Raw genomic sequence first — 56,808 nt, forward strand, 5'->3', positions numbered from 1 at the left:
TCGGCGAGCATCCCCCGATCCCCGCCCAATCCGGACACCATCGGAACTCGATAGCCCTTGATCTTGTGAAAATAGTAGGGCTTCTTCCCTCGTCCTCTTCGCACGATCGCGGCCAATTCGTATTCCGGATCGACTTCCTCCCGCACATGCTCGATTCGCCCGGACTTCTCCCAATGCGCAAGGAGACTTCGGATGTCGGTCATCATTCCGCCGCCTTCTCCCCCCATCTCACCATTAGAGAATGCTCGATTCCGAAGCCGTCCAGCACGCGGGCGACAACGAAATTCACGAGCTCCCAGATCTCTTTCGGGTGATGATAGAAACCTGGAGAAGCTGGCATGATGTCCGCGCCGGCCCTCGCCAGCCGGGTCATGTTCTCCAGATGGATTAGATGAAGCGGCGTCTCGCGCGGAACGACAATCAGCTTGCGCTTCTCCTTCAACATGACGCTTGCTGTCCGGCTTAGGAGAGTGTCGCCTACTCCGTTGGCAATCGCTCCGAGCGAGTTCATCGAACACGGAATGATTGCCATTCCGTCCGTCTTGAACGAGCCGCTTGCCACCGAAGCGAACAGGTTTCGATTGCTCAGGATCGTCGCGTAGTTTTTCATTTCGTCCATCGTCACGCCGCACTCGAACTTCATGACTTTCTCAGCCATTTCGGTCGCGATCAAGTAGGTATCCACGCCTAGATGGTTTAGGGCACGAACGAGTGAATAAGCATAGATGGACCCGCTTGCTCCGGTCACGCCAACTACAATTCTCATAGGATTTGCTCCTTGCCTTTATCTGTCTGTTCCGTGAAGCGGTTCAGCTCGGCTGGCTCTAGCTCCAAGGAATCATCGTTTGCACTTTCTCAAGCCTGCGCGCCAGGAATAGAACAAGAATCGGAGTTCCAATGACAAGGGGAGGAACATCGCTCAAGCCAATCCATAGCACTCCCCACCAAAAATTGAATATTCCGAAAAAATGAAGGCTGGCGCAAGCGATCACAATCATCACGATTCCTGCGGCGAGTGACCAAAGCGCCGATTGAACGAGAACGGACTTGCTGCGGCCCAGTTCTGCAAGCGTCCTGCCCCGACCGACCATCATCGCGGGCAGCCAGCCGGTAAAGCCGACCATGATGCCATCGGCCAGCAGCGTGTGTGCCGGAAGGAACGTCCCTGCCAGCAGCGCCCAGACGACAGTGCCGATGTATCCGGAGAAAAAGCCCGTCTTCGGACCAAATAGGATGCCGATGACGGCCGGAAGAAACGCGAAGATTCGAAGTTGAATGACTCCGGGCACGAGCGCGATCGGATTCGCATACGCCCACAGTACTCCGGTCATCACTCCGAATATGACCCAGAATACGATGTTCACGATTCCGGCGGATGACGTTCGGGTTTCTGTCTTAGCGGTACTCCACTCATTGGACATGGTTTCTTTTCCTCCTCGATACGTTGCGTCGTTTACTTTCGATACCTCGTGTTCAGAACCTCTAGCAGCATCTCTCCCAGCTTGCGCACGGCATAGTCCAGGAACAAACTGCCTTTCTCTTCGGTAGCCAGCGTAGGAGCTCCGATCACCCCCTTACTTGAGACGTCGCTTGTTTTCCAACCTGGAATAATCGGTCCTTTCAGGCTGACATGGCAGCCATGAGTCAGAATGGCGTCCGGGAACTCGTCCTCTGCCTTAGCCATATCCACAAGCTCCGGGCGAATAGCCAGCATCAATGACGTTTCCAGCTCGCATGCATGGAAGACGCCGTAATCTCCGGATTGCTGCAGCTCTTCCAGAATGTCGTTCCAGAAGGTGGTGAACCACCAATCGAACACGAACACTTCGGCGTCCAGTTCTATTCTCAGGTCTCGGCTAATCACGTTAAGAAGGTCGGTGTTGCCCCCATGGCTATTCACGAAGATAAACCGCTCGAAACCGTGTTTTCGCATCGAAGCGCACATTTCCGACAACATTGCCATGGCCGTACGAGTCGAGAAGCTGATCGTTCCCGCAAAATCCGAGTGTTCGTTGCTCTTGCCGATCGGAATCAGAGGGGCGATTAATACGCGATATCCGGGAAAATCCCTCTTGTCAGCCAATTCCTTCATCAACCGGTCCAAAATGATCGTGTCGGTGCCGACCGGCAGATGTGCTCCATGCTGCTCGATTGCCCCGATCGGAACGATGACGAGCGCATCTTGCTTATCCATTCCTTTGATCTCGTAAGATTTCAGCTCCGCCCAATGTTGAATCATGCGCATCAGCTCCTTTTATCGAATGCGGTTAGGTGGCTTGCAACGGATATTTCGTGCCGATTAACACAGCGATCGCCCACAAGAGCAGGAAGGCGGCGCTGAACCTCGCATCCCCTCCGGTGATCCGGAAGGAACGATAGGAGCTGCGGTTGCGCGTGAATTCCAGCCGATAGAGATGCATGGACAACGCGATGTTCTGTCCGGCCTGAATGGAGCGAATAAACAGCGGGAACAAGATGATCGAGTAGCGGCGGATTCTCGAAACAATGCCGCCCTTGTCGAGTTCAAGGCCTCGAGCTCGCTGAGCGTCGGCGATCGTGCGGAATTCGGAGATCATGATCGGAATGATCTGGAACACCAGTCCGCACATGAATGCCGCCCGGAGAGGGATTCGAAACTGCCGAAGCCCGTAGATCATCTCGCTGAAGTTCGTCACCATGATAAGCGAGTAGAACGAGGTGACCATCAGGAAGATCCGAAGCGCCGAGACAACAGCCCTCGTCACGTCGGACGCCTCCAATCGCACCGTACCTAGTGCAACCAATGCGGTTCCTCCGCCGTTCTCCGCCGCTCCGATCACCAGCCAGGTAACCATAGCCATAAGCAGCAGCGGCAGCAACTTTCGAACGATCCCTCCCGCCTCCCGAAGCAGACCGGATATCGTCCATAAGGCTACGGAACTCGCGATGAGAAGAGCCATGACGAGCAGGTCTTTGAACACCACTGTCAGAACAGTCGTCCCGACGAACCAGATCAGCTTGATGCGGGGATCGATCCGATGAAGCAGAGTCCTCTTGTTCACGTAGCCGTTAAACTTCATCTGCCGTCACCTCGTTTCCGGAAGGCTTCGCTTCGAATCGGCATAGCCGGACAAAATCAGGAATCGTCAGAATACCCGGGACGCCTAACCTATTGGCGATTCGAGTGATTTGCGGAAGCTCAATCTTCGCCTCACGAAGCAGTGCTTCTTCACGGAAAGCCTCTTGTGTCGTTCCTTGCAGAAGGATTCGCCCCCCCTTCATGACGATGACTTCGCTCGCCGTATCGGCAACGAAGGCCATCTCATGGCTGATGACGATGACCGTCTTTCCTTCGGAGGCAAGCCCCTTCATAAGCTTGGCGAGCAGGTTCTTCATCTCCCGGTCCATTCCGAGCGTAGGCTCATCCAGGATGAGGATGTCCGGATTCGCGGAGAGAACGGACAGGATAGTCAGGATATGCTTCCGGCCCATCGACAAGCTATTTGGAAAAGCATCCTTGAACTCGAGCAGTCCATGAGCGTCGAGCAGTGCCGAGATATGATCTTCGCTCCAGGGCAGTTCCATCGTGCGCGCCGAGAACGTCGTTTCCTTCCAGACCGTATCCTCAAAGAGCATATGGTCTGGATGTTGGAACACGTAAGCGACTCGTCGCGCCATCTCCGCCGTGCTCTTCCCTGCGATCGATTCGCCATCTAGATAAATCGTTCCGGACGTCGGCTCGATCAGTCGGATCAGATGGCGAACCATCGTCGTCTTGCCGGATCCGTTCTGGCCGAGCACTGCGGTGATCCTACCTGGGAGGAAGCGGGTATCGACGCCGGCCAACGCCTGGAAGTCTTCATACTTCTTCACCAGTGCTTCGATCCTGATTGACGGTGCATCTTCATTCGGAGACGACGCTTCGAATGTATGCGGTGGAACGGAGAAAGCGATATTCATAGCCCCCAGTGTCTCCGCTGCCTCTTCGACATTGGCGAACCAGCTAACCTCCTGCTTGCTCCGAAGCTCATGGAAGAGCTCGACGGCTTGAGGAACCGTCACTCCCAGGCGCGCGGACATCTCCTCGTTACGCAAAAAGTCGTCCACCGCCCCGTCGAATACGATCCCTCCCTCTTCCATTCCGATCACCCGGTCGACAGCGCCGGCCGGCCAATCCAGGTTCTGATCGATCAGCAGAATCGTCTGTCCTTGGGACTTGAGCTGTCGCAGAACGTCGCTAACGAGCTCCTTGCCCGCCGGGTCGAGCGAGCTGACAGGCTCGTCCAAAATGAGCAGATCCGGCTCCATGGCTAGAACGGAGGCAATACACACGGTTTGCCGCTGACCGCCTGACAACGAATCAACCGCACGCTCGCGCATGTTCTGAATTCCGAAGAGGTTCAGTACTCGGTTCAATCGAACGCCGATCTCCTGCGCGTGGAGCCCCATGTTTTCCAATCCGAAGACAATGGCATCCTCCACCCGGTAGCCGAATAGCTGATTCTCCGGATTCTGAGTGACGAAACCAACGCTTCTTGCCTCCGCGCTGCCGAACTCGATCTCTCCTGATAGCTTTCCTCCTCTATGCAGATGAGGGATGACACCGCTCAGAAGGTAGGCGACGGTCGACTTGCCGCTTCCGCTGCTGCCTGTCAGCATGACCGTCTCGCTCTTTGCGATATCGAAGCTTGCCTGATTGACAGCCGGCTTGGTGCCATGTGGGTATTGGTAAGACAGCTGCCGTACGGAAACGATCATGTTCCGCTCCTCCTTTCGCAAGAAATTAGCCGACCATCAACTCATCCATGCCGACAACCCGTCCGAGCACGTAATCGATATGTTCCAATGCCGCTTCGTGCTGCTTCTGCGACGTACCGGCTACGCACTCCTTCGGAACGATAACGTAAAAGTCATGCTGCTGAGCGTCCGTCGCCGTGGCGCGCACGCATACGTCGGTTGCCGCTCCGGTGAGGATGATTGTGTTCACGCCAAGACCCTTGAGCAGAACCTGGAGATCCGTTTGGAAGAACGCGCTGTACCTTCTTTTCTGAATAACGTAATCCGTTGGCTCCGGCTTCAGCTCTTCCAGAATCTCGACTCCTCTCGTGCCCTCCACGCAATGGATCGGCTCGCTGCGGTCCAGCTCGCGTCCGAAATCGACGTGATTCTTGCGATGGATCTCCTGGGTATAAATGACGGGAATTCCGTTGGTTCTCGCATAGGCCAGAAGCTTCTTGTTGTTCTCGATCAAGCTGGGATCGGATTTGCAAGGGATAACGGCCTCCTCTCCGACGAAATCGTATTGCATGTCGATGACGATGATCGCTGCTTTTTCCATGTTGATTGATCTCCTTTCGGGTTTGGGGGGAATAAAAAAAGAAATCCGCCGTTAGAAAAGAAGCTCTCTAACAACGGATTTCTTAATCGTAAACGATAGAAGAAACGCCGAGGGTATAAGTCGGTATCCGCCGAGATAAAATCCCGGAGAATCGCCGGCAATTTAACTTTCCGTCAGGATGACGGTGACCGCCCATTCCGTATCGGGATCGTAATCCCGCAGAATCGCCGCCGCTTTCAATCCGAATTCCTCTTCGACCCGAGGCTTGAACCGGAGCTTGAACTCCGAATGCAAGGCGTAATCGACCGCTTGCTTCATCTGCCCGTATCGTTCCTCTAGGCTCTTAAGGGCCGGAACTCTCTGATGCTTGACGTAGATGGAGATGACCCCATCGTCCAATGAGATCCTGATCTGGGTGACGCCGTACCCGTAAATCTCCTTGTTGATCTCGTTATAGATCCGGGTCAGAGACTTCTTCGCGTCATTGGACAGGATTGTTCGAGTCAGGGACATCGGGCGCCCTCCATTTATGGGATTGATTATAAGAGCCTCTATGTCTTCTTGTCAATGTACATGTTAGATTTGTTTACAAGTTTGTGTTGATCAGGCTTGCGGCCCTTTCTGCTTCTTCAATAGTTTATTAGCCTTGCGAGTCATAGAGACGGAATAGAAGACGAGTCCGAGAATCGTAGCTACGTAAGGCACAGTCGAGATTAGTTCAGCCGGGATCTTCAGAAGCTGCAACGCGTTGGACAACGCTTCTGCGAAGCCGAACAGAAATGAGGTAATTGTCGTCCCGATGGTCGTGCTTCGTCCCATCGATTCGGCGGCAAGCGCGATCCAGCCTCTACCCGCGGTCATGTTACGAGTGAACAAGGAGAGATAACCCATCGACATGTAAGCCCCGCCGAGACTGGCAAACAGCCCGCTAAGCAGAAGTGCGGTATACTGAATTCGTTTGACCTTGACCCCAACCGACTCGGCTGCATGCAGATTCTCTCCGACCGCTCGGATCTGCAGGCCTAAAGGCGTCTTCTTCAGCAATACGAACACGGCTACGGCCGCAACGATCGAGAGATAAGTCAGGACATGATGACCGGACAGGATCGGACCGACGACCGGAATGTCTTCGATCAGCGGAATTTCGACCGAAGGCAGAACCTTGCTCGCCAGCGATGAAGAAGTCCCTTTGTCCCCCGTCAGCATATACAGCACGAAAATGGTTCCGCCCGAAGCAAAAGCATTGATCGCGATTCCGCCCAGGATGAGGTGCGTCTTGAACTGCAACGTGAAGAAAGCGAGCAACCCCGCAATCAGCAACCCGCCCAACGCCGCTCCCAGCAGCCCCAGCCATGCGCTGCCGGTATATGCACTGACGAGAACGCCTAACAGCGCGGATGTCAGCATGATGCCTTCCAATCCGATATTGACGATACCGGCCCGGTTGGAAATGAGAGCGCCAAGCGCCGCGAAAAGAATCGGCGTCGTGACCCGTAACACAGAGAAGGCGAAGTCGGTGGTCAGGATGACCGCAAGGAAGTCATGCATTCATCTTCGCCTCCTTTAGTAGCATGCGATTTTTCCAGAACTTCAGGAATTGATCTGCAGAAACGAGCAGTAGAATAACCGCCTGGATAATCGAGATCAACTCGGACGGAACGTCCGAATAGCGCGACATCATGTCCGCTCCGACTCGAATATAAGCCAGGAACAAGGCGGATCCGATCACAGCCAGCGGATTGTTCTTCGCCAGCATCGCAACAAGAGCTCCATCCATGCCGTACCCCGGAAGCGCGTTCCATTGGAATCGGCTGTACATGCCCAGTACTTCGACGGAACCGCCGATTCCGGCGATCAACCCCGCAAGAAGATGAACGTACAAGATGACCCGCCCCGTCTTAATGCCTGAGTATTCTGCGAATTCGCGGTTAGCTCCCGTCATCCGCAACTCATAGCCCCACTTCGTCTTGTACATGAAGTAGTGACCGGCAACGATACAGACGAGAACGATAATAAGCCCTGTATGGATTCGCGTACCCGGAATGATCCGGTCCAGGACAGCCGTCGGCTCGAATTTGAACGACGCGGTCTGGAATGCGGATGCATCCCGAAGCTTGTAATTGAGGATGTATTGGCCCACTCCGTATAGAATGCTGTTGAACATGAGCGATGTGACCAACTCGTTCGCATTCCATTTCGCTTTCAGGAAGCCCGGGATTCCCGAGATCAACGCGCCGACAATCCCGCCAAGCAGAATCGCAACGATCGGATGAAGGAATCCATTTAATGAGAAATGAATGGCTGCTGCGGAAGCGACCAAAGCGGAGAAATAGAAGATCCCTTCGGCGCCGAGGTTGAACATATTCATCTTAAACAGCAAGGAAAGCGCAAGCCCGGTGAACATGAGCGGAATCGCCATCTCGACGACGTTGCCCGCGTGAGAGACCGAGGAGATCGGTTCATAGAGGAAAATCCCTATCGTCTGCAGAGGACTTCCGCTGACGAACGAGATCATAATGAACGTCAGCAGCAGCGAGATCAACAGCACCGCCGCGGTCCGAATGAGTTCGAAATGTTTGGACTTAAGCATGCATGGCCCTCCTGATGGATTGTTCGTCCTGCTTCTTGATGCCAAGCATGTACAACCCCAGTTCCTCTTCTGTCAGTTCGGACGGACGTTCGAAGCAAGCAGCCATATCCCCCTCATACATCACCGCCAACGTATCGCTCAACTCGAGGATCTCGTTCAGGTCAGCCGAGATAAGCAGGATCGCACACCCTTCTTCCTTCAGTTCCAGCAGCTTGCGATGAATGAGCTGAGCTGCGCCGACGTCGACTCCACGGGTCGGCTGCTCAGCAATCAGAAGCCGAGGAGCGGTCGAGCTCTCGCGGGCGACGACGACCTTCTGCATGTTTCCGCCTGACAACATGCCGATCTCTTGAGCGGGTCCGGATGCTTTGATCTGGAACTCTCTGATTTTCTCTTCCGTCAGCTCCGCCATCTTCTTCCGCTTCTGGAAGCCCCATCTCGTCCAAGCTTTGCTATTGTAGACCGTGGAGATCAAGTTGTCGACGATACTGGCTTCCTTGGCTGTTCCCTGCCTCATTCGGTCTTCCGGAATATAAGAAACGCCCAAGCCGCGAATCTCTCCGATATCGAACCGGGAGATATTGGCGCCCGCGACCTGAACCGTGCCGCTGTCTCCTTCAAGTCGCCCGGTAAGAGCCTCGACTAGCTGCGCCTGTCCGTTTCCCTCCACGCCGGCTATGCCCAGAATCTCACCTTCGCGGATGGATAGATTAATACCCCCGAGCACTTTCTTGCCTTCCTTGGAATAGCCGAGATCTCTGACTTGCAGCACGGATTCTCCGTATTCACGTCCCGACTTCGCGTATTTAAGAACGACATCGCGCCCCACCATGAGCCGGGAGATCTCTTGCTCCGTCACTTCTCTGATGTCGAAGACACCTTCGGTTCTTCCGTTTCTCATGATCGTAATCCGATCGCAGATTGCTTTGACTTCCTTCAATTTATGGGAGATAAAGACGATCGTATGGCCATTCTCCCGCATCAGCTTCAACTGTCCGAACAACTCTTCTGTCTCCTGAGGAGTCAGAACCGCGGTTGGCTCGTCCAGAATGAGAATCCGTGCCCCGCGAACAAGCGCTTTAAGAATTTCGACCTTTTGCTTCATGCCGACGGACAGATTCTCTACTTTCTCCTCCGGGTCGACTTGAAGGTTGTACCTGAAGGAGAACTCCCGCGTCAGTCTGGCAGCTTCAGCCTGGTTCAGGAACACCCCTTTTTTCGGCTCCATTCCGAGAACCATGTTCTCCGCGACGGTAAACGAAGGAACGAGCATGAAGTGCTGATGCACCATCCCTATGCCAAGACGAATGGCGTCCATCGGAGATTGTAGACGAATTCGCGAACCGCGTAAGTAAATCTCGCCCTCGCTCGGTTCTTCCATGCCGAACATCATTTTCATTAGGGTGGACTTGCCCGCTCCGTTCTCGCCCGCGACCGCGTGTATCTCCCCTTCGGCAAGGGAGAAGTTCACTTTCTGGTTAGCGACGACGCCGTTGGAGTAGACCTTCGTAATATTGCACATCTCTAACAGTGTCTCTCTCATAAGCAGTCTCCTCCGCCCTCAGCTTCCTTGGTGATCAAGCGACGATAAATCCGGCCGGAGGAGACTCGCTCGTATAGAATCTCCTCCTGCGGATTCACCCCTTACGGTTTGACGGAATTACGGATCTTCTCGACTTCCGCCGTCTCCATGCTATTCGCGTCGTCAACCTTGATTTCTCCGGACTGCAGCTTGGACTTGATGTCGTTGATCTTAGCTTGCATGTCCGCGTTCATCAGTTTGCCGTAGATCTCATTCTCCGCGATGCCCGTTCCTCCTTCGGCGAAACCGAGCGTCTCGCGTTGGCCGAACTTTAGCGTGCCATCCTGGAAGTTCTTCACTGCTCGAAGGATGGATTGATCAATGTTCTTCATGGAAGATGTAATGATAAGATTCGCTTTCTCCGCGTCCGTGTCTAAGAACAGCTTCGCTTGGTCGGAATCGACTCCGACCGCGTATTTCTTCTGTTCCTTCGCGGCATCGAAGATTCCAAGCCCGGTGCCGCCGGCGGCGCCGAAGATAACGTCAGCGCCTGCATTGTATTGAACGAGCGAGAGCTCCTTGCCCTTGGCGGGATTCGTGAAGTCTCCCGCATAGGAAGTGACAACCTTGATCTCTGGATCGATGTATTTAGCCCCTTCAATATAGCCGACGAGGAAGGCGTTAATGCCCGGTACGTCTAGGCCGCCAAGGAATCCGATCTTCTTGTCTGGATTCGTTCCCGGCAGACCCGAAGTCGTCGCGAGAGCAGCGACCGCACCAGCCAAGAAAGAAGCGTCATTGACCTTATAATTCATCGCGTACACATTCTCGGGAACCTCTGCGAAGTCCGTGTCGAAGTCGATGAATTTCTTGTCTGGATGCTCGGAGGCGACAGCGTGGAACACTTCCGAGGCGGTCGAGTTGCCGGAGATGATCAGATCCCAATCTTGATTCGCGATGTCCTCGTAGATCGGCTGATACTTGGTCAGATCGGTTCCCATCTCGATAACCTTCGTTTCCGCTCCAAGCTCGGATTTCACGAGTTCGATCCCGCGGTTCGCCGAATCTAGGAACGACTTGTCGCCAAGGTTGCCCGGAATGAGCAAGACAACCCTTAGCTTGTCTCCCGATGCTGCTGCGTTTGGCGATGCGTTCGCTGCAGCGCTGGAACCGCCGGAGGATATACTCGCGGTAGGCGAGCTCCCGTTATTGCCGTTGTTGCCGGAGTTAGAGCAAGCGGACAGAACCAATGTCAGAGAAGCTAGCAGTACCAGTACTTTTTTCATCTCTTCATTCCCTTTCCTCTTCTTGTTTTTGTGATTTGACTCCAATCCAAGGTGTAGCTATATGAAACTCCGGCCGCCATTGACGGTCAGAACTCATATCCGATGAATTATGGCTGGGAAACGAACGATTTCGCTCGGTAGGCTTTCACGACATCCATGAATGCCTTGACTCGCTGAGGATCGACCAGGTTGTCGAACTTGCCGTCCACCTTGAACGTCGTTCCGACAACCGCTCCATCAGCGATCGATAACTGCCGTTCGATCGTCTCGATGGTGCAGCCCGTGTTGCAGAAGACGACGGTCTCGGGAACGGCGGCCTTCACCTTCGTGAGAATCGCGTTGTCCGTGGCAGCGCCCGCCGTCAAGCCAGAGACGCACAAGGCGTCCGGACGATTGTTAAACACGGTGGACTTCGCGATATCGACGATGTCGCGGTCGGCTAGGTACTTGGAGGCTTCCGGCACTATGTTGAAGAGCATCTTAAGATCCTTGGCGCCTAGCTCCGCCTTGTGCCGGATCGTCTCTCCTACATTGGTGTTCCACAGGCCAAAGTCGCTGGCGTACACTCCCGTGATAATCTCACGAATGAATTTCGCCCCGGTGGCCACCGCCAGATCGATCGAAGCGATCGGATCCCACAGCACATTCACTCCAAACGGCACTCGGATATCCCCCATCAACTCCCCGATAATCCGAGCCATGCATGCGACCGTTTCCGGTCTAACTTTCGTTAGATATGGCAAACTGAACTCGTTCGAGAACATAACGGCGTCCACTCCGCCGTCCTGCAGGCCTATCAAATCTTGCCTAGCCAGATCGATGACCCTTCTCATCCCTCCTTCGCTCTCATAGTACGGATCGCCCGGCAAGGCCCGGAAATGGCACATGGCGATGATCGGTTTGCGCGTACCGAACGTTTCTTCAATCCATTGCATGTTGTCTGCCTCCACCACTCGTTGATTTGCAAATCTTGAATTGCCAGAATATTCTTTTGTGATCTTATACGTTAGATTAGTTAACATTAAGTTAACTAATTTATCCCGATTATAGACCCATGTCAGATATACCGTCAAGATTAGATGTGATTATTTAATTTCTTTTTTGATTCATTTTGTTCCTTTTGTGATCAAGCACAAAAAAGCCTTGCAGCTGCCCAATGGAAGCGCGACGCGAAAGCGCGTCGACGATTGCATAAGGCAGGCAAGGCAATAGTGAATCAGTTGCATTTGAATCCGAACAACGATTATGGGGCTATGATGACCTCTACGCCCTTCTTCTCAAGCTCTCTTTTGTACACGTCGTCGATCTCGTTGATTATCAGCTTGTCGATCTCGGAGATCTCACATAGGTGGCAGAATACCTTCTTGTTGAGTTTGCTGCTGTCGGTAACCATGATGACTTCCTCGGCGGCTTCGATCATCGCCCGTTTCGTCTCGACCTCTTCCATTGTCCGGTTCGAGATGCCGAATGACAGATCGATTGCATCGCACCCAAGGAAGGTTTTGTTCACGTGCACTTTCTCGAAGAATTCGACGGTTTGATCGCCTACCAGGGTATAGACGGATTCATTCAGAATGCCTCCGGACACCATCAGCTTGATACTTCGCTTGTGAGCCATCTCCATCGAGATCTTAATGTCGTTGGTAAGGACGGTTATCTCCTGGTTCTTGATATTCTTAGCGACCTCAAGCGTAGTAGAACCGGCGTCGAAAATAACAATATCGCCATCCTCGATTAACTTGGCCGCTTCTGCCCCTATACGTCTTTTCGCTTCGAGATTCGATTCCTGCTTGCTTGAGGAGGGGATCTCATACGAGAACTTGTTCAAGATCGACATGACGCCTCCATGCGTCTTCACGACAAGCCCTTTCTCCGACAGCTCGTCCAAGTCGCGTCTGATGGTCACCTTCGACACCTCGAAGATATCGCTTAGCTCGTTGACGTTTGCTTTCTTTTTCTTGTTAATGTATTGCAAGATTTTCTCTTGCCGCTCGATTTGAAACATCCTGCCGCTCCCTCCCGATTAGGAACAATGAAGCCGATCGCTATATTTTCTCATGATGCTTCTCAAATCCTGCACCCGATCGAAGAAAGCGCCCTCATAACAAACGATCGCAAAAATAAGTTGGATACAATCATTTTACCCGCTCTTGAGCTAGTCGTAAACGTCCGAGCCGAGAGCCTTCAAGCTTCCGGCCCGAACACCCGGGAACGGTCAAATCAGGGCTAGCGCCACTTCCATCATGCCGGTGAACGTCTTCTCCCGTTCTTCGGCAGTCGTCGGCCTCTCTCCCGGCTTGTCCGAGATGGTCACCATGCACAGAGCATGTTTGCCGGCCCTCGCCGCGTTCATGTAGAGTGCGGCTGCCTCCATCTCTGATGCGAGAACCCCCATCTTCACCCAGCCTTTATCATGCTTCTCGGCGTTATCGCAATAGAAGACATCTCCTGATATGATGTTACCGACGCGGACAGGAATTCCTTGCGCTTCTGCGGCGTCGACCGCCTTCGTCAGCAGCTCAAAGCTAGCCGTGGGACAATACGTCCCCGGCAGCTCGAAGCTCTTCGCGTAAGCGGAATCGGTGCATGCGCCCATGCCGATAACGATGTCGCGCATCATCACGTCCGGCTGAATCGCTCCGGAAGAGCCAATGCGTATGATTTGATCAACGCCGTAGAAGTTAAACAGCTCATAAGTGTAGATGCCGACGGAAGGCATCCCCATGCCATGGCCCATAACCGACACAGGTTTACCCTTGTAGGTACCGGTGTAGCCGAACATGTTGCGAACCGTATTGAACGGAACGGGTTCGACCAGGAATTTCTCGGCAATGAATTTGGCACGCAGGGGATCACCGGGCATCAGTACCGTCTTGGCAATGTCCCCCGGCTTCGCGGCGTTATGCATCGTCGGCGTTAAGCTCGGCTTCACTAGAAAATCCCCCTTCGTTTATCGTCAATGCAATCTCGATTGCCTTGCTGTACGTCTCAGAGGCGTCAGGATTTTGTTCGGCGACAAGCAGGCTTAGAGCGCTGCCTCCAGCTCTTGCCGCGTTCATGTATAAAGCGGCTGTTTCCATCTCCCAAGCTAACACCCCCATCTTCGCCCAGCGCCCCCAGGCCTTCGAATCGTCGGGATAGCACACGTCCGTCGTGAGAACGGTGCCGACGCGGCTGGAAATCCCCCGGCGTCGCGCGATGTCTGCCGCCCGGCGCACGAGGCGGTAATCCGCGATCGGCGCATAGGAGCCGGGCAGCTCGAAGCTGTCCGCATAATGCGAGTATGCAGTGCTAGCCCCCATGGCAATAAGCAAATCCTCCTTCTTCAAATCGGGTTGAATCGGCGTCGACCCTCCGAGCTTAATAATTCGCTTGACGCCATAGAAGTTGTACAGTTCATAAGAATAGATGCCCATGGACGGCATTCCGATGCCGCTTCCCATAACCGACACCGGTCTTCCTCGATAGAATCCCGTGTAGCCCAGCATGTTGCGAACTTCATTGAATTCGATCGCGCGGTCCAAGTAAGTCGCCGCAATTCTTCTCGCCGACAGCGGATCGGACGGCATCAGCACGGTCTCGGCGATCGCGCCGGCCGCGGCCGTCAGATGAGGAGTCGGTATACTCATAATGAATCCCCTCCGTAAATTGCATTTGATTCGATCTGTTTACCCCAATCAACCCGAGTTACGCGCCCTGTCCATTCAAATACAAGCCGGTCGTCTCTCTCATCCAATCCTTTAACTCCGGATAGAGCTTGCGATATTGGCCGAATATTCGCTTGTATGCGGCATGATTCTCCGGGATCGGCTTTATGACCTTATCGAAACGAACCATCGACTGTACCGCATCCGACAAATCCAAATAGACGCCGGCCGCCGTTGCGACGCAGATGGCCGCACCTAGGCAGGGAGCTTGGGGTTCGGATGGAACGTTAACGACAACGTTGCTCACGTCCGCGTGAATCTGCAAATACAGATCCGAGTTGGTCGTCCCTCCGGCGATGTTGATCTCGCCGACCTCGAAGCCGTTCTCCCGGAACTGAGCAAGCAAATTCTCCGTTCCGTAGGCAATGCCTTCCATCAGCGCGCGGTACATGTGCGCCCTGGTATGATGGAGGGACAAGCCGTAGAACATCCCGCGTACGCCGGAATCCAAATAAGGATGACGATTGCCCTGCCAGTAATCGAGCACGACGAGTCCTTCGGATCCGATCGGCAGTCCCTCTGCCTCCATGTTCAGCGCCTCGAAGACGCTCACCCCCGACTGCTCGAGATCCTTGCAGAATTCCCGCTTAAACCAAGTTAAGATCGAACCGGAAGAGACTTGCCCTCGATATGCGGTATAGTACCCCTCGATCAAATTGTCCGGACCGCTGTTGATCCCGCCCTCGTCGAACATTAAATCCTTCGTCAGCGCCATCGCCAGGTTCGATGAGCCCGTTATCAGAGCGATTCGCCCCGGCTCGTACACCCCCATCCCCAAGACGCCGATCGAAGAATCGATCCCGCCTTGAGCGATCAGCGTATGGTAACCTAAGCCAAGCTCGTCCGCTGCTTCCCGAGCGATCGTACCGATCGCGTCGCCGACCTTGAACACCCGCTCAGATGGGAACTTCGCAATCGCTTCCTCCATGCCGAGTTTCTCATACAAAGTACGCGCGAAGCCGCCTTCCCTGCCGTTATATCCCCAATTGCAGGAATTGTTGATGTTGATCGACCAGAGTCCGGTCAGTCGATAGGTCAGCCAATCCTGGTATTCGCAGAAGATATCCGCTTTGTCGTAATTCTCGCGTTCATGCCGCTTCAGCCAAAGCAGCTTGCCCGGCATCCACTCCGCCGACAGCTTCGATCCCGTCAACCGTTCAATATCCGCTACCTCTTGGGAAGCTCTGACATCCATCCAAATGAGACAATCCCGAACCGGGGCTCCGTCGCTCATGCACAGAACAACGCTGCAGCTTGTCGTGGCAGTGCTGATGCCTAGAATTCTCTCCTTCGAGATTCCCGTCTCCACCAGCGCCTTACGCATGCTGGTCTTCAGCGCATTCCACCAGTCTTCCGGAGTTTGCTCCGCCCAGCCGGTATGAAGATGCTTCGTCTCGTAATCAGTTGAAGCAAAGCCGAGCGGATGGCCGTTCAAATCATAGAGGCCGACACGAATACTGCCGGTTCCTCCGTCAATTCCGATTAGGACATCCCGTACCAACCTTGCCACCTCCTCTTCTATGTTCTATTTTCTCAATAACGGTTTAGATTGAAATCCCGGTCGATCGAATCGATAAAAGCCGCAACCAGCAGACCGACCTTTTCGAGATCTCCGAGATCGCAGGTCTCCATCGGGGAGTGGCTGTACCGATCGGGCGTTCCCATATCGAGACAAGGGATTCCCAACCCTTCAAGTTGAAGGTATGCCGTATCGGACAAAGCACCGCGGGCCGCAGAGCGTTGCAACGGAATTCCACGATCTTCCGCCACCTTCCTCAGTCGCTGATACATTCCTTGATGGGCGATATTGCCGTTCAACGTGCCTTTGCCATGGAAGTTCATCAAGGTAACCGCAGGACCGCCCCCAAGAACAACATTGTTCACCCCACGTTGATCGGGCGTGTCCCCCGCGCCCGGACCGAGCAGGCAGATGGCCATGTCCGTATTCGCGGTGCGAGCAGCCATCATCGCCCCGCGGGCGTTGAACTCCTCCATGACCGTTCCGACCAAATGAACGGAGCAGCGCGGCCTTCGTTCGTTCAGAATCGAAGCGATCTGGACGAGATTGGCCATTCCTGCCGCATCGTCTATATAGGCTCCCGCGATTCGATCGCCGAGAAGTTCGACGTAATTCGGAGCGAACGTGACTGGACAGCCGACGTAGATACCTAGCTCGTTTACCTGTCGCTCGCTTCCAGCTCCAATATCGATGAACAAGGAAGAGAATGGATCTACCTTCGACTTCTCCTCGGCCAATTGACCGTGATAGGCTTTGGCTCCGATCATGCCCGGATAGAACGTGCCGCTCTCGCTGCCGACCATAACCGCGATTCCTTGAACGATTTTCTCAGAGATGCCCCCGACCCTCTCGAAGCGAAGAAAACCGTCCGGCTCGATGCGGCTGACGATGAACCCGATTACGTCCATATGCGCGAATATCATCAAACTCGGAGCTTCCGGGTCAGTACCGTTAAATGTAGCGATAACATTGCCCATCCGGTCGATTGACGCTCGATCGGCATAACTTCCCAGGTCATTCAGCAGCTTGTAAGCCATCCTCGATTCGAATCCGGATAGACGAATGGTCCCCATGTAATCTTTTATCTTCTCTCTCAATTCGTTCCTCTGAAGCATAAGAGCGCTCTCTCCTTCGCCATACCAGGGTGTCAATCGATAGTACGATCTTCTTATGTGATTGTTTGTGATCTTATATGATCATATTTTATCTATTATTATAGGGTCATTCAAATTGTTTGTAAAGATTCATGACATGGATGGAACATAATAAAATCGCCATCCGATAGATTCACTCTACGAATGGCGATTCAAAAAAGAAAACTTCACAATAGAAACACTATTCGCTAATCTCAGCATCCCATTCCGACCGAAGCAATCCCATGGCGATAACGTCGACGTATCGTCCCTTCTTGAACTGCCGTTCGCGGAATCTTCCTTCCTCCCGGAAGCCGCAGGACCGGTAGCAGCGAATGCCGCGTTCGTTGAAGTCGTAGACCTCCAGCTCGAGTCGATTGAGACCGAGATCCTGGAAGGCGAAGTCGATCAGTAGCGTCATTGCTTCCTTGCCGTAGCCTTGTCCCTGCTCCGCCGCGTTCCCGATGACAACTCCGATACGGCCGACCCGGTTCTTCCAATCGATGGAGTCAAGGTTGATCTGTCCGATATATAGCTGGGTGTCGGCATGGGCGATGACGAAGCCGGCGCGATCCGGCTTGCGCTCCATCATCATGTTCAGGAACGATTCCGTGGCCTCTACCGTCTGCGGCATCAGGAAGATGTCGGACAGCGATTCCACGATGCCCGGATCGTTGACCCAGTTGCGAATCGGCACGAGATCCTCGAACCGATATTCGCGCAGCATGACCTTCTCGCCAATTAAATAAGGCATCGCCATCGAACCTTTCTTCTATAGAATAAGTCCTCTCCGCGCTTTCCGTTAAGCCGTTCAACCCTTCAAGTAACCCTTATCCGCGGCCCTATGCAGCAGCTCGTTAATGAAGGAAGCCAGCACGGGAGAGGTTTGCTCGACGAACTCGACTCTCTTCAGCGCTTGTGCCAGCCGAACCCCGTTTTCCTTCCAACTGAAGCCCTCCGAGTAATAGTTGTGGAGCATCGGCTGGATCCGGTCGATCGCCGCCGCGAAGACGGCCTCCGGCGTCTCCATGTCCTCGAATTCGCGCCACAGGGCCATCAGGCTCGCCGCTTGGTCCTCCGGCAGAAGGCCGAAGATCCGGTCCGCCGCGGCTTGTTCGCGCTCTTCTTTATCCGCATAGCCTTGGGAATCGTAGGCGAAGGTGTCTCCGGCATCGATCTCTACGATATCGTGGACAAGCAGCAGCTTGATCGTATGGTTCAGATCCGGCTTCGGATCGACGGCGTGTTCATGCAGCGCCATGGCCATCAGGGCGATATGCCAGGAATGCTCGGCCGTATTCTCGCGGCGGCTGCCGCCGGTTATCAACGTTCTCCGCAGCACCGTCTTCAGGCGATCGATCTCCATGATAAAAGCGATCTGTCTGTCCAATCTCTCCATGCCCCATGCTTCGTTCGGTTGTTCCATGTATCGTCTCTCTCCTTCTCTCGTCTCTGCTTATCTTAAACGATCCATCCAATTCCCGGGCAGAACGATCGCTTCTTGAGCGATTCGTCCCGGCGTCCATTGCCCGATCAGATCCTGCGGCTTACATGGCTCCGGCTCGGGAATCAGCCCGGTTGCCCAGGCGATCAGGCCGACGATCCTCTCGGAGGCGACCCCTTGTTCGCGGAGCTCGGACAACGCCACGGAGCCGTGCCTCTTGGACAGCCGTTTGCCGTCTTCTCCGAGCCATAACGGACCGTGCGCATAGCGCGGCGGTTCCGCTCCTAGTGCGTCGAACAAGGCAAGCTGGCGCGGCGTAGAATCGAGCAAATCCCAGCCGCGGAAGACGTCGGTCACGCCCATGGCGATGTCATCCACGACGACGGCGAGCTGGTACCCGATGATTCCGTCCGCTCGCTGCACGGCAAAATCGCCGGCGCTTGGAAAGCTCCTCGCTCCGGCGACTCCGTCCGCGAAGAAGATCTCGCGATCGGGCATCGCGAAGTGCAGCGAGGGGGTCTTCTCCTCGGCTCTTGTTTCCTGCTCTTCCGGGGATAGATAGAGGCATCCGCAGCGTCGCGGATTTCCTTCCTGCTCAAGACCATGCGGCGCGTTCGCCATCAGGAGAAGCTCGGCTCGACTGCAATAGCAGGAATACAGCCAGCCATCCCGCTGTAATCGCAGAATCGCTTCCCGATAGAACGCTCCTCTCTCGCTTTGGACATAGGGGCCGTATTCGCCGCCGACGTCCGGACCCTCGTCCCAATCCAGGCCGAGCCAATGCATGTCCTCTATTAAGGAAGCCGAATAAGCCGGTTTGCAGCGCGCGCGGTCCAGATCCTCCATTCGGAGAAGCATCGTGCCTCCGGCCGATCGAATCTGCAGCCAGGCAAGCAAGGCGGTCGAGGCGTTGCCGAGATGCAATCGGCCCGAGGGCGTCGGAGCGAATCGTCCCCGCACGGGCGCTTTCGGTGTCGGCAAGTCGCTCCCCCCTTTTTTTATTTTCTATTGTAGCATAGAACAATTCATATTCCGTTCACAATGTTCGCTCATGATAGGAGCATGCTAACCGGCAAGGTTCTCAGCGGTCCGAATTTCGGTTAAACTCGGAGGGAGTCCGGATAGATTCAAAGGAGGGTTCGTAATGGCTAGAGTGCTCGTCGTTGACGATGATCCCCATATTCGGGAGTTGGTGCGCGTGTTTCTCGAGCGGGAAGGGCTTGAGATCCGGGAGGCGGCGGACGGCGTGGAGGCTCTCTCGATCCTGGAATCGACACAAGTCGATCTGGCTATTCTCGATATTATGATGCCGAATATGGATGGCTGGGAGCTTTGCTCCGAATTAAAGGCCCATTATGATTTTCCTCTCTTGATGCTCACGGCCAAGGGAGAGACCTCCCAGAAGGTCAAGGGCTTCCAGCTCGGAACGGATGATTACCTGGTCAAGCCGTTCGAGCCCGTAGAGCTCGTCTTCCGCGTGAAGGCGCTGCTGCGGCGGTATCATATCACCGTCTCGCAGACGCTGCAGCTCGGCAGGGTGCAGCTCAATCATAAGACGTATGAGCTGACCGAAGGCGGCACAGCTCTCACCCTGCCGCTCAAAGAATTCGAGCTGCTGTACAAGCTGGGAAGCTACCCCGGCAAGACATTCTCCAGGGAGCAGCTGATCGAGCAGATCTGGGGATACGACTACGAAGGCGACGAACGGACGGTAGACGTGCATATCCGCCGTCTGCGCGAACGCTTCAACGAGGACAAGTGCGGCTTCCGCATCACGACGATCCGTGGCCTCGGCTACCGCCTGGAGGTGCTCTCTTGACTCAGCATGGGCAACACCGCGAGAGCAACGCACGCTCTGAGGCCGCTCATGCAGGAATAAGCCGCCATGAAGCCCATCTAGAGAAGCATTATCGGCGGCTGCAGGAGCGATTGGATCGCAAAAAGAGACGGCTCCAACGGCGTATCTCGCATACTCGTAGGATCGGCAGCCGTACGGCGAGCCATCGACTCGGGCGACACAAGGCTCATTTGCAGCGAAGGCTGGACCGGCTCGAGGAACGGATCAACCAATCGCGGCTGATTTATGAAGAACGGCAACAGCGGGTAAAGAAAAGACATCAACGGCAACTGGATTTCGAGATCGAGCCCAAACCGAAGTGGTATCAGGTGCTGCTGGGCTCGCTTGGAATCTTCGCGTTCTTCTCCCTGTGCTGGACGGCTGCCCACTTTCTAACGCGAATCCTGGATAATTATTGGACGTATGCGCGTACGCACACGACGTTCCGGGAGTATGTCGCCATCTTGATCTCGGTCTTCCTGTTCGGATTGACCATCCAAGTGGTCGGTCTAATCATGAAGCCTAACCGGCGCAAGATGATTAACGTCTTCACGATGATGATCGACGCCATGCAGCGGATGGCCAAAGGCGACTTCAACATCAATCTCGAGACCCAGACCGTCTCCCGCCATGCCGGCCAGTTCGCCATCTTGATCGATAATCTGAACCGAATGGCCAACGAGCTCGGCCAGATGGAGCAGATGCGCCAGGAGTTCATCTCCAACGTGTCGCACGAGATCCAATCCCCGCTTACCGCCATCAAGGGGTTCGCCCAAGCGCTCCAAGGAAACGACCTGTCGCCCGAACAGCGCAAGCATTACCTGGAGATCATCGAGACCGAGAGCGATCGCCTCTCCCGTCTAAGCGACAATCTCTTGAAGCTGACTTCTCTCGAATCGTTGCATCATCCCTACCAGCCCCACAGTTATCGCCTGGATCGCCAACTGCGCAAGCTCGTTCTCTCCTGCGAGCCGTTATGGGACGCCAAGCAATTGGAGCTCGACATTCAACTGGATGAGCTTGTCGTCACGGCGGACGAAGAACTGCTTAACCAGGCTTGGAGCAACCTGCTGCACAACAGCATCAAGTTCACTCCGCCCTCCGGCCAACTGTCGATCCGACTCGAGCAGCAGGGCAACCAGGCCATCGTCCGTTTCTCCGACACCGGGATCGGAATCGACGAACAGCATCTTCCCCACCTGTTCGAACGATTCTTCAAGGTGGATCGTTCGCGCAACCGCTCCGCGGGAGGAAGCGGATTGGGGCTGTCCATCGTAAAGAAAATCATCGAGATGCACGGGGGCGCGATCCGGGTTGCGAGCCAGCTCGGAGCCGGAACCACTTTTACCGTTCAATTGCCGCTTACGCAGCCTGCCCACGAGCAGGCGAAGTAAACAAGAACATCCTTGCCGCAAGCATTTGGCAAGGATGTTCTTGTGTTCCTATGCGGTAGGCAGCAGCGACCTTAGTACGAAGTTGAAGAACAGAGCCTGGAGCGAACGGGAGGAATACGTATTCGTCTTCTTCATCATGCAAGCCAGGTGGTTCTTCAGCGTCTTCGGGGAGATGTGCATTTGCGCGGCGATATCGTCGTTGCGCATTCCTTCGATGACCAGAATTCTCATGACTTGAGTCTCTCGCGGCGTCAGCCTGTAACTCTTGGCGAAGGACATGAAGAGCGGGTGCAGAAGACTGACGGGGACATTCGGGGCCTCGTAATTAGGCGCGTCGGTCGTAAAATAACTGTTCAGCATTCTCATAGTGTTGTTGGCTCCTTTTTCATCTCTTGAATGGTGTTGCCAAGCGTTTGATTTCGATTATGTATGGGTATGACTCCCTTGCCTCGAACTCCTGGAGAATGCGGAAGATGTATGCTTCCCCATTTCTTTCCTTCTAACGACGTTCCCCTTTTGCCCTTCACAAATTTGATTCTTTCGTTATTATAAGGACAAAGCGTTAATTATTTTCCCTGATTGTTATTTGTCATTTGTTAGTTTCGCTCATACTTCTAGGGGGATTTGCATGTCGAGATCGCTTCGGATTACAATGGGGGCTGTGTTCCTCCCTTTGTTTATGCTCGTTATCCTGCTTCTTATCGCGGAACTAGGGATCAGCCGGTATCCGGCGCATGGATTTCTCGCAAAGAACGTTTGGTTAGCGCCGTTGGCGCCGATCGCCATCCTACCGATCGCTTTCCTGTTTGCCTATCGAACGCTCAACCGGCGCTTGCAGCCGATTCGCGATCGACTGCTAACGAGACAGCTTGAATTCGATAGAAGAACGGCTGCCTTGCACGATTCCCCCATTCCGCTGCTGCGATTCGGACGGGATGGCCGAATCCGTTCCTTGAACTCATCCGCATGCCGATTGCTCGGCTTCGACACCATGCCTGTCCGCCTCGACTTCTTCGCCACGTGCCTGTCGAATGCCAGCCGCAGTCGATTCAAGCGACAGCTGGCAAGTGCAATAGAAGCGGGCATCGGCTCTAGCGAGATCGAACTTCGAAGGCCGGACGGCACCTTCATTCCCGCGACCGCGGCGTTCGTCCTTCTCTCTCCGCCATGCGGCGATCAGGAAGAACAGGAAGACACCGTGGCGGTCATTCTGAAGGACTTGTCAACGCCGCGGCCGCTTGCATCCGATCAGCCAAACAAAGTCATAGAGCGCGTGGATTCCGTTAGCGCAACGAAGGAAACTATCCGCGACCTCCCGGACCGAGCGCGGGCGGACGATAGGCCGGCGGAGAACGCAAGAAGCTCGCCATCTCAGGGCAGCGTGCTGCTGATCGAAGATCATGAGATCAGCCGAATGATCGCATCGAAGATGTTGAATAGCTTCCAATGCGTCGTTTACGAGGCGGAGAACGCGAATCAGGCTTACGAGCTGCTGATGGAGATCGGCTCTCGGCTCGATCTGGTCCTGATGGACTTGCACATGCCTGGCATAGACGGCGTCGAAGCGGTCCGTACGATACGATCCATGGAGCGGTTCCGCAACCTTCCTATCGTTATCCAAACCGCGGATACGTCGTTGGAACAGCATATGAGCTGCCTAGAGGCGGGAGCGAACGAAGTGATGACGAAGCCCATCGAGCTGAAGCATCTGAAGCAGCTGCTAGAGCGTTGGATCGGCGTCGTGCCGACAGAGTCGCCGTCAAGCCCGGACAGAGGACGAAGCGTCGCCCTTGAGCCGGAATTGCAGCTGGAGGGATTGAATGCGATCGAGGCTTTGGAACGGGTGGATGGCCGGCTATCGTTCTATCTCTCGATGCTTACCCGGTTCCAAGAACGTTATCGCGATTTGATTCCCTTCCTCCATCGCTCGCTCGAGGGCGGAGAGCGCCCGGAAGTCATCAGGATCCTCCATACCTTCCGGGGAGCGGCCAGCCATCTGTCCGCATTCGGCGTTTACGAAGCCGCTACCCTGCTGGAAGAATCGCTCAAGCTCAGCGATACGAACGGCCCGAAGCTGCTGGACGAGCTAGGGCGTCAATTGGACATCGTTTTTCGATCCATTGACAAATATAAGGAAAGTATTAGCGTAGCTAACATTTCAGACACAGGTGGAGATTTGCTTTGACAAAGATTCTGGTCATAGAAGACGATCCAATTCTCGGCGAGATGCTGACGTTGTACCTGGCCGAAGAAAATTTCAATGTCATCCGGGTGGAATCGGCGCAGCAAGGGTTCCAAGCCCTTGGCGTATTCGATCCCGATCTTATCATTCTGGATTTGATGCTTCCGGATGCGGACGGCCCGTCCGTCTGTACGGAATTCCGCGAGAAGACATCCGTGCCGATCGTCGTCACTTCCATGAAGAATACGGTCGCCGATCGAATCCAGGCCATAAGCTTGGGAGCGGACGACTACTTGACGAAGCCTTACAGCGTGCAAGAGCTGAAAGTAAGAATTCAAGCGGTTCTGCGGCGGGTGTCGGCCTCCATCCCGGAAGCGGATCCGATCGTGCCTTCCCAGTCTCCGAATCGGATCTCCCTGAATACGGAGAGGCGTACGATCGTCCTTGAGGGCAGAATCATCGACACGACCTTCTCCGAGTACGAGATGATGAAGCTGTTCACGCAGAATCCCGGACGGGTGTTCAGCCGCGAGGAACTTCTCAATTCGGTGCGGGGAATCGATTCTTTCGTCAACGAGCGGGCGATCGATGTGCATATCACGAATCTAAGGAGGAAGATCGAGAAGAACCCCAAAGAGCCCCAGCACATCAAGACCGTGTGGGGCATCGGGTATAAGTTTATGAAGTAGCGGAAGTCCCGGTCGGATTAATCCAACTCGTTCAACAGCTTCTTGTTCGGCAGATAGTGGATGGCGCGGATAAAACGAATCGTTCTGGTCTGGGCTCTCATCACGATGGAATGAGTCTCGGCACGTTGCTCGGACAGATAGCGGACGCCGCCCAAGAATTCGCCGGGCGTTACGCCCGTAGCGGCGAAGATGACATCCTCGGACCCGATCATATCCTCCATCGTGAGCACCCGGTAAGGGTCCTCGATTCCCATCTCGACGCAGCGCTTGTATTCGTTCGCATCCGACGGCATCAACCGGCCCTGCAGCTCTCCTCCGAGACAGCGGAGCGCGGCGGCGGCGAGCACGCCTTCCGGAGCTCCTCCCGAACCGACGTAGAGGTCGATACCGGCTTCCGGGAAAGCGGGAGCCATGGCGCCTGCGACGTCTCCATCGGAGAGGAACTTGATCCGGACGCCCACCTTGCGAAGCGTCTTGATCATCGCCTCATGCCGGGAACGGTCGAGAATCATGACGGTCAGGTCCGCTACCTTCTTATGCAGGTGAACGGCCGCTTTCTGAAGCGTCACCTCCAGCGGATCCATCAGGCTTAGCTTGCCGGCCAGTTCCGGCCCGACCGCGAGCTTCTCCATATACATATCCGGCGCATGAAGCAGGTTCCCTTTGCCGGCGACGGCGATGACCGACATCGCGTTGTTGAGTCCCCTTGCCACGATCTCGGTCCCTTCGAGCGGATCGACGGCCACATCAAGCTCCGGCCCGTTGCCGCTCCCGACTTCCTCGCCGATGTACAGCATCGGAGCTTCGTCCATCTCCCCTTCGCCGATCACGACCGTTCCTTTCATGGAGACCGTATCGAACATCGATCGCATCGCGGAGGTTGCCGCTCCGTCGGCGCCGTTCTTGTCCCCTCTCCCCATCCAAGGCGCGGAGGCCAATGCCGCAAGTTCGGTTACGCGTACAATCTCAAGCGCCAATTCTCTCTCCATCATGATCCCCCATTTGGTCTAACTGACCGTATTCTGCCAGTGTTCGAGTATGATTCCCGCCGTTTCTTCGATCGCTCTCTCGGTGACGTCGATGACGGGGCAGCCAAGCTGCTTGAGCAATTCGTCCGAGAAGCGAAGCTCCTCTTCAATTCTCGCAAGCGTCGCATATTGCGCATGCGACGGCAGGCCGAGGGCCTTCAAGCGCTCCGCCCGGATCTTCAGAAGACGCTCCGGCTGCATCGACAGCCCAATCGTGATCCGCTCTCCCGGAACGGTCGGCAGGAACAGCTCGGCGGGCGGCTTTACTTCCGGCGTGAGCGGATAATTCGCCGTCCGATAGCCTTTGTGAGCCAGATAGATGCTAAGCGGCGTCTTCGACGTTCGCGAAACCCCGACCAGCACGATCTGCGCATGAAGAAGTCCTCTGACATCCTTGCCGTCGTCATATCGGACCGCGAACTCGACGGCCTCGATTTTCCGAAAATAATGGTCGTCCATCTCGTGAAGCAGGCCGGGCTTGTACTTCGGGGAGTCGTTAAAGGTGTCGATGAACGCCTGCATCATCGGTCCCATGACGTCGACCGCCTTCACCTCGGCCCGGATCGCCTCTTCCCTCATCGTCTCACGAAGCTCGGGCTGAACAAGGGTATAAGCGATGAATCCGCCTGTCCTCGCCGCTTCGAGCACGAGCGAACGAACCTCTTCCTCTTGCTTGATGCCGCCATACCGTTTGATTCGCACGTTCTCGAAAGCGAACTGGCGGACCGTCGCCCGGGCAACCGCTTCTGCCGTCTCGCCCACGGCATCCGAGCAGACGTAGATGATTTTCTGATCTTCTGCTGGCACAGGTTCTCCTCCTACCCTTACATATCCGAGGCAAGCTCGACCAAGGCTTGGGTGATATTCGTCTTCGTAATCCGGCCGATCACCTCTAACTCCTGATGATGGTCCGGCGACGTTATCGCCCGCACGACCGGCAAGCTGTTCAACTGATGCGCCATCATTCGCCTAGCCGCCTCGAGCAAGGTATCCTCCGGATCGATCGTCACCAATTGAGTCTGCTTCGTCATGACCATGCGAATCGGAATCGTCGATGCGCTCGCGTTGCCAAGCGTGAACTTGAGCAGGTCCTTCGGGGATACCATTCCGATCAGCCGGCTATCTTCGTCCGTAACGATAAGGCTGCCGACATTCTCCACGAACATGCTGATAACGGCGTCTCCCACCGCGGCCGTATCGCGAATGACGACCGGACGGCTCATGCGGTCCTTGACCTTCCATTCCAACAGCCGATTATGCGCCTTGCGTTCGGGCTTAAGCTCTTTGCCTAGGAAGTAGCCCACCTTCGGCTTCGCGTCGATATAGCCGAGCATGACGAGTACGGACAGGTCGGAGCGGATGGTCGGCCGGCTGATCCCGAGCGTCTCGGCTATCTGCTCGCCGGTGATCGGGGCGTTGCGGGTGACAAGGTCTACGATCTCCAATTGCCGGGAAGTGAGTTCGATTCTCGCTCCCTCCTTCTTTACCGACTTTCTATGCGCTTTCATTCAAGCCTATTTATTGTATATCATAAATTTATTTGTGACACAATATTAATTCATATATAACGTCATATATAGCAAGGGACTTCCAATAAATAAAGCGTCAAATAACCCACCTTGTCATTTAAGTTGTGGGCTGCTTTCTGTGGGAGCTAAGAATGTAGTGCGCAAAAAGCTTAAAAAGTCTCTTCGAACTCCCTATTCTGTTGCACCAAGTACCACGATTCCTCTCGTACCCAGTCATTCATCGCTCACTTGTTGCACTCAGTACCACGCTTTCGTTCGTGCTCCCTCTAACTATCTGATTTGTTGCACCTAGTATCACGATTCCTCTCGTACCCAGTCATTCATCGCTCACTTGTTGCACTCAGTACCACGCTTTCGTTCGTGCTCCCTCTAACTATCTGATTTGTTTCACCTAGTACCACGATTCCTCTCGTACCCGGTCATTCATCGCTCACTTGTTGCACCCAGTACCACGCTTTCGTTCGTGCGCCCTCTAACTAACTGATTTGTTGCACCTAGTACCACGATTCCTCTCGTACCCAGTCATTCATCGCTCACTTGTTGCACCCAGTACCACGCTTTCGTTCGTGCGCCCTCTAACTAACTGATTTGTTGCACCTAGTACCACGATTCCTCTCGTACCCAATCATTCATCGCACACTCGTCTGCTCCATTTTTCCTCGCAAAAAAACACGCTTAAGGCCGAAGCCATAAGCGTGTTGTCTCTTTACCGTTTAATACGAATAGGACGAGCTGCCGCTTCCTGCCGTCCACTTGCGATAAGCCATGATCGTCAGGCTGACCCAGAATCCGCTGAGCAGATAGCCTGCAACGACATCGCTCGGGTAATGAACGCCCAGATAGATGCGGCTGATTCCCATTACAACGAACCAGGTGACGGCCAAGAGGATTAGGACCGCGCGAAGCAATCTCGAGGAGACATGCTTCCAGAGCAGATATACGGTAATGACCGCTAAGGTGAAGGACGCCATCGAGTGTCCGCTGGGGAAGCTAAAGCCCTCCTCCTCTGCCAGACGATGCAGCAACGGCCGATCCCGTTCGAAGACGTCTTTCAGTAGGCCGTTGATCAACGCGGTGCCGCCGAGAGCCACTGCGAACAGCACAAGCTCCTTCCGATGGCGAAGAAAAAGAGCGAATGCTACCACAATAAGGATGGCAATGACGACAACATCCAAAGTCGAGCCCAAGGTAGAGATCGTTCTCATGAATCTGGTTAAGCCAGGCGACTCCCAGCCTTGTACGACCTTGATAATGGGGTCGTCGAACCCGGAGACATCATCCTTCTTCACGAATACAGCAAACAGAACAAAACCGATTAAGCTCATTGCGCTTGCCAACTTCAAACTTGCGAATCTCAAACCATATCCTCCTTGAAATAGACCCGAATCTGGATAATCTCACTGCGGCTTGCCAGTCTAATAGGAGGTCCCCAGGTACCGAACCCGGAAGACACGAAAGCATGCATGCTGCCCTTCTTCAGATAACCCCAATCCAGCTCGAACAGCCGGCGGGTGATCCAATGATTCGGAGCGAATTGCCCGCGATGCGTATGGCCGGAGAGGAGCAGATCGACGCCGGCTTCCGCCGCGGCCGCGTATTGATACGGCTGATGATCCATCGCGATGATGGGAAGCGATGGATCCAGCGCGGAGACCAGCTCCCGCATCGGAAGCCTGCCTTCCTTCTCCATCGCCTCGGCCGTCTTGTCCTTCCGTCCGACGAGCTGGATGCGACCGTCAGCGATCGCAGCCGTCTCGTCAAGAAGCACCGGAATGCCGATCCCCTTCATCCGGCGGACGAACTCATCGGCATGCCCTCCATAATATTCGTGATTCCCTAACACAGCATACGTACCGAAGCGTGCGCGAAGCTTCGCCAGCCGATCAAACATCCGATTGCGGACAAGCGGTTCGATGTCTTCGTCCATCACGTCTCCAGCCAACAGCAACAGGTCGGGCTTTAGATTGTTAATGGCATTAAGCAATCGATCAAGATGCCGATTGCCTACGATATTGCCCAAGTGGATATCGGAGACGACGACAAGCTCAAGCTTGTCGAGGTTTCCCGCCTTCTTCTCGACCGTGACTTCGTACGGCCGCACGATCGGGCTCCAAGCGTTCCAGGACCCGATGGCCAACAGCAGAACGAGCAGACCGAGAGCAACTCCTCCGGTTGCCAGAACGAAGCCGGAAGAATAGAATCCGAACAGCTTAGCTGCGCCGGCTGCTAGATCGGCAGCGATCGATAGAATGATAGCATACTCGAACACGGCGAAGTAATAGGAACCTATTACCTTCAACAGCCGCGACAACGGCTTAGGCTTGAACTTGGTTCTTCCCAGGATGAAGCTCAAGGCCAACAAGGCGATAACGACCCAGTAGACGGCCTTCGGATAAGCCGGCCACAACTCTCCCAGGAAGATGCTCGCGTTCCATCCGGCGTACCAGCTAAGCGCCCCATAGACAAGCAGAATGGGAAGAAAAGATAGAAGAATTCGACGAGTCATGCGAAGACAGCGCCCCTTGAAGGAAGGATTAAAAACTGTGATCTATTATATCACACATCCTTCTCCCTCCCCAACGCTGCCATCCGCTAGACGATTAACGAGCTCGGATCGCCTTGGTGCAAGAGCTTCAATCTATGCAGGGCGCGCGTGCATGCCACGTAGAGCAGCTTGGCGTCGTCCGCCTCGTAGCTCTTCTCGTCCGCGTCGGCGATCAGAACGGCATCGAATTCCAGTCCCTTGGAGAGATAGGCCGGCAGGACCGTGATGCCTCCGTTGTAAGCTTGCTGCTCCGCGGACAACAGAGACGCTTCGACTCCCCGCTTCTTCAAGTCGGCATGAAGCTGCTTGCTCTTGGCTGCCGTGCGGCACAGGACGGCAATCGTTGATACGCCGGGCTGCTGCTTCCATACTTGGATCGTAGAGGCCGTTTCCGCGGCCAACTCCTCCCGAGAAGAGCCCACCGCGATCGTCTCGACCGGATCGCCGCTGCGGAATACCGGTACCGCCGGCTTGACTTCGCCTTCCATCCCGGCAAGGATCCGGTTCGCGAACTCGATGATCTCGGTCGTCGAACGATAGCTGCGATCCAACTCGTAGTAGGCGGTGCCTTCGGAAGGGAACAGCTTCGACAATTCCGACCAGGAATGGATACCCGCATAATCGTGAATCCCTTGCTGCAAGTCGCCCAGCACCGTCAAGGACGGCGTTCGCTGCCTGCCGGCGAGCACCTCCAGCTGCAGCGGGGAATAATCCTGCGCTTCGTCGATGACGATATGGTCGTAGGCCGCTTCGGAAGAGCCATACAGCTGCAGATGGATGAAGGCTAGAATCGGCAGGTCTTCCGCCGGAATAACGACCGGCTTGCGCTTCGAAGCGGCAGGACGATAGGCTGCATCCTGGGGAAAATACTTGCGATAATAATCGGCCGCGGCGAGCAGGGGAACCTTATTCGAATAAGCCTTCCACTTCGCCGTCGCCGCCGCTTTGATCGTCTTGTCGCTCCAACGGGCGCGGCCGAGCTGGATTTCCATCCATCGCTTCAGCCGGTTCAGCAGCCGTTCCCGCCGCTTCATGATCGGCTCTTCGGCCGGTTCTTCCCCGAACCATTCGCGAATCTGGCTGGCCGGAAGCGCTAGGCCGGGATATGGGCTGAAGGAATCGTCGGGGATGAACTCCTTCTCGAAGCGAAGGAGCGACTCGCGAAGGAGGTTGGCGTACTCCGCGCTTCCTTTGACTCGTCCCGGGGCCGTTTCCCGCTCCTCCTTCGTCGTCTTGCGCTCGAACCACTTCTCCAGCGACAGGACGGGACTCTCCACGGCGACCGTTCCGCCGAGCAGCTCGATCGCCCATTCCTCGAAGGTGGTCTGGCGGATGTTGCCGACGCCGAGCTCCGGCAGCACGCCCGAGATATAATCGAGGAACATGCGGCTCGGCGCGAGAATCATCATCCGGTCGGCGCGCACCCGATCTTGGTAGCGGTACAGAAGGTACGCCAGACGATGCAGCGCAACGGTCGTTTTGCCGCTTCCCGCCACCCCTTGGATGAACACCGCTTTGTTTTTCTCCGTCCGTATGATGGCGTCCTGTTCCTGCTGAATCGTCGAGACGATATCCTTGAGCTTGTTGTCCTTGCTCTCCCCGAGCTTATGGAGCAGGAATTCGTCCGTCGCCAGCGTCTCGCCTTCCTGTCCGGCCTCGTAGCTGTCCACCAGCCGCTGCAATTCGCCTTCCCGGATCAGCAAATTGCGTTTAAGCGAGATTCGCCCGCCGACGATTCCGTCGGGAGAATCGTAGGTGACGGAAGGATCCCCGCCGGTGAAGGAATAGAACAAGCTGGAGATCGGAGCTCTCCAGTCGATGACGAGCGGCTTCTGGGTCTCTTCTTCTCCGACGCCCGATTTGCCTATATAGAGGGGCTGCGCTTCCGGATGTCCCTCCTCTTGGAAGTCCAAGCGTCCGAAGTACGGCTCGCGCTCCGCGATTTCGAGCCGCTTCTTGCGCTCCTGCCGCAGATCGTCCAGCACCTGCTCCGTAATATCCTTGCCCGTATAAGGCGTCCCTATCGCGTTCTTCTGCTGCTGGATCTCGCCGACAACCCGCTGCAGCTTAAGCGCTTCTTCCTGATATTTCGCATCGACCGACATTGCTTCTCCTCCCGGACGTATATTCGATTCCTAAATGTGGACAATTAATGTAGCATAACGCGCTTCGGAAAGCAATTGCCTTCTAGGGGTGTGATCCCGATCACTTGCATTGCTTTCCAAAGAGTGCCATCATAAAGATAGGCTCATAAGCCCTACATTCTACAGGTGAGGTGTTATTCATGAGTTACTCCAATATTCTTGTCGCTTATGATGGTTCCGAACAATCAGATAAGGCCCTGAACCAGGCGGTCCAGATCGCGAGCCGTTTCGGATCGAAGCTGACCGTCGTACACGTCTTCTACCTTCCCGTCTATAACACCGGCGATCTATTCATCAATACGCCGGCCGATCTCGTCCAGCAACTGACGAATCAATCCACCCAAGTGCTCGAGAAAGCCAAGGTTCGCGTGCCGGACAGCGTCTCTGCGGATTATAAGCTGCTGGAAGGCAGCCCGGCTAACGCGATCCTCGAGAAGGCAGCAGAGGTTAAGAGCGACCTGATCGTCATCGGAAGCCGCGGCCTCGGCCCGATTCGCGAGTTCGTGCTCGGCAGCGTCAGCCACAACGTCGTGCAGCATGCCGAAGTCCCGGTACTCGTCGTAAAGTAACGGGAACGGTTATACCGCGGACAACAAAGAGCAGCCCTCTCAACGATTCGTCGTTGAAGAGGGCTGCTTTGCTGTTGCCGATTCGCTTTATGCTTTTTGCTTATCGATTCTGCGCTTCGCTCTCGTTCCAAGCCTGCTCGGCGGCATCGATCAAAGAGAAGAACAGCTCATCGTTCGTATCCAGTTCCGCCTCGACGGAATCGATCTCTTCCTCGCTGCCCGATTCCCCCAAGAAGAACAACGAATGGCTCCATTCGCTCCCCCGGTCGCTCTGCAGCGTAGCCTCATAAGGCTGCTTGTGTCCCTCGACCTCGAACTGCACATGTGCGACATAACCGTTCGCCTCGTCATAGCTCATTCTGGCCCCTAGAATATGAAGCTTCATCGTCGCGCCACGTCTCCTTCTATTCTTGCGATATGCTCTATCATAGCAAATTCGGGAACGGACTTCCAAAGCCGTTTCGCGTTGGCTAATGAAGAAAGAACTCGATTCTGAGGAAATTCTTATCGGATTTTCATCTGGCTTTAAGAAACCAGTCGTGTCAGGCTTCCTCTCTCTTATAGGAAATTCCTGGTTAAATCTATCGTGTTATAGTGAATTCACATCAAGAGATACCAGGAGGTTCTGCCATGAATACGCGCAAGTCCCTTATCGTCAAGCTGGCCGCCGCCGGCATCGCCCTGTCGATCCTCATGTACGGGGCGGCCGATCTGGTCGCACCGGCTCAAGCTAGCGCAGCTACGGTCAGCTCCCAATCGGCCAAAGCGTCCAAGATCATCGCCAAAGCAAAGACCTACATGGGCACCAAGTATAAATTCGGAGCCACGACCGGCAAGACGGCTTCCTTCGACTGCTCTTCGTTCACTCAATATCTGTACAAGCTGTACGGCGTATCCCTGCCAAGATCGTCGGCCAGCCAAGCTAAGTCCGGCAAATACGTGTCCAAGGCTAATCTGAAGCCGGGCGATCTGGTCTTCTTCTACTCCCCGATTCACCACGTCGGCATCTATATCGGGAACGGCAAGATCATTCATACGTACGGCTCTCCGGGCGTGACGATCAGCTCGATCAATTCGGGCTGGTGGAAGACTCACTATAAGACCGCTCGCCGCGTCTTGTAATTCCCGCTCCAGCGAAGGCTGTCCGAGGAGGACAGCCTTTCATTTTCATCATTTACTCGATCTTTACCCGATCTTTTCCTTCTTCCCCATTTTCTCTTTTCCCTCTCAACTCTTCTGCAGCTTAATCTTCCCGGAATGCAGCAAGTGCACCTTCACCTCTATCTTAACGGGCAGCTTGTCGAATTCGGTCTCCCGTTGGTTTAACTTCTTCCAGTCGCGATGGTGAAAGCGATAGATATGATCCTCGAATTCAAATAGATCCAACCCCTTGCTTCGCGCGAGCTGAAGGGTGGTCTTAATCTGGTCGGTAATGGACTGAACGGCCTTCGACTCAATCTCATGCTCCGTCAGCTTCTCGTCGACTTCAAGCATCACGGCTTGAACGCTCAGTTTAAGTCTCATGGCCGGCGTCGGAGATTGAAGGAATCGATAGTCGCCTGACGATTTTTTGACCGCCAGGACCGAGGAAGGCTGATCCTGCGGCTCCAACGGAATAAATCGGCCTTGCGTCGAGCCTTTGAACCAATTCACTCCTTCCAGCTGTTTGTCGTCGAACTGCCCCGCGTACTTTCCTTTATGGATGACGAAGGCTCCATGGAAGCCCGGCAATCTCAGCCTCTGGCCCGTGCTCAGCTCCCAGTGACTCTCATCCAGCTTCAGCGCGGGAATATAAACCGTGCACGGACAGCCCTTATATGAACGGACAAGATCCCTCATCACATTATGCGTCGTGAATGGCAGACTCCTCTTATTGGAATTCGGCTGATAGATATCCGTATTGAGCGGAGAAAGCGCGATTCTGCCGGTCATCTGGAACAGCTCGCCGATCGGATTCTTGCTTCCGAGCACATGAATCCCATACCGAATGGAGCTGATCCGATTCACGCCGTCCATTAGTTCGTTCAGATGAGGAAGCGCGTTCTCGTCCACGATCAGCGACATCACGTGGTCCAGGTTCGGATCCATCTGCATCGTTTGGAACAAGCGGGCAAGCGCAAGGCTAGGGGTTTTGCCCGTCTCGTGTCCGTAAGACGACGTGACCTTCGTGTCTCCCGTATTCTCCTTCTTCGCTACCGCCGTCAAATCGACGATCTGGGCGAACACCTCGTATTCCTTCGACTGCTCGCTGTACGAGAAGCCCAGAGAGGTGATGTAATGCAGATCCTGAATCATGACCTCGTCCCAGCAGCCGGTCATCCAGACGCACAGGAACAGCCATACGGCCGACGCTCCTAGTCTTCTGCCCCTTCTTCTCATCGCTTTACTTCCCCGATTTCTTCTTTTTCTGCGGGTGATAGGGTCCTTGGGCAAACCTGGCGGGAAGCCGGAAAAAGGTGCTGATCGCCTTCTTCAGGTCCAGCGGTCCCAACGGATACAGATAAGGCTGCCCGAACGAACGAATGGAGCCGAGATAGGTCAAGACGGCCATCATGGCCAGGAAAAAGCCGTACATTCCGAACACCATGCACAAAAGCAGAACGAGCAGCCTCATGATCGTCACCGCTCCGTACAGCGATTGATTGACGAGCGTAAACGACGCGACAATCGTCAGCGAGACGATGACGAGCATGGTCGGCGAGGTGAAGCCGGCTTGAATCGCCGCTTCCCCGACGATAATGCCCCCTACGACGGCTATCGTCTGGCCAACCGCCTTCGGCAGCCGAACGCCCGCTTCCCGGAACACCTCGAAGAGAGCCAGCATCAGAAGCATCTCGATGGTCGCCGACACCGGCAAGCCGACTCGCGAGAGGACGATGGTAGATAACAGCGGAAAAGGAATCTGGTCGACGTTATACGCGGAGACGGACACCCAGAACCCCGGCAAGAAGATCGTCGCGACGAGCGCAAAGCTGCGGACCAGCTTCTCGACCGTAACGAAATGATAAGGCAAATAGTTGTCCTCGGGGGATCGAAGAAGCGAGAACAGATTCGACGGGGCCAGATAAACGAGCGGAGAGCCATCCAGCATAAAAATCAGGCTGCCGTTCATCAAGGCATCTACCGCGGAATCCGGCCTTCCCGCGTAATCGATCAAGGGGAACAAGGAAACGGAACGATCGCCCAGCATCTCCTCTACTTGCGCGGCGCCGTTCACCGTTCGTACACGCAAATTCTCCAAGCGCTTGCGCCCTTCCTTGACCAGCTCCGGCTTCGTCGTGCCTTCCAGGTAGAGGAACGCCATCTCGATACCTGTTTCCGTTCCGATCGTGAAGATTTCCACCTTAAGGTGGGTTGTCTTAAGTCTCTTGCGAATGAGCCCGAGGTTCACGGCCATTTCTTCGACGAAGCCGTCTCTCGGCCCTTTGATCGACAGCTCGGAGTTGGATTCCTCGGGCTGCCTACCCGGCACGTCCGCAATCGAGAAGGCTTGGATCCGATCCTCCCTGAACAAGAGCAGGTTGCCCGAGAACAGCTTCGAGACTACCTGCTTACGGTCCGAATCGGTATCGTACGGAAGCCTCTCGACGGGGTAGGAGGCTTGATAATCGACTCCGTTCTCCAGCGACGCCTGAATCCGGGGAAGGATGGTCTGCGTCAGCAGCACCCCGTCGATCAGGCTTGGCGTGTATGCCAGAATGATGCCATTCCCGTTCGCCTCAAGCTTCTGCACGATGACGTCTCCGCAATTTTCCAACCCGTCGTCCAGCCATTTATGCCCCGTTATTGGCGTCATGCGCGACTTCTCCTTTCCTGCCGAAAGCCGCTATCAACAGGAGGACGATGAACAAGGCAAGGAACGCGCACAGCATATAAGGCACATATTCCTTGTAGAGCCGATAGCCGGACGAATCATCGAACGGATACAAGGTGAACCCGACGGTGAGCAAGCCGATCGCGCCTCCGAGAATCCCCCGCTTCACTCGGTTCCGGATCTGGAACAAGTCCATGATCAGAGCAAGCGCGCAGGCCGTTCGAATATAGGCTCCCGATATCCATTGGAAGATCGCGAAGAAGTCGACATGTTCGAAGTACTTGCCGATCTGAACCTGCCTCCATTGGACGAAGGCCGGGTAACGCTGAATCGTGGCCTCGTAGGGACCCAATAACGTAAGAATGCCGATAATGGGACCAAGGCTTAAGATCACGACTATCGCCGAAGTGACCGCCAGATGGGATTTGCGAAAAGGCTTATCGACGTAACCTTGGAACAAAGTGAACAGAGTCAATTCAATGAATCCCCCCGCCACCATCACCATGCCGTTCACGATCGGCGACCAGCCGTGCTCCATGACGGGCAGCAGCTGACTGTAGTCCTTGTGCGGCGTATTGGCACCGGAGACGAAGAAGCCAAGCACGGTGACGACCGGCAGCAGAAGGCAGGAAACATACGCGATGACGTGAATGCCGAGGATGGCCCCGGATACGCTTAACGCGACGAAGACAATTGACGTTACAAAGGGAGGCGTGTTGGGCAGGTAGGTTGTCTCTCCCCAAGTAACCGTGTCAAATGCGGTGGAGATAGCAATCGCAGCGAGCAGCAAGCCGAAAGCGACGATCAGAATGTTCTTCGTTACGCGGCCCGCGCGCTCTTCCAGCCAGACCGGGAGCTGCTGCGTTCCGATCGACCGCATAGTCGCGTAAAGCGGCAGAAGCAAGAGCGGCAGCAGCGCTGCCGTTAGGATAATCGCGATCCACGAGTCTCTGCCCGCTTCGTCGAGAATCATAGGCGCGATGATGACATGGTTCATCAATCCGATCGAGAGCAGCATCATCATGATGCAAGGAACGGGTCCGATCCGGACCAATTGATATTCCATCTTTACCACCTCTTTCCTTACTATCTCCTGCCGAACGGACAACCATGCGCATTCTCCCAAACAATGCCAAAAAAGCCCACGCCATGAAGGAGTGGACTTGAAGTACAAGATGAGGTCAGGAGGACGGAGACGATGCCTCCTGCAGTTTCGTAAGTCTGCTCTCCAGATCGGAGCGCGAGAAGCCTTCCCCGATAAAGACGAGAACGTCATGCACCGTCTTCTGGGGAGTAATTCTCATGAAGTCGCTTTCTTTGTAAGCGTATTGGAACAGGAAGCGGCTCGGCGCGTCAACGAAGGTGACGATCCCCTTGGCCCGGTAGACTTCGTCGGGCAGTTCTTGGAGGAATCGTTCAAAAAGTTCGCTGTCCAGAGGATTCTCCAAATAATGAGTCCAAACGTGGATATGATCGTGGTCGTGCCGGTGTTGATGATGATCAGGATGAGCCTGATCATCATCATGGCGATCCTGGTCATGTTGGCGTTCATGTCCGGAAGAGTGATCGGATCCTCGTTCCGCATCGTTCCCCTGGCGCTCCATAGCAGCCCGCACTCCCGAATCCCGCCCCCGCTCCCACAAGAAGCCCAAGTTCGCTTCGCACCGAACGGTTGGATAAAGATCCGCGTGCGGATTCCACTCCCTCAGCCAATCCTGAAGCTCCCGCAGCTCCTGCGGGCCTACGAGATCCGACTTGTTGAGCAGCAGCGTCGTCGACGCCCGGATCTGGTCCTTCATCAACTTGAACGTCTTGCCGGTTCCGATCCGAATCCGGTCAAGCAGGTGCCTTGCGTCGACAACCGTAATAACGCCTTTGAGCTCCAGCTTCGTATAGAGAGACGTATCCGATACGGCATCGATGATCTCGAGCGGCTGGGCGACTCCCGTCGATTCGATCCATACGATGTCCGGCTTATGGACCTGTATCAGATTCAACAGCTCCATGCCGACATCCGATTTGATCGAACAGCAGATGCAGCCTCCCAGCAGTTCCGACATCGGAACCGTCTCGTCGACCGCCAATCCGTCGAGATTGACGTCGCCGACCTCGTTCATGAGGACGGCGGACTTCTGTCCCCGCCTCTCCGCTTCCCGGATGAGCCTCTGCAACAGCGTTGTTTTGCCGCTGCCGAGGAATCCCGACAGCAAGTAAACTTCGACTACCTTCTCCAAATGCTATACTCTCCTTCCGACCGCATCGCCTGGAATCGCAACAGCCTCATGCGGAACAAGATCGCCGCAGAGGCTGTCCATTCATCTTCTATCTTCTCATGGCAGCGAACACCGGACGAATCGGCTCCGCGCATTCCGGCGTTTCGAGCGTGAGGTTGTTGATGTATTCGCCTACGGGATACGCCTCCAGGCGCTCAACCGGCAGCTCCCGGACCGAAGGATACACCTGCCGGTATTCCTTGTTCTCCTCGCTGAGCCAAGCGTCGATTCCCGCTTCATCCAGCAAGGCCGGCATCCGATCGGAATAGTTCTGGACGATACCCGACGAAGGCGTCGTCAGCATCGTGAACGCCTTGATCGCTCCGCCCTCCACTCTCGGCCAGATCTCATAAAAGCCGGGAATGGCGAAGGTGCGCCTGTCGCGGAAGACGATGCGCATCGGCTGCAGCACCTTCTTGTCGGCTCGCCAGCCGTAGAAGCCGCAGCACGGAATGACGCACCGCTGCTTGTTGACGATTCGGCGATAGATGAGGCGCTCGCCGATCGCGCTGCCGTCCGCATTGACTCCGTCCTTCGACCAGTAAGGCATGAAGCCCCACCGGAAGTTGTCCAGAATCCGCTGATTCCGGTATTCGTAGACGATAGAACTCTCTTGGGTTGGCGAGAGGTTGTATCGCGGCCGATAAGTCGCGAACGGATCCACCTCGTCGATCCGAAACTGCTCGATTAGCTCTTGCAACCCTGTTGCAAGAGAGAAACGCTGACACATGGGGAGCACCGCCTTTGGCTAGTCTTCCCCCAGTATCCGCTTATCCTGCCAAAATATGCGTCCGGCTTCCCGCTTACTGTTGTTGAATGAACACCGCGGTCCCGCTGGCGGCGACCATCAGCATGCCGTCTCGAACGACCTCGTAATCGACGTCTACCCCGACGATCGCGTTAGCGCCCATGCGATGCGCTTGACCGACCATCTCGGAGATCGCGGTGTCTCGCGCTTCCTTCAGCTTGTTCTCGTACGCGCCGGAACGTCCTCCAACAATATCCGTGATCGAAGCCATGAAGTCGCGGAAGACGTTCGCTCCCATGATCGTTTCTCCGTTGACGATACCGTAGTAGTTCGTGATTCGGTAACCTTCGACGTTATTGGTTGTCGTGACCAGCATGGACATAATCGGGCCCCCTCGAGAGGTAATTGGTCCGCTGTCGCGGATACCCCTCATTTTACCATATTCGGAGGCTGCCTTCATCTTCAGGACAGATAGCGGCTCGTACCGAAGCCGATTAAGTATTGCTCTCGCGCCCGATTCCGCATCTCGTCGTCGAAGCCGTCAAGCTCATCCAGGAGCGCCAGCGGGTCTTGCCGCTCGCGCTCCGCGCCGGCGTATAGCAGCCATTGCGCGAGATCGTCCGAAGCCCGGGTGCGATCGAACCGGTGGTGATAATACAAAGAAGCGCGTTCCAGATAGAGCTGGGAGGTGAACGGGCTCAGCTCGATCGCCCGGTTGATCGCCTTGATCGCTTCGTCATAGCGGTGGAGGTTCGAATAGATCGTGGCCAGATTCTGCTGGCCTTGCTCGTCGTCCGGCACCAGCTTCGCATAATGCTGGGCGTCGAGAAGCGCCGCCTCGTACTCTCCTATCTCCCAATGAAGGTAACTCTTCATCCAGATCAGCCTGGCGTTATCGGGTACAAGAGCCAATCCGGCGCGGCAATCTTCGATGGCTGCGCCGTACCGCTTCGCCTTCATGCGCACGACGGCGCGGCGCTCGTACAGGTGCGGATTGCCCTCCTCTTGCGAGATGGCCAGACTGTATTCCGTTTCCGCGAATTCGAAGTTCTTCATCCCCGCATACAATTCGCCAAGCGCGAAGGCGGTCTTGCTCTCCCCTCGCAGGGAAGGGTCGATCGCCAAGGCTTCCTGGATGTCCAGCATGGCCGCTTCATAATGATTCGCCATATAGTGGGCAAAGCTGCGGCGCATGAAAAAATCGGCGGTGCGTTCGAGCTCGATCGCCTGCGTATAAGCGGCGACGGCTTCCTCGTATCGCTCCATGTCGATGAACAGCTCCGCTCTCTGCTTCCAGTTCAGCGGGTCTTCCGGCTCCGCCTCCGTCAAGTCGCCGCTAGCCTCGCGGGCATCCGACAACCTTCCGGCGTCGCGGTATACGTCGACGAGCCAATAGCGCACGACCGTCTGACCCGGGTTCATTCGCAGCGTTTCCGTCAGCTCGGCTATCGCCTCTTCCCAACGTCCGAGCTTCCGGTACGTCAGAACAAGCTCCATTCGGGACGAGAAGCTGTCGGGCGACTCTTCTAGGAGCTGCCGGAATTGACGGATCGCCTCTTCGTCGCGGCCCAGCTGTCGGTACAGCACCCCCTGCCTCAGATGGAGGAGCTCTTCTCCCGGATACTCCCGCAGCCCTTGCTCGATCGCCTCCAGCGCTTCCGCCAATTGCCCCGCTCGCTCCAATAGCTGCGATTCCCTGATCCGGAAGCCGTACTCCGAATCGATGATCGACATCACGGTGCGAATCGCGGTATCCGAATCGCGGGTTCGCTCCCTTAAGTAAGACTCTCCGCGATCCTTGCTCATGTGCAGCTGGCTCTGCAGCCTCGCGGCTTTGCGGAGCGCCGCCAGCGCTTCGGCTTCGCGCCCGGAAGCTTCCAGCGCTTCCGACAATCGGGACAGATAGAGAGGGATCGCCCCGTTCTCCTGCCTAACGACCTGCTCGAGCTGCTCGGCCGCTTGCTCGTTCCTTTCCAACCTCATGTAGATGCAGGCGAGCTCGTAGCCGGTCGACGCCCGGGAGTCCTCTCCGCAGCGATCCAGCGCCGCCTTCATGTTCTCCGCCGCCTTCTCGTACTCTCTCAGAAGGTTGTAAGAGATCGCCCTAGTAAACCAATAAACGGAACCATCCGGCTCCAGGCGAATCGCTTCGTCCAGATCCTGAATGGCTTCCCTCTCTCTGCCGATGTCGTTATAGACCAGCGCTCTCTGCAGCAGCGCATCCGCTCCGCCCGACTCGGCGATCAGCTCGTTGAACACGAGAACGGCTTCGGCCGATCGATCCCGTTCATGCAGAAGCGTTCCGTAATCCAATCGATCCCGTCTCGTCATTCGCCGCCTTCCGATCCGACCGTACCAGAACAGCGATTGTTCAAGCTTTCCCTGATTCTTTCTTCTGACCGCCATCCATCGGGCCCATGCCGCACCTATCCTCATTCGTTCCCCCCTAGCGCGAGAAGCTGCCGGCTTCGGCCGGCAGCTTCCTTATTGCGAATATCCATCCGTTGTCGGCACGTCTTCCTCAAGGGCGAATTCATAATCGTCAATATCATAGAGAAGGACCGGAATGCTATTCTGCACCGCTTTGTCTTGGAACTCGATCTGATCGGTCAGAATCGGGCATTGAAGGCGCAGCGAGGTCAAGATGAGCTCCGTCTCGATCGGATCGAACACTTCGCCGTACTGCATGTTCTCGACCGCGTTAACGACGATAAACGTGACGTGCTCGTTAATAGGGAGAGGAGGACTTTCGCGCCATGGCGCAAGAAGGGCTCTCTCCAGCTTTTTCTTGTTGAAGGGATCCTCGAAGAATTGAATCATCTCCGCGACTTTCGCCTTGACGTGGCGATCGTCCTCCGGCTCCGGCATGATCGGTTCCGGGCTATCCTTCATATCGTACAACTCCATGATCGTGGAGTAAGGAATCCTGTATTCGACAGGACGTTTCGGCAGAAGCAGCTGGCCATAGGTGGCGATCATAACCGCCTCGATGACAAAACGTCGTTCCATTGATTTGTTCCCTCCCGCGGACATCTCGCACTTATCCTTGATTGCGTTGACTCTCATTATATCACAAATACAAGGAACGTGATGACGGCCATTTATCCGGAAATGGAAACAAAATATTGGCTGCAGGGAAATGACGAGCGGCGCCCCGAAAACAAAAAACGGTTAATCGGAACATTCCGTTTAACCGTCTCTCGTCGTTTATCCGCCTTATTGTATAAGGCGTTCGCCTAATAGGTGCCTGTTTTATCGTTAGGGATACTAACTGCTGCCGGCCGGGTACGCAACCATCTGACCGTCCCGCAAGTAGACCCGAAGCGCGGGGTCGTTGCGCAGCTTGACGTTGCCGAGCTTCGCTTCCTGCTCCGTCAGCAGCGTTACTTTCCAACGTCCCATCTCCAGAACCTGCTCCCATTCGGCCGCATGCCGGTTCTTGAAGTTGATCCCTTCCCCGAACGCCCGGTAACGCCCCGAATTCATCAAGCCATCGAAGCGCAGCGCATCGTCCGGCTCGTCGTCCCAGAGCCACAGCCCATAATACGGGAGCTGATAGGCGTTCGCCTGCATGCCCGCCAGCAGCTCCCCGGTCACGGAATGCCTAAGCGCATACGGCATCTCCGCTCACCGCCTTACAGATAGGGGCTCTCATGCTTCGCCTTCAGCACGGCCCACCTGCGCTCGATCTCTCTCTCGAACTCTTGCAGCGTCTCCTGGTTCTCGGGTTTGGACAAGTGCTTCGTCTTGCCCATCATTCGCAGCCAATCGAGGACGGGGCTCTTCTTGCCCTTCTCTTCCGGGTTATACGTAATATTCGTGATGCCCCGCTCTATCTCGTAAAGCGGGAAGAAGCACGTATTGACCGCCTGCTCGATGATCGTGGATCCATCCTTGTCTTCCGACAGCCAGTTCAGCGGGCAGGTGATCAGGATCTTGCCATACACCAATCCCTCGTTCTGCGCGTACCACTGCGCCTTGGCCGCCTTGCGCACCAGATCGGGGGCATTCGCTTCGCTTCCCGTGAACACGTAAGGAATGTTCGTCGCCGCCATGATCTGCGCCGTGTCCTTATGGTGGAACACCTTGCCCGCTTGCTTCTTGCCGACATTCGAGGTCGAGGTCCGATGCCCGAGCGGCGTCGAATACGACAGCTGGGCTCCCGTGTTCATATAGCCTTCGTTATCGTACTCCAGAATGATCATTTTATGATTCCGCAGCGCCGCGCCGATCGCAGGACCCATCCCGATGTCCATCCCGCCGTCGCCGGTGATCATCACGAACGTGAAGTCGTCCTTCAGGCCGAGATGGTCGAGCTCTCCTCTGCGCTTGCGCTCGTAGAACATCTCTACGACGCCCGACAGCGTGGCCGCCCCGTTCTGGAACAGGTTGTGGATGTACGTCGCCTTATGCGCGGAGTACGGGTAGCCGGTCGTGACGACCATCGCGCAGCCGGTATGGAAGAGGGCGATCATGTCTCCCTCGATCCCCTTGAAGAACAGCTCCAATCCGGAGAAAATGCCGCAGCCCGGACAAGCGCCGTGACCGGGCGCGATGCGCTTCGGTTTCTTGGTCAGGCTGCGCAGCGGCGGCACGCGAACGTTCAGCTTGCCGGTAGCCTCGTCGGGGGTGACGGTGATGAGGCCGGTCTTCAGCTCCTCGTACCTCATCGGCTCCAGAACCCGCTTCGGCGCTTTGGCCGGATCGCCCGGCGTGTGGCCGTGATAATCGAACGGCTTCTCGACCTGGCCGGTGCCGGCCGCCTCGATCGCCGCTTCGAACAGCTTCAGCCCGTCCTCGGCGTAGAAGTCCTTGCCGCCTAGCCCGTAGATGCGGCTGATCACCTTCGTCGTATGCACTTCATAGGTCTGCAGTGCGGCCTTCACTTCGAGGGACATGTTGCCGCCGTGGCCGCCATAGGAATCGGCCCGGTCCCCGACCGTGACCGCCTTGACCCCGCGAAGGGCATCCGCGATCTGCTTCGCCGGGAACGGCCGAATGATATTCGGCGAGATCGCCCCCGCCTTCACGCCCTTCTCCCGCAGCTGGTCGACGACGTCCTTGACGATCTCAGCCGACGAGTTCAAGAGGAAGACGGCGACCTCGGCGTCGTCCATCCGATACAGCTCGAGAACGGGATAATCGCGTCCGGTCAGCTCGGCGTACTCTTGGCGGATCCGGTCGTAGACCTCTTCCGCGCGGTACATCGCCATTGATTGCTGATAGCAGTTGTTGATGTAATCCGGTTCGTTCATGTACGGCCCGACCGTTATCGGGTTGTTCCGGTCCAGCACGTGAGCGAACCCTTCCGGCGGCTTATCGCCGACGAAGGAAAGCACGTCCTCGCGATTGGCGAACGTCATGACGCGCCGCTTCTGGTGGCTCGTGAAGTAACCGTCCGAAGCGACCAGCACGGGAAGGCGAACCTCGGGATCCTCCGCCAGCTTCAGCGCGATGATGTTCATGTCGTACACCGCCTGCGGGTCGCGGCATAGCACGATCGGCCAGCCGGTGTTCAAAGCAAAATACAAGTCCGAATGATCGCCGTGGATGTCGAGCGGTCCCGACACGGAGCGGCACACCAGATTCATGACCATCGGGAAGCGGGTTCCCGACTGGACGGGCATCTGCTCGAGCATATACAGGTAGCCGTTCGCGCTCGTCGCGTTGAAGACGCGTCCGCCCGCCGTCGAAGCCCCGTAGCAGACGCCCGCGGAGCCATGCTCGCCGTCCGCCGGGATGAGCACGATATCGTGCTGCCCGTTCGCCTTCATCAAGTCGAGGAACTGCGCGACTTCGGTCGAAGGCGATATCGGAAAATAGCCCATGATATGGTAGTTGATTTGATGCGCGGCATAGGCGGCCATCTCGTTGCCCGATTCGTAAACGATTCGCTGCTCGACCTTCCCCTTGGGGGCCGTCGTCTTGCTTAGATCAATCGCCATCTTAAGCTCCACCCTTCTTAACCGTCTGAGACTTGCGGTTGCTTAGGAGATCGCCAGATTGAATCGATGGGGAACGCGGGTGCCGTCGGCGTAGCCTTCTTCCTCAAGTTCGCCCGTCAGCGCCGCGGTCGGGCAAGCCTGAACGCACTTCAGGCAGCCCTTGCAATATTGGTAGTCGATGCCTTGGAGGAACATCTGCGGACGCCCTTTCTTGTCGGGCTGCTCCTCCCAGACGAAGCAGTAATCCGGGCACACATTGTCGCAGGCCGCGCAATGAATGCACTTGTCGTCGGCGAAGTGCGGCAGCCGTCCCGCCCTGGAGATGCTGAGATCCTTCAGAATGCTGTTGCCGGGGTTGGTGATAAGCCCGCCGATCGGCTGCGTCTCGTAGCCGAGAACCGGGGTATCCATGCGGACGAAGCCCGGCATCTCTTCGCCTTCGGGCAGCGCGAACGTCTGGAAGCTGACCTCGTCGTAGCCTCGTTGGAACGTATTCAACGCGGGCTGAACCGCCCCCGGATACTTCTTCTCCAGCGACTTGCGGACGACGCCTTTCATGAACTCCGGGTCAAGGAAGCCGCACAGGCGGAATAAACCGCCCAGCATCGCCATGTTGACGCGGTTGTTCTCTTCGAGCGCGATTCCGGTCGCATCGACGACCGCGATCGTTCCGCTCTTCAGCTTCAGCTTTTCTTTGAGCTCTTCGGGAGTTTTTCTGGAGTTCACCAGGACGATGCTGTCCTCGTACATGCCGGAGATGACGTTGACGGTGCGGGATAAATTCTCGTGGAAAATGCCGATGACGTGGGGTCGTTCGACCGGTGAGGTGTCGCGGATCCGGGTGTCCAGGTCGCAGAAGCGGATGTGCGCCTTGACCGGCGAGCCCTTCTTCTCGGAGCCGTACGAGCTGAAGCTGACGCCGTTGAGCTCCGCTCCCATGACGCCGGCTTCCGCCAGCATCTTGCCCGCCAGGTTCGCTCCGAGCCCTCCGATCGATTCCAAGCGAATCTCAAAAAAACCGAGTTCATTCCATCTAGGCAGCAGTGACATAAGCCTCAGATTCCCCCTTCGCATTGTCGTAGCCGAAACGAAAGAAGTGAATGATACGCTTGCTGATGCGGTTATTAAGTACCTTTTCGCCATCCTTCCGGGCAATTCCTTCTGACTTTGACGGAAAATGGAAAACGCTTACGAGGAAAATAGGGAAAAAGGAGCAGCACGGGCCGGATCGCGAGTTATCGTTCGCTTCCTGCTCATCTGCTCCTATTCTATGTCGCAACTATCCGGCGATTGCATAGGTTGTGCCAATGCTTCGATCCTGTCGGCAAGCAACTACTCGACGTAGATCATTTTGCGCGTCATGCCGCCGTCAATCGTCAGGTTGATGCCTGTCACAAAGTCGTTCTCGGGATCGGTCAGATAGAAGCAGGCGCGCGCGATATCCATCGTCGTCCCGACGCGTCCCGCCGGATGCTGGCCGTGATCCTCCGGGCGAAGCTCGCCGAACTTCCCATTGTCGATCCAGCCCGGACTGATGGCGTTTACCCGGATCCGGTCCGGTCCGAGCGACAACGCCAGCGCATGGGTGATGGATAGGATTCCGCCTTTGGACGCGGCGTACGCCTCCGAGTTCGGTTCGGATTGAACCGCTCTCGTGGAAGCGATGTTCACGATCGCGCCGCCGTCCCCCTGCCGCTTCATGAGCTTCGCCGCTTCCCGCGAGCAGAGAAACGTTCCTCGAAGGTTAACGTTCAGCACCGAATCCCATTCCTCGACCGTCAGCTCCAGCGGCGACTTCCAGATGCCGAAGCCCGCGTTGTTGATCAGAATGTCGACGCGGCCGAACGTTCGCTCTGCCGCTTCCACGATCGTCTCGGCTGATTCCGCCTTGGCCAGGTCCGCTCCGTAGAACGCCGCCTTCCCTTCTCCGCGGTTCAGCTCGAACGCGAGCTTCTCGCCTTCTTCGCTCGGCTGATCGGTCAGAAGCACGGCGGCACCTCGCTCGGAATAAGCGCGAGCCAAGTCCCTGCCGATGCCTCCGGCCGCTCCGGTCAGAATGACCGTCTTCCCCTGGAACATCGTCATCCCTCTTCTCCTTCGAGTCGATTCAGCCTCTTCGCGAACGTATTCTTCCAGCTGTCCGCAAGCGCGTCCAACGAGAGCATTTTCCTCAAGCCATCTTTATCCGTTCGATCCCCATGCATGACCCGGTTCGCTTCCGTGACGGTAATTCGCGCAGGATGCCGTTCGAGAAGTCGTACATCGCCCGTGCCGACAAGCCCGGGCTCCAGGACGCGGAAGTAGAAGCCGGTCGCTCCCTTCTCCGTTACAAGAACGGGAAGCTCGTCCAAGCTCCACTTCATCGCGAGCTTCCAGCAAGGCTGTCTCGGCTGGCTCACCTGCACGACCGCATCCCCGATCCGATAAGTGTCTCCGATATGGACCTCGTTCTCGGAGAGCCCCTCAACCGTAAAATTCTCACCGAAGGCGCCGATCGGAAGCGAACGGCCGAGAACCCGCTCCCAATGCGGATAATGGTCGCGGCTGTAGACGCAGACGGCCTTATCCGGTCCGCCGTGGTTGACCAAGTCCGCCTGCTCGTCCCCCTCGATCCCCGTCAAGCCTAATCGAACCGGCTGAGCCACGGGTTCCTTATAGATGCCCGAGAGAGCCGCCTTGCCTTTGAACGTTCCCTCCAGAACCTTGCCGATATTGATCGATACGAGCCGATCTTCCCGCTTGATCGCTTGCTTATCACTCATGATCGTTCCCCTTTCCGCATGCGTCCCATGAACTGCCGGGAATGGCCTCCAGACTAAGGCGCCATCCTAAGGAATGCTCTTCATCTTTGCGACAGGAGGCTGCCCAATGTCCACATCCAAGCAAAGGCGGGAGAACGCCTGGAAGGTCCGCAAGCAATCTCAGCATCCTCACCGCAAAATTACGTCGTTGCACGATCTGGCCACGAGCAGCCCCAAGCACTTATAAGGAGCGTTTGCGAAGGAGACCGGGTTGCCCCGGTCTCTCTTCGTTAACCATTTAACCGCTTGACCATGTCGTGCCAGTCGACTCCGCCATGCTCGCTATGGACAATTCCGGTCGCTTCGAAGCCGCCGGATTCGTACCACGGAACGAGCTCTCGCTGGCTCATCAGCATCACGGCGGACAGTCCGTTACCCTTCGCAGCCGAGACGATGTTCTGAAGCAGCCGTCTCCCCAGCCCCTTAGCCCGGTATTCCGGATGAACCGCAACCGACAGGATGCACAGCTTGCTCCCGTCGATGCGGCCGCCGTGGCGCTGCTTGATGCCGATGTCGGTGCAATCCGCCGCGTCGGTTCGGACTCCGCAGACAAGCCCGATCAACCCCTCTCCTTGCCAAGCCGACAGAAAATAATCGGGGAACGCGGATTGGCGGTAACGGAACGCTTCCAGCGAAGCCGCTTGATCGGCCGGGTAGCAGCGAGTCTCCAGTTCGTAAGCCTGCCGCACTTCGTCTTCGGATAACGGCTTGATGATGATCTCGATGCTCAAGACAGCCTGACCTTCTCGGCGCCGGTCAGCCTGCGCCCTCTTACGATCAGCTCGATCTGCCCATCCTTCAGTCCCCAGATCTCGTCCGCGAACTTCTCGGCTAGCTCGACCCGGTGCATGGCGACGACGACCGTCGTCTTCTTTTCTTTGCAGATCTTCTTCAGCATCTCCATAATGTCCTCTTGGGAATGCGGGTCGAGTCCCGATACCGGCTCGTCCGCGAGCAGCATCTCGGCGCCGTGTGCGATCGCTCTCGCAATGGCGACGCGCTGCCGCTCTCCGCCGCTCAGCTTCTCGGCTTGCTGATGCGCGCGATCGATCAAACCGACCGATTCGAGCGTCTCCATCGCGCCCATATAGTCATCGTTGCGAACCATGCCCGTTACCCGGCGGAACCAAGGCACCTGGCCGATCGCGCCGATCAGGACGTTCTTGAGCGCGGATTTCCTCTCGTAGAGGAGGGGCTTCTGCTCCAGATAAGCAATCTTGCGGCGGGACTTCCACTTGGCGAACAAGCTCGCCTTCAGCAGGTTCTTCCCGTCATACAGGTATTCTCCGCCGTTCCAAGTCTCCTTCATGGCCAGGCAGCGCAGCAGCGTCGACTTGCCGCTGCCGCTCGGTCCGACGACGGCGACGAACGTTCCTTGCTCCAGTTGGCCTCGTATATCCTTCAGCACGACTTTGCCTTGAGGCAGCTTGCGGGTCAAGCCAGCTATCGTAATCATCGCTATTAAGTGCTCCTTCTGAATGACGGATAGAATTTCGTTAAATTTCGCAATAAATATAGTTTATTGTATTCCGGAACACCTTTCCATACGAACAAACGTTTGCTATAATGAGAACAAGAACAATTGTTCTCCTATCATCTGTCAGAGAGGTGGATCAGGGATGGTTAACTGCGAGCACTTCCGTTATCTGGAGGCATCGAGAGGAAGCCTCCCGTCTAAAGACCTTACGTTCAAATTTTACGCCGACGGGAAACTTATCATAGTGGATAACGACACCGGACACACGATAAACCCCCGCGAGCTTCGCGGGGGGAGCTACGACTTCTATGTGCGGCAGAGAATCGCCTTCATTCGGCGAGATTTGAACGCCAAGCGAGCCAAATACGCGTAACAACGCATTTCCGATTACGGCAGGTTCTTGTTGATCTTGTTCATGCTTGCCGGATAACGGGACATCTTATCCAGACGGATGGATCTCGACTTCTCCCGAATAGACGAATGGTTCTGTTGGTCGTCGATTTTGGAGCTGCTGTTTCTTGGCATCGGCTTCCACTCACCTCCTGACCGGATGGATCGCTCTGCGTCGACCCTTCGCCCCTTTTCGGGGCTTTCTTTCATTTTGCCACGTTCATCGCATTTACAAACCTTTGCCTCCTCGCCATAATGGATATATTATGTTTGCAATGGCTTGGATGAAGGAGCATGAAGATGAAGCAAACCCTGTTGTTCGATCTTGACGACACGTTGATCTACTGCAACAAGTACTTCAATTTAACGCTCGAGCAGTTCGCCGACACGATGATGGATTGGTTCTCGTCATACGGCCCCTCCCGGGCCGGAATCCTCGATAAGCATACGGAGATCGACATTGCCGGGGTTAAGGTACTCGGCTTCCAGAGCGAGCACTTCCCGCAGTCGTTCGTCGATACGTACCTGCATTACAGCAGCCTCTATGGACGGGAGCCGAACGCCAAGGAACAGAAGCTCCTATGGGATATCGGCATCAGCGTATACGAACACGAAGTCGAACCTTATCCGCATATGGAAGAGACTCTTGGGTTCTTGCGGGACAACGGACACGAGCTTCATCTGTATACGGGAGGCGACCCGGCCATTCAACGCCGGAAGATCGAGCGGCTGGAATTGGATCGGTTCTTCGAGGACCGAATCTATGTTCGCATGCACAAGAATACCGAGGCTCTCAAGGGGATTCTCGCGGAACGCTCCTTCGAACAAGGCCGTACCTGGATGATCGGCAATTCGATCCGAACGGATGTCGTTCCCGCTCTCGAATGCGGGTTGAACGCGATTTACATGAAGCGGGATAGGGAATGGACGTTCAACATGGTCCCAATCGAAGCGGCGCCTCAAGGCGCGTTCTTAACGCTGACGGACCTGTCGGAAGTGCCAGGGGCTATCGAACAATATACGATAAACGGGAAGGAACCTGGCGTCTGACGCGCAGGTTCCTTCTTCCGTTCGTTATTCAGAATTTACAAGTTTCACTTTTATCCATTTCTGAATAACCTCCGCAAAGCTGCATCAACGTCCAGAAGACGCCGAAGGCGTTTTTGCTTGAATCGTTATTTAACGGTTTCTTTCACCGATTGCTCCTCTTCCTCTTCATCTACCCAGTCCGTCACCCCGTTGTCTTCGATAATGCCCAGGTTGACGTCCGAGATCGACGGATCTTGGAGCAAGCGGTCGCGAACGCTGAACTTGATATCGTCAGCGTCGGCCAGCGACAATCCTTTTCTCAATTCAATCATACCCTCAACGTGGTAGTAGCGCCCTTCCTGCATGATTCGCATCTTGTTGATATCGACCACGTTAGATTCGGCGAAGATCAGCTCCGCGACCTTCTTCTCGACGTCCCGGGGAGCGGCGACGCCGATCAGGCCTACCATATTGTCATAGCCGACGCGGAACGCGACGATCACCATCAGAAGCCCGATGAGGATCGAGGAGATGCCGTCGATCTGATGGAACGACGTCAAGGACGTCACCACGACGGCGACCAGGGCGAACAAGGCTCCAAGGGTCGCGACCAAATCTTCATAGAACACCAGTCGGGTCGGCGGAGCCGCGCGGCCTACGTTCCGGAATGCGGCGGGCAGCAGGGCTAATCCCTTCGCTTCGATTCCGGCCTCGTGGCGGATCTCCTTCATCGCCTTGATCAGAACGAAGCCGTCCGTGGCAAGAGCGAGAAGCAGAACGATCAAGTTAAGCAAGAAGCCGTGCGACTCGGCCGGGTGCTTCAGAAGATGGAAGCCTTCATGAATGGTCTCGTAGGCCATGATCGTTACCACGATGACGGCGACCATGCAGAAGATGTTGATGACGCGGCCGAAGCCGGTCGGGAACCTGCGGGTAGGCTTCTTCTCCGCGAGCACGCTGCCCGTGAATACGAACGCTTGGTTCACGGCATCCGCGATGGAATGCATCGTCGATGCGAACATGGCGCCGCTGCCGGTCATGCTTGCGGCGATGCCCTTCACGATGGCAAGCAGCGTGTTGCCGAGCGCGGCGGATGCCGACGACATGTTGCCCTTGCGGAGCAGGTAGAAGAATGAATTCGAGGGATCGGGGACTGACGACGCTTCTGCCATTGCTGAATGTATAACCTCCTGGTTAATAGCGGCGCTGTAGGATTTTGGGTTGCGCAGCTTACCTTTTTATACGGAACTTGTCCTCTATACGTTTCAGCATACATAAAAAAAGCCGTCCCTAAACCTGCTCGGGACAGCTTCTCTCGATTAATTCGCTCTCGCGAAATCATTCTTCAGCAGCTTCTCTACTTCCAGCGCCGCTTCTTCGGTCGACCGCGCATGAATGACGGTCTCCGATCCCGGCGTCCGCTGGCTGGAGCTATGTTCGTACTTGGGATCGTAATAAAACAATAACAACAGCATCACGGCCCGCTCGTACTTCTCTTCTCTCAGACAGAGGTCGATCTCGGCCGCGACGGGCGTATGAATCGTGGACTTGATCTTGCGGAACGCTATCAGGCATTCCTCTTGATGGTTCCAAGGCTCATAATCGTTCAAGAGATTCTGGATGCGGGCTTCGAGCGGGAGCTCGATCCAGATCTCCTTCGCTTCCTCGCGCTTGCGAACCATGAGCTCCGGCTGGACGATCTTGCCGATGCGCTTCGCTTCGGCTTCGAACACCAAGAAGGGCGCTTGCTTGGCCCGCTGCAATTGATCGAAAAGCAACGAATCGAACATTTTCTGATTATTCGCCTTCAAGCCGATATTGCCGAAGATAGAGCCGCGATGACCCGCCATTCCCTCCAGGTCCAGTACGGCGATCCCGCGTTCCTCCAACCGATGCAGGATCTTCGTCTTGCCCGTGCCGGTCAATCCGTTCAGAATGACGGCGGAAGCTGCGATATCCATCGTTGTCAGCTGTTCCAGAAGCCAATTCCGATAAGCCCGGTATCCTCCCGTCAAACGATTCACATGAATATCCATCAAGGAAAGCAAAGTTGCCGTCGTTCGGCTGCGCATGCCGCCTCTCCAGCAGAAGACGGACTTCTTCCCCGGGATGGAGCCGATCTCTCGAATGAAAGCCGGCAGCTTCGCGGAGATGATCTCCAGGCCTCGATCCTTGGCCGCCTGCACGCCGACTTGCTTGTACAAAGTCCCGACCTCCGTTCTCTCCTCGTTGTTGAAGAAAGGAACGTTCACGCTGCCCGGGATCGAGGCTTCCTCGAATTCCCCCGGCGAGCGGACGTCGATCGTCGTCATCTCGCCTGCTTGCCGAAGCTCGAACCAATGCTCAATGCTAATGTCTTGGAACATAGACGAATCCCTTCTTCCGATCACTCGACCGTAATTCGGCCCGGGTGATCGGATGTAATCTCGCCGATAAGGCTGGCTTCCACGCCGGCCTCGACCAGCTCGGCGAGCAGACGCTCCGAAGCTTCCGCTTCCACGGAGATCAGCAGGCCGCCGGAAGTGACCGCGTCGCACAGGATCCAGCGATCGATCTGGTCCATCTCTTCCGGGAAGTCGACATCGTCCTTGACATGGTTGAAGTTGTTCTTCGTTCCGCCGGGCACGAAGCCGTTCTCCGCCAATTCGCGAATGCGAGGCAGCTTCCGAACGTCGTCGTTCCGGATCACGAGCCCGTTCCCGCTTCCCTTCGCCATCTCCAACGCATGCCCGATAAGGCCGAAGCCGGTGACGTCCGTGCAGGCGTTGACCGGGTAAGGCTCCATGATCTCCGCGGCCCTCTTGTTCAGCGTCGCCATCACCTGCGTCATCCGCTTGATCTCTTCTTTGCTCAATTGGTCCTTCTTGATCGAGGTCGTCAGAATGCCGACGCCGATCGGTTTCGTCAGGATCAGCTTGTCTCCGGCTTTCGCTCCCGCATTCGTACGAACCCGCTTGGGATCCACGAGGCCTGTCACCGCAAGCCCGAACTTCGGTTCCTTGTCGTCGATGGAGTGTCCTCCGACCAGGGTCGCCCCCGCCTCGCGAACCTTATCGCCCGCTCCTCGAAGGATATCCGTCAGCACCTGCTTGTCCAGCGTGGAGATCGGGAAAGCGACGATATTTAACACCGTTAAAGGCTTGCCGCCCATCGCATAAATATCGCTGATGGCGTTGGCTGCGGCGATCTGGCCGAAGTCGTACGGGTCATCCACGATCGGGGTGAAGAAGTCGACCGTCTGGACGAGCGCCAGCTCGTCGCTAAGCCGATAGACGCCCGCATCGTCGCTCGTATCGAGTCCGACCAGCAGGTTCGGATTCGGCTCCGACGGAGGAAGGTTCCGTATCACCTGCTGCAGATCCGCCGGCCCTATTTTGCAGCCGCAGCCTCCTTTGGTGGAGTATGATGTAAGCTTCACTTGTTCGTTCGATTCCATCTACGATCTCATCCTCTCTCTGTCGCATGACCATTCTATAATCGTACAAGATCGTACCGCGCAAGGCAAACAAGAAAAGCCCCTCGGACAAGCCGAGGGGCTGGCAAAGACGATTATCGATATAGCGCGCTTAAGCCGCAGGATGGCTGGAAGGATAGGATTGGTACGCCCGGAGCGCCACGACCGTCGCCATCTCCCGGGTTACTTCGCCTTGCGGGTTGAAGAGATTGCCTTGGCCTTGCAGAAGCTTCGCCGCAACCGCCTTCTCCACGTCCGACTTTGCCCAAGCGGAGACGTCTTGGCTGTCTTTAAATGTCAAGCCTGCCGACGCTCCCTTAAGGCCAAGCGCTTTGACCAGGATGGAAGCCATCTGCTCGCGCGTGATCGTGTCGTTCGGATGGAACTCTCCGTTGTAGCCGCTGATGAACCCGGCTTCGCTCGCGGTATTCACGTAAGAGAAGTACCACTTGTCCTTCGGGACATCCTTGAAGCTGCTGCTCGTCGAGGCAGACAAAGGAAGACCCAGCACGTTCACGAGCAGCTTCGCGAACTCCGCGCGCGTGATCGTCGCTTGAGGGTTGAGCTTTCCTTCGCTTCCTTGAAGGTATCCCTTGTCGACGGCCGTCTCGACGGCGGACAACGCCCAGCCGGAGACCGAACCGGCATCCGCGAAGGCTTTCTTCCAATCGACCAGCGGCGCCAAGCGGTTATAAGCGGCATCCACGCTTGCTTGCGTGCTCTCCAGATTCTCCAAGACCGAATAGGCATTCTCGTAAGCGGACTTCACGTCCGGCTTCTTCAGCTTCTCTTCCTTCGAGGACGAGCTGTTGATCGAAGCGACAAGCGCCGTCAGATCGTCCTTATCGGCGAATGGAACATAACCCTCCGCCCACTGGCTGGTGGTGATGTCGCTGCCGTACCCGTAGACGGAGAATTGATAGCGAATGACATCGCCGTCCTGCGGATGGTAATCCGATGGGCCGACCTCCGGCGGAACATTGTTGACGACCGACAACCAGCCCGCCATTTTCGAATAATCCAGCTCGCCAAGCCATTCATCGCCCGCCTCTCTGGCCGTCGGCTTCTCTTCCATACGGGTTTGAATGTATGCCGGAATGGTCGCTTCGACCGTCGAATCCTTGACCGCGGTCATGTAGAAGCCGCTGGCCGCCGTCCCTTGATAGCGCAGATTGCCTTCCCCTATAGCTCGAAGCAACAGGTTCGCTCCGTTCTCTCCCTGGTAGAACGGTACCTGGATCGGTTCCAGGTAATAGCCTTGGCCGAGCGTGAACTTCTCGACCGATAGAGTGACCTTGCCGACAGGCGCGGTTCCCGTATCGGCGGCAGCCGCGTAGGCCCCCATGTTCGCGGTAATTCCCAGCGCCGCAATTCCCAATGACAACAACGTGCTCAACGATTTCTTGCCTCTCATCGATAACATCCTCTCTTTTCTACCAAAATGAATGTATGACTGCGTGTTACGCAGCGACTATGCAAACGAACTTAGCGTTCGACGAGTCCATACTTGGTCTTGATCCGATCCAGCTTCTCGATCATGGGACGCGAGAGCGCGAACAGGAAGATCACCGTCGCGATCGCATGCACCAGATCGAACCAGAAGCCTGTCCCGTAAGCGGCCATCAGCGTCTCCCAATTGAGCTTGGGCGTAAACATCATCACCGAGCCGATATTGATAATGCCGCCATAGATAATTAATGTCGTTAATCCTCCGAACAAACAGAGAGAGAAACGGGATCTTCTCAGCCAGCCTTTGCGATAGAGCAGTCCGGCGATGAAGCCGATGATGCCGAAGCAGAACATCTGCCACGGCGTCCAAGGCCCTTGGCCGAAGAAGAAGTTCGAGACGAAGCCGGTCGTCGCCCCGACGAGAAATCCGGCCTCCGCCCCGAAGCTGACGCCCGCGATGATCACGATCGCGACGACCGGCTTGAACTGCGGAAACATGAAGAACGCCGCCCTGCCGGCGACCGCGATGGCGGCGAGCACCGCGATGACGACCAGCTCTCTCGCTTGCGGCTTGCGCTTCTCGAAGACAAGCGCGAACGGAACGAGCGTATACAGAATGATCAGCAGGCTGATGAAGTAATACTTCCGATCGTCTAGGACAAAGATTCCGAAAAGGATCGTTGCCGGGATGACGATCAGGATCAGCAGAGCGGCAAGCCAAGTGCGGCTCGAGAGCTTATGCGTCCTTATCGGTTGTTTCGGTTGATCTGGCATAAGCGAATCACATCCTCCTCCGTAACCGCCATCGGATCGAGATGGCGCGCCATGCGATTGGCGGAGGTCGTGTAGAACGAATTCCCCGCGAAGAACGATGACGTCTCCTTGGTCGAGATGACGGTGCCGTCGAAGAACATGGCGCATTCCTCAGCGTACTTGGCGCAGAACTCGATGTCGTGCGAGACCATGACCACCGTCTTGCCTTCCTCGTTCAGC

Annotated in this window: 60 protein-coding genes (2 of these 60 only partly in view); 9 read left to right on the plus strand and 51 right to left on the minus strand. The window is 55.8% G+C overall.

Features of this window, described 5'->3' with window-relative positions; genetic code table 11:
• The 21 genes from ELR57_RS11790 to gluQRS form a co-directional block, all read right to left on the minus strand.
• Positions 1–206: the 5' portion of a UbiD family decarboxylase gene (locus ELR57_RS11790; RefSeq protein WP_238162490.1), read on the minus strand. The gene continues 1,129 nt to the left of window position 1, outside the view; 206 of the gene's 1,335 nt are visible here — the first part of the coding sequence; it begins with the start codon at positions 204–206; the stop codon falls past the left edge of the window.
• Entirely contained in the window at positions 203–766 is a 564-nt protein-coding gene (locus ELR57_RS11795; protein ID WP_126959266.1) for a UbiX family flavin prenyltransferase, read from the minus strand. Before ELR57_RS11795 ends, ELR57_RS11790 begins: the two co-directional genes overlap by 4 nt.
• 58 nt (positions 767–824) lie before the next feature.
• Positions 825–1,421 (minus strand): aminotriazole resistance protein, encoded by a 597-nt coding sequence (locus ELR57_RS11800; RefSeq protein ID WP_126959267.1) that lies wholly within the window; start codon positions 1,419–1,421, stop codon positions 825–827.
• A gap of 32 nt (positions 1,422–1,453) precedes the next feature.
• A complete protein-coding gene (locus ELR57_RS11805) occupies positions 1,454–2,239 on the minus strand; it encodes a creatininase family protein (protein ID WP_126959268.1) in 786 nt (261 codons plus the stop codon).
• Positions 2,240–2,267: 28 nt separating this feature from the next.
• Positions 2,268–3,059, minus strand: coding sequence for an energy-coupling factor transporter transmembrane component T family protein (locus ELR57_RS11810; protein ID WP_126959269.1), 792 nt, complete (start codon positions 3,057–3,059; stop codon positions 2,268–2,270).
• On the minus strand, positions 3,049–4,737 hold the full coding sequence (locus ELR57_RS11815; RefSeq protein WP_126959270.1) for an ABC transporter ATP-binding protein: 1,689 nt from the start codon (positions 4,735–4,737) through the stop codon (positions 3,049–3,051). The genes ELR57_RS11810 and ELR57_RS11815 overlap by 11 nt, the downstream gene beginning before the upstream one ends.
• 25 nt (positions 4,738–4,762) lie before the next feature.
• Positions 4,763–5,317, minus strand: coding sequence for a cysteine hydrolase family protein (locus tag ELR57_RS11820; protein ID WP_126959271.1), 555 nt, complete (start codon positions 5,315–5,317; stop codon positions 4,763–4,765).
• Between the two features lie 162 nt (positions 5,318–5,479).
• Complete coding sequence (locus tag ELR57_RS11825; protein WP_126959272.1) at positions 5,480–5,830, minus strand: Na-translocating system protein MpsC family protein; 351 nt, start codon at positions 5,828–5,830, stop codon at positions 5,480–5,482.
• Positions 5,831–5,920: 90 nt separating this feature from the next.
• A complete protein-coding gene (locus ELR57_RS11830; RefSeq protein WP_126959273.1) occupies positions 5,921–6,865 on the minus strand; it encodes an ABC transporter permease in 945 nt (314 codons plus the stop codon).
• Positions 6,858–7,907, minus strand: coding sequence for an ABC transporter permease (locus tag ELR57_RS11835; RefSeq protein WP_126959274.1), 1,050 nt, complete (start codon positions 7,905–7,907; stop codon positions 6,858–6,860). The genes ELR57_RS11830 and ELR57_RS11835 overlap by 8 nt, the downstream gene beginning before the upstream one ends.
• A complete protein-coding gene (locus ELR57_RS11840; RefSeq protein ID WP_126959275.1) occupies positions 7,900–9,450 on the minus strand; it encodes an ABC transporter ATP-binding protein in 1,551 nt (516 codons plus the stop codon). Before ELR57_RS11840 ends, ELR57_RS11835 begins: the two co-directional genes overlap by 8 nt.
• Positions 9,451–9,551: 101 nt before the next feature.
• Positions 9,552–10,715 carry a BMP family ABC transporter substrate-binding protein gene (locus ELR57_RS11845; protein ID WP_126959276.1) on the minus strand — a complete coding sequence of 388 codons (1,164 nt, stop codon included), beginning with the start codon at positions 10,713–10,715 and terminating at the stop codon, positions 9,552–9,554.
• 107 nt (positions 10,716–10,822) lie between these two features.
• Complete coding sequence (locus ELR57_RS11850) at positions 10,823–11,650, minus strand: BtpA/SgcQ family protein (RefSeq protein WP_126959277.1); 828 nt, start codon at positions 11,648–11,650, stop codon at positions 10,823–10,825.
• A gap of 308 nt (positions 11,651–11,958) precedes the next feature.
• The gene (locus ELR57_RS11855; RefSeq protein ID WP_126959278.1) at positions 11,959–12,720 is read right to left on the minus strand and encodes a DeoR/GlpR family DNA-binding transcription regulator; all 762 of its coding nucleotides are present in this window, start codon (positions 12,718–12,720) and stop codon (positions 11,959–11,961) included.
• Between the two features lie 210 nt (positions 12,721–12,930).
• Positions 12,931–13,623, minus strand: coding sequence for a purine-nucleoside phosphorylase (gene deoD, locus ELR57_RS11860; RefSeq protein WP_126959394.1), 693 nt, complete (start codon positions 13,621–13,623; stop codon positions 12,931–12,933).
• Positions 13,616–14,344 (minus strand): DeoD-type purine-nucleoside phosphorylase, encoded by a 729-nt coding sequence (locus ELR57_RS11865; protein ID WP_126959279.1) that lies wholly within the window; start codon positions 14,342–14,344, stop codon positions 13,616–13,618. The genes deoD and ELR57_RS11865 overlap by 8 nt, the downstream gene beginning before the upstream one ends.
• A 58-nt stretch (positions 14,345–14,402) precedes the next feature.
• Positions 14,403–15,923, minus strand: a complete 1,521-nt coding sequence (locus tag ELR57_RS11870) for an FGGY-family carbohydrate kinase (RefSeq protein WP_126959280.1) — start codon at positions 15,921–15,923, stop codon at positions 14,403–14,405.
• Between the two features lie 32 nt (positions 15,924–15,955).
• Positions 15,956–17,056 (minus strand): M20/M25/M40 family metallo-hydrolase, encoded by a 1,101-nt coding sequence (locus tag ELR57_RS11875; RefSeq protein ID WP_126959281.1) that lies wholly within the window; start codon positions 17,054–17,056, stop codon positions 15,956–15,958.
• Positions 17,057–17,276: 220 nt separating this feature from the next.
• Positions 17,277–17,828 carry a GNAT family N-acetyltransferase gene (locus tag ELR57_RS11880; RefSeq protein WP_126959395.1) on the minus strand — a complete coding sequence of 184 codons (552 nt, stop codon included), beginning with the start codon at positions 17,826–17,828 and terminating at the stop codon, positions 17,277–17,279.
• A gap of 57 nt (positions 17,829–17,885) precedes the next feature.
• Positions 17,886–18,500, minus strand: a complete 615-nt coding sequence (locus ELR57_RS11885) for an HD domain-containing protein (RefSeq protein WP_238162491.1) — start codon at positions 18,498–18,500, stop codon at positions 17,886–17,888.
• A 30-nt stretch (positions 18,501–18,530) separates the two neighbouring features.
• Positions 18,531–19,499, minus strand: a complete 969-nt coding sequence (gluQRS, locus tag ELR57_RS11890; RefSeq protein ID WP_126959282.1) for a tRNA glutamyl-Q(34) synthetase GluQRS — start codon at positions 19,497–19,499, stop codon at positions 18,531–18,533.
• Positions 19,500–19,662: 163 nt separating this feature from the next.
• On the opposite strand from gluQRS, the gene ELR57_RS11895 reads away from it, so the two are divergent.
• Complete coding sequence (locus ELR57_RS11895; protein WP_126959283.1) at positions 19,663–20,337, plus strand: response regulator transcription factor; 675 nt, start codon at positions 19,663–19,665, stop codon at positions 20,335–20,337.
• Positions 20,334–21,749 carry a sensor histidine kinase gene (locus ELR57_RS11900; protein ID WP_238162492.1) on the plus strand — a complete coding sequence of 472 codons (1,416 nt, stop codon included), beginning with the start codon at positions 20,334–20,336 and terminating at the stop codon, positions 21,747–21,749. Before ELR57_RS11895 ends, ELR57_RS11900 begins: the two co-directional genes overlap by 4 nt.
• A 48-nt stretch (positions 21,750–21,797) precedes the next feature.
• Here ELR57_RS11900 and ELR57_RS11905 read toward each other — a convergent pair whose 3' ends face one another.
• Positions 21,798–22,115: a helix-turn-helix domain-containing protein gene (locus ELR57_RS11905; protein ID WP_126959284.1), complete on the minus strand. Its 318-nt coding sequence runs from the start codon at positions 22,113–22,115 to the stop codon at positions 21,798–21,800.
• 262 nt (positions 22,116–22,377) lie between these two features.
• Between ELR57_RS11905 and ELR57_RS11910 the strand changes: the two genes are divergently transcribed.
• Together ELR57_RS11910 and ELR57_RS11915 are read left to right on the plus strand one after the other, a co-directional pair.
• Positions 22,378–23,934, plus strand: a complete 1,557-nt coding sequence (locus ELR57_RS11910; protein WP_126959285.1) for a response regulator — start codon at positions 22,378–22,380, stop codon at positions 23,932–23,934.
• Positions 23,931–24,620: a response regulator transcription factor gene (locus ELR57_RS11915; RefSeq protein ID WP_126959286.1), complete on the plus strand. Its 690-nt coding sequence runs from the start codon at positions 23,931–23,933 to the stop codon at positions 24,618–24,620. The genes ELR57_RS11910 and ELR57_RS11915 overlap by 4 nt, the downstream gene beginning before the upstream one ends.
• Positions 24,621–24,637: 17 nt before the next feature.
• On the opposite strand, the gene glpX is transcribed toward ELR57_RS11915, so the two are convergent.
• The 6 genes from glpX to ELR57_RS11945 all read right to left on the minus strand — a co-directional run bounded on the left by glpX (position 24,638) and on the right by ELR57_RS11945 (position 31,827).
• Positions 24,638–25,609: a class II fructose-bisphosphatase gene (gene glpX, locus ELR57_RS11920; protein WP_126959287.1), complete on the minus strand. Its 972-nt coding sequence runs from the start codon at positions 25,607–25,609 to the stop codon at positions 24,638–24,640.
• A gap of 18 nt (positions 25,610–25,627) precedes the next feature.
• Positions 25,628–26,455, minus strand: coding sequence for a pyruvate, water dikinase regulatory protein (locus ELR57_RS11925; protein ID WP_126959288.1), 828 nt, complete (start codon positions 26,453–26,455; stop codon positions 25,628–25,630).
• Positions 26,456–26,472: 17 nt separating this feature from the next.
• Positions 26,473–27,156, minus strand: coding sequence for a helix-turn-helix transcriptional regulator (locus ELR57_RS11930; protein ID WP_126959289.1), 684 nt, complete (start codon positions 27,154–27,156; stop codon positions 26,473–26,475).
• Positions 27,157–27,890: 734 nt separating this feature from the next.
• Positions 27,891–28,535, minus strand: coding sequence for a phosphatase PAP2 family protein (locus ELR57_RS11935; RefSeq protein WP_126959290.1), 645 nt, complete (start codon positions 28,533–28,535; stop codon positions 27,891–27,893).
• Entirely contained in the window at positions 28,532–29,683 is a 1,152-nt protein-coding gene (locus ELR57_RS11940; RefSeq protein ID WP_126959291.1) for a metallophosphoesterase, read from the minus strand. Before ELR57_RS11940 ends, ELR57_RS11935 begins: the two co-directional genes overlap by 4 nt.
• Positions 29,684–29,769: 86 nt before the next feature.
• A complete protein-coding gene (locus ELR57_RS11945) occupies positions 29,770–31,827 on the minus strand; it encodes a HelD family protein (RefSeq protein WP_126959292.1) in 2,058 nt (685 codons plus the stop codon).
• 179 nt (positions 31,828–32,006) lie between these two features.
• Here ELR57_RS11945 and ELR57_RS11950 point away from each other — a divergent pair, with 179 nt between their 5' ends.
• Positions 32,007–32,435, plus strand: coding sequence for a universal stress protein (locus ELR57_RS11950; RefSeq protein ID WP_126959293.1), 429 nt, complete (start codon positions 32,007–32,009; stop codon positions 32,433–32,435).
• Positions 32,436–32,535: 100 nt separating this feature from the next.
• Here ELR57_RS11950 and ELR57_RS11955 read toward each other — a convergent pair whose 3' ends face one another.
• A complete protein-coding gene (locus tag ELR57_RS11955; RefSeq protein WP_126959294.1) occupies positions 32,536–32,820 on the minus strand; it encodes a hypothetical protein in 285 nt (94 codons plus the stop codon).
• 245 nt (positions 32,821–33,065) lie between these two features.
• On the opposite strand from ELR57_RS11955, the gene ELR57_RS11960 reads away from it, so the two are divergent.
• Positions 33,066–33,557, plus strand: coding sequence for a C40 family peptidase (locus ELR57_RS11960; RefSeq protein ID WP_126959295.1), 492 nt, complete (start codon positions 33,066–33,068; stop codon positions 33,555–33,557).
• A gap of 105 nt (positions 33,558–33,662) precedes the next feature.
• Here ELR57_RS11960 and ELR57_RS11965 read toward each other — a convergent pair whose 3' ends face one another.
• The 13 genes from ELR57_RS11965 to ELR57_RS12025 all read right to left on the minus strand — a co-directional run bounded on the left by ELR57_RS11965 (position 33,663) and on the right by ELR57_RS12025 (position 47,977).
• A complete protein-coding gene (locus ELR57_RS11965) occupies positions 33,663–34,814 on the minus strand; it encodes a Ger(x)C family spore germination C-terminal domain-containing protein (protein WP_126959296.1) in 1,152 nt (383 codons plus the stop codon).
• Between the two features lie 4 nt (positions 34,815–34,818).
• Entirely contained in the window at positions 34,819–36,231 is a 1,413-nt protein-coding gene (locus tag ELR57_RS11970; RefSeq protein WP_126959297.1) for a spore germination protein, read from the minus strand.
• A complete protein-coding gene (locus tag ELR57_RS11975) occupies positions 36,209–37,315 on the minus strand; it encodes a GerAB/ArcD/ProY family transporter (protein WP_158630007.1) in 1,107 nt (368 codons plus the stop codon). The genes ELR57_RS11970 and ELR57_RS11975 overlap by 23 nt, the downstream gene beginning before the upstream one ends.
• A 115-nt stretch (positions 37,316–37,430) precedes the next feature.
• Positions 37,431–38,483: a CobW family GTP-binding protein gene (locus ELR57_RS11980; RefSeq protein WP_126959299.1), complete on the minus strand. Its 1,053-nt coding sequence runs from the start codon at positions 38,481–38,483 to the stop codon at positions 37,431–37,433.
• An 88-nt stretch (positions 38,484–38,571) separates the two neighbouring features.
• Complete coding sequence (locus ELR57_RS11985; protein ID WP_126959300.1) at positions 38,572–39,252, minus strand: SOS response-associated peptidase; 681 nt, start codon at positions 39,250–39,252, stop codon at positions 38,572–38,574.
• Between the two features lie 73 nt (positions 39,253–39,325).
• Entirely contained in the window at positions 39,326–39,646 is a 321-nt protein-coding gene (locus ELR57_RS11990) for a YbjQ family protein (protein ID WP_126959398.1), read from the minus strand.
• An 86-nt stretch (positions 39,647–39,732) separates the two neighbouring features.
• Positions 39,733–41,706 (minus strand): tetratricopeptide repeat protein, encoded by a 1,974-nt coding sequence (locus ELR57_RS11995; RefSeq protein WP_126959301.1) that lies wholly within the window; start codon positions 41,704–41,706, stop codon positions 39,733–39,735.
• A 48-nt stretch (positions 41,707–41,754) separates the two neighbouring features.
• Positions 41,755–42,279 (minus strand): ADP-heptose synthase, encoded by a 525-nt coding sequence (locus tag ELR57_RS12000; RefSeq protein WP_126959302.1) that lies wholly within the window; start codon positions 42,277–42,279, stop codon positions 41,755–41,757.
• Positions 42,280–42,537: 258 nt separating this feature from the next.
• Positions 42,538–42,891 carry a hypothetical protein gene (locus ELR57_RS12005; RefSeq protein ID WP_126959303.1) on the minus strand — a complete coding sequence of 118 codons (354 nt, stop codon included), beginning with the start codon at positions 42,889–42,891 and terminating at the stop codon, positions 42,538–42,540.
• Between the two features lie 14 nt (positions 42,892–42,905).
• Positions 42,906–45,215 carry a thiamine pyrophosphate-dependent enzyme gene (locus tag ELR57_RS12010; protein ID WP_126959304.1) on the minus strand — a complete coding sequence of 770 codons (2,310 nt, stop codon included), beginning with the start codon at positions 45,213–45,215 and terminating at the stop codon, positions 42,906–42,908.
• 42 nt (positions 45,216–45,257) lie between these two features.
• On the minus strand, positions 45,258–46,265 hold the full coding sequence (locus ELR57_RS12015; protein ID WP_126959305.1) for a 2-oxoacid:acceptor oxidoreductase family protein: 1,008 nt from the start codon (positions 46,263–46,265) through the stop codon (positions 45,258–45,260).
• 282 nt (positions 46,266–46,547) lie between these two features.
• Positions 46,548–47,300, minus strand: coding sequence for an SDR family NAD(P)-dependent oxidoreductase (locus ELR57_RS12020; RefSeq protein ID WP_126959306.1), 753 nt, complete (start codon positions 47,298–47,300; stop codon positions 46,548–46,550).
• Positions 47,297–47,977, minus strand: a complete 681-nt coding sequence (locus ELR57_RS12025) for an MOSC domain-containing protein (protein WP_126959307.1) — start codon at positions 47,975–47,977, stop codon at positions 47,297–47,299. The genes ELR57_RS12020 and ELR57_RS12025 overlap by 4 nt, the downstream gene beginning before the upstream one ends.
• A gap of 106 nt (positions 47,978–48,083) precedes the next feature.
• On the opposite strand from ELR57_RS12025, the gene ELR57_RS28295 reads away from it, so the two are divergent.
• A complete protein-coding gene (locus tag ELR57_RS28295; protein WP_238162493.1) occupies positions 48,084–48,203 on the plus strand; it encodes a DUF6254 family protein in 120 nt (39 codons plus the stop codon).
• Between the two features lie 43 nt (positions 48,204–48,246).
• Here the strand turns inward: ELR57_RS28295 and ELR57_RS12030 are convergent, their stop codons facing one another.
• Both ELR57_RS12030 and ELR57_RS12035 read right to left on the minus strand, forming a co-directional pair.
• Complete coding sequence (locus tag ELR57_RS12030) at positions 48,247–48,747, minus strand: GNAT family N-acetyltransferase (protein WP_158630008.1); 501 nt, start codon at positions 48,745–48,747, stop codon at positions 48,247–48,249.
• Positions 48,744–49,472, minus strand: coding sequence for a phosphonate ABC transporter ATP-binding protein (locus ELR57_RS12035; protein ID WP_126959309.1), 729 nt, complete (start codon positions 49,470–49,472; stop codon positions 48,744–48,746). Before ELR57_RS12035 ends, ELR57_RS12030 begins: the two co-directional genes overlap by 4 nt.
• A gap of 163 nt (positions 49,473–49,635) precedes the next feature.
• Here ELR57_RS12035 and ELR57_RS12040 point away from each other — a divergent pair, with 163 nt between their 5' ends.
• A complete protein-coding gene (locus tag ELR57_RS12040; RefSeq protein WP_126959310.1) occupies positions 49,636–49,866 on the plus strand; it encodes a hypothetical protein in 231 nt (76 codons plus the stop codon).
• Between the two features lie 14 nt (positions 49,867–49,880).
• On the opposite strand, the gene ELR57_RS28105 is transcribed toward ELR57_RS12040, so the two are convergent.
• A complete protein-coding gene (locus tag ELR57_RS28105) occupies positions 49,881–50,018 on the minus strand; it encodes a hypothetical protein (RefSeq protein ID WP_192896564.1) in 138 nt (45 codons plus the stop codon).
• Positions 50,019–50,183: 165 nt separating this feature from the next.
• Here ELR57_RS28105 and ELR57_RS12045 point away from each other — a divergent pair, with 165 nt between their 5' ends.
• On the plus strand, positions 50,184–50,933 hold the full coding sequence (locus ELR57_RS12045; protein WP_126959311.1) for an HAD family hydrolase: 750 nt from the start codon (positions 50,184–50,186) through the stop codon (positions 50,931–50,933).
• 125 nt (positions 50,934–51,058) lie between these two features.
• Here ELR57_RS12045 and ELR57_RS12050 read toward each other — a convergent pair whose 3' ends face one another.
• The 6 genes from ELR57_RS12050 to ELR57_RS12070 form a co-directional block, all read right to left on the minus strand.
• Positions 51,059–52,084 carry a cation diffusion facilitator family transporter gene (locus ELR57_RS12050; RefSeq protein ID WP_126959312.1) on the minus strand — a complete coding sequence of 342 codons (1,026 nt, stop codon included), beginning with the start codon at positions 52,082–52,084 and terminating at the stop codon, positions 51,059–51,061.
• A gap of 147 nt (positions 52,085–52,231) precedes the next feature.
• Positions 52,232–53,278 (minus strand): tRNA 2-selenouridine(34) synthase MnmH, encoded by a 1,047-nt coding sequence (gene mnmH, locus ELR57_RS12055; RefSeq protein WP_126959313.1) that lies wholly within the window; start codon positions 53,276–53,278, stop codon positions 52,232–52,234.
• Between the two features lie 20 nt (positions 53,279–53,298).
• Complete coding sequence (gene selD, locus ELR57_RS12060; RefSeq protein ID WP_126959314.1) at positions 53,299–54,348, minus strand: selenide, water dikinase SelD; 1,050 nt, start codon at positions 54,346–54,348, stop codon at positions 53,299–53,301.
• Positions 54,349–54,478: 130 nt separating this feature from the next.
• Positions 54,479–55,780, minus strand: a complete 1,302-nt coding sequence (locus ELR57_RS12065) for an S-layer homology domain-containing protein (RefSeq protein WP_158630009.1) — start codon at positions 55,778–55,780, stop codon at positions 54,479–54,481.
• A gap of 71 nt (positions 55,781–55,851) precedes the next feature.
• Positions 55,852–56,589 carry an ECF transporter S component gene (locus tag ELR57_RS28110; RefSeq protein WP_192896565.1) on the minus strand — a complete coding sequence of 246 codons (738 nt, stop codon included), beginning with the start codon at positions 56,587–56,589 and terminating at the stop codon, positions 55,852–55,854.
• On the minus strand, positions 56,562–56,808 hold the final stretch of the coding sequence (locus ELR57_RS12070; protein WP_192896566.1) for an ABC transporter ATP-binding protein. Its footprint extends 1,457 nt past the window's final position; 247 of the gene's 1,704 nt are visible here — the last part of the coding sequence; the start codon falls outside the window, past its right edge — the gene reads right to left on this strand; it ends in the stop codon at positions 56,562–56,564. The genes ELR57_RS28110 and ELR57_RS12070 overlap by 28 nt, the downstream gene beginning before the upstream one ends.

Source organism: Cohnella sp. AR92 (assembly GCF_003990975.1).
In the GTDB taxonomy this organism is placed as follows: Bacteria; Bacillota; Bacilli; order Paenibacillales; family Paenibacillaceae; genus Cohnella.

Coding starts and splice junctions, on each gene's coding strand:
- ELR57_RS11795 (WP_126959266.1), bottom strand. CDS start 766: ATGAGAATTGTAGTTGGCGTGACCGGAGCAAGCGGGTCCATCTATGCT.
- ELR57_RS11800 (WP_126959267.1), bottom strand. CDS start 1,421: ATGTCCAATGAGTGGAGTACCGCTAAGACAGAAACCCGAACGTCATCC.
- ELR57_RS11805 (WP_126959268.1), bottom strand. CDS start 2,239: ATGATTCAACATTGGGCGGAGCTGAAATCTTACGAGATCAAAGGAATG.
- ELR57_RS11810 (WP_126959269.1), bottom strand. CDS start 3,059: ATGAAGTTTAACGGCTACGTGAACAAGAGGACTCTGCTTCATCGGATC.
- ELR57_RS11815 (WP_126959270.1), bottom strand. CDS start 4,737: ATGATCGTTTCCGTACGGCAGCTGTCTTACCAATACCCACATGGCACC.
- ELR57_RS11820 (WP_126959271.1), bottom strand. CDS start 5,317: ATGGAAAAAGCAGCGATCATCGTCATCGACATGCAATACGATTTCGTC.
- ELR57_RS11825 (WP_126959272.1), bottom strand. CDS start 5,830: ATGTCCCTGACTCGAACAATCCTGTCCAATGACGCGAAGAAGTCTCTG.
- ELR57_RS11830 (WP_126959273.1), bottom strand. CDS start 6,865: ATGCATGACTTCCTTGCGGTCATCCTGACCACCGACTTCGCCTTCTCT.
- ELR57_RS11835 (WP_126959274.1), bottom strand. CDS start 7,907: ATGCTTAAGTCCAAACATTTCGAACTCATTCGGACCGCGGCGGTGCTG.
- ELR57_RS11840 (WP_126959275.1), bottom strand. CDS start 9,450: ATGAGAGAGACACTGTTAGAGATGTGCAATATTACGAAGGTCTACTCC.
- ELR57_RS11845 (WP_126959276.1), bottom strand. CDS start 10,715: ATGAAAAAAGTACTGGTACTGCTAGCTTCTCTGACATTGGTTCTGTCC.
- ELR57_RS11850 (WP_126959277.1), bottom strand. CDS start 11,650: ATGCAATGGATTGAAGAAACGTTCGGTACGCGCAAACCGATCATCGCC.
- ELR57_RS11855 (WP_126959278.1), bottom strand. CDS start 12,720: ATGTTTCAAATCGAGCGGCAAGAGAAAATCTTGCAATACATTAACAAG.
- deoD (WP_126959394.1), bottom strand. CDS start 13,623: ATGCATAACGCCGCGAAGCCGGGGGACATTGCCAAGACGGTACTGATG.
- ELR57_RS11865 (WP_126959279.1), bottom strand. CDS start 14,344: ATGAGTATACCGACTCCTCATCTGACGGCCGCGGCCGGCGCGATCGCC.
- ELR57_RS11875 (WP_126959281.1), bottom strand. CDS start 17,056: ATGCTTCAGAGGAACGAATTGAGAGAGAAGATAAAAGATTACATGGGG.
- ELR57_RS11880 (WP_126959395.1), bottom strand. CDS start 17,828: ATGCCTTATTTAATTGGCGAGAAGGTCATGCTGCGCGAATATCGGTTC.
- ELR57_RS11885 (WP_238162491.1), bottom strand. CDS start 18,500: ATGGAACAACCGAACGAAGCATGGGGCATGGAGAGATTGGACAGACAG.
- ELR57_RS11895 (WP_126959283.1), top strand. CDS start 19,663: ATGGCTAGAGTGCTCGTCGTTGACGATGATCCCCATATTCGGGAGTTG.
- ELR57_RS11905 (WP_126959284.1), bottom strand. CDS start 22,115: ATGAGAATGCTGAACAGTTATTTTACGACCGACGCGCCTAATTACGAG.
- ELR57_RS11910 (WP_126959285.1), top strand. CDS start 22,378: ATGTCGAGATCGCTTCGGATTACAATGGGGGCTGTGTTCCTCCCTTTG.
- glpX (WP_126959287.1), bottom strand. CDS start 25,609: ATGGAGAGAGAATTGGCGCTTGAGATTGTACGCGTAACCGAACTTGCG.
- ELR57_RS11930 (WP_126959289.1), bottom strand. CDS start 27,156: ATGAAAGCGCATAGAAAGTCGGTAAAGAAGGAGGGAGCGAGAATCGAA.
- ELR57_RS11940 (WP_126959291.1), bottom strand. CDS start 29,683: ATGACTCGTCGAATTCTTCTATCTTTTCTTCCCATTCTGCTTGTCTAT.
- ELR57_RS11945 (WP_126959292.1), bottom strand. CDS start 31,827: ATGTCGGTCGATGCGAAATATCAGGAAGAAGCGCTTAAGCTGCAGCGG.
- ELR57_RS11950 (WP_126959293.1), top strand. CDS start 32,007: ATGAGTTACTCCAATATTCTTGTCGCTTATGATGGTTCCGAACAATCA.
- ELR57_RS11955 (WP_126959294.1), bottom strand. CDS start 32,820: ATGAAGCTTCATATTCTAGGGGCCAGAATGAGCTATGACGAGGCGAAC.
- ELR57_RS11960 (WP_126959295.1), top strand. CDS start 33,066: ATGAATACGCGCAAGTCCCTTATCGTCAAGCTGGCCGCCGCCGGCATC.
- ELR57_RS11965 (WP_126959296.1), bottom strand. CDS start 34,814: ATGAGAAGAAGGGGCAGAAGACTAGGAGCGTCGGCCGTATGGCTGTTC.
- ELR57_RS11970 (WP_126959297.1), bottom strand. CDS start 36,231: ATGACGCCAATAACGGGGCATAAATGGCTGGACGACGGGTTGGAAAAT.
- ELR57_RS11975 (WP_158630007.1), bottom strand. CDS start 37,315: ATGGAATATCAATTGGTCCGGATCGGACCCGTTCCTTGCATCATGATG.
- ELR57_RS11985 (WP_126959300.1), bottom strand. CDS start 39,252: ATGTGTCAGCGTTTCTCTCTTGCAACAGGGTTGCAAGAGCTAATCGAG.
- ELR57_RS11990 (WP_126959398.1), bottom strand. CDS start 39,646: ATGCTGGTCACGACAACCAATAACGTCGAAGGTTACCGAATCACGAAC.
- ELR57_RS11995 (WP_126959301.1), bottom strand. CDS start 41,706: ATGAGGATAGGTGCGGCATGGGCCCGATGGATGGCGGTCAGAAGAAAG.
- ELR57_RS12000 (WP_126959302.1), bottom strand. CDS start 42,279: ATGGAACGACGTTTTGTCATCGAGGCGGTTATGATCGCCACCTATGGC.
- ELR57_RS12005 (WP_126959303.1), bottom strand. CDS start 42,891: ATGCCGTATGCGCTTAGGCATTCCGTGACCGGGGAGCTGCTGGCGGGC.
- ELR57_RS12010 (WP_126959304.1), bottom strand. CDS start 45,215: ATGGCGATTGATCTAAGCAAGACGACGGCCCCCAAGGGGAAGGTCGAG.
- ELR57_RS12015 (WP_126959305.1), bottom strand. CDS start 46,265: ATGTCACTGCTGCCTAGATGGAATGAACTCGGTTTTTTTGAGATTCGC.
- ELR57_RS12020 (WP_126959306.1), bottom strand. CDS start 47,300: ATGACGATGTTCCAGGGGAAGACGGTCATTCTGACCGGAGCGGCCGGA.
- ELR57_RS12025 (WP_126959307.1), bottom strand. CDS start 47,977: ATGAGTGATAAGCAAGCGATCAAGCGGGAAGATCGGCTCGTATCGATC.
- ELR57_RS28295 (WP_238162493.1), top strand. CDS start 48,084: ATGTCCACATCCAAGCAAAGGCGGGAGAACGCCTGGAAGGTCCGCAAG.
- ELR57_RS12035 (WP_126959309.1), bottom strand. CDS start 49,472: ATGATTACGATAGCTGGCTTGACCCGCAAGCTGCCTCAAGGCAAAGTC.
- ELR57_RS12040 (WP_126959310.1), top strand. CDS start 49,636: ATGGTTAACTGCGAGCACTTCCGTTATCTGGAGGCATCGAGAGGAAGC.
- ELR57_RS28105 (WP_192896564.1), bottom strand. CDS start 50,018: ATGCCAAGAAACAGCAGCTCCAAAATCGACGACCAACAGAACCATTCG.
- ELR57_RS12045 (WP_126959311.1), top strand. CDS start 50,184: ATGAAGCAAACCCTGTTGTTCGATCTTGACGACACGTTGATCTACTGC.
- ELR57_RS12050 (WP_126959312.1), bottom strand. CDS start 52,084: ATGGCAGAAGCGTCGTCAGTCCCCGATCCCTCGAATTCATTCTTCTAC.
- mnmH (WP_126959313.1), bottom strand. CDS start 53,278: ATGTTCCAAGACATTAGCATTGAGCATTGGTTCGAGCTTCGGCAAGCA.
- selD (WP_126959314.1), bottom strand. CDS start 54,348: ATGGAATCGAACGAACAAGTGAAGCTTACATCATACTCCACCAAAGGA.
- ELR57_RS12065 (WP_158630009.1), bottom strand. CDS start 55,780: ATGAGAGGCAAGAAATCGTTGAGCACGTTGTTGTCATTGGGAATTGCG.
- ELR57_RS28110 (WP_192896565.1), bottom strand. CDS start 56,589: ATGCCAGATCAACCGAAACAACCGATAAGGACGCATAAGCTCTCGAGC.